This is a genomic window from Bradyrhizobium sp. Leaf396, assembly GCF_001424605.1.
Classification (GTDB): Bacteria; Pseudomonadota; Alphaproteobacteria; order Rhizobiales; family Xanthobacteraceae; genus Bradyrhizobium; species Bradyrhizobium japonicum_C.
In genome coordinates this window covers 1-56,183 of the sequence record NZ_LMQJ01000017.1, presented here as the reverse complement: position 1 = coordinate 56,183, position 56,183 = coordinate 1, and the positions used below count along the sequence as shown (strand labels likewise).

The 56,183-nt window shown below is 63.4% G+C and carries 52 protein-coding genes and 1 pseudogene (1 of these 53 running past the window's edge); 34 read left to right on the top strand and 19 right to left on the bottom strand.

Annotation, left to right across the window (positions count from 1 at the left end; all coding sequences use genetic code 11):
• Nucleotides 1-1,242, top strand: the 3' portion of a protein-coding gene (locus ASG57_RS36820; protein WP_082528987.1) for an AHH domain-containing protein. 405 nt of this gene lie to the left of the window's left edge; the window shows 1,242 of its 1,647 coding nt (coding positions 406-1,647); its start codon lies off the left edge, out of view; its stop codon occupies nucleotides 1,240-1,242.
• 141 nt (nucleotides 1,243-1,383) lie between these two features.
• Here ASG57_RS36820 and ASG57_RS17950 read toward each other — a convergent pair whose 3' ends face one another.
• From ASG57_RS17950 to ASG57_RS39195, 3 genes are all read right to left on the bottom strand, one after another.
• On the bottom strand, nucleotides 1,384-2,904 hold the full coding sequence (locus ASG57_RS17950) for an FAD-dependent monooxygenase (protein ID WP_057196895.1): 1,521 nt from the start codon (nucleotides 2,902-2,904) through the stop codon (nucleotides 1,384-1,386).
• Nucleotides 2,905-3,134: 230 nt separating this feature from the next.
• Complete coding sequence (locus ASG57_RS17945) at nucleotides 3,135-3,479, bottom strand: response regulator (RefSeq protein ID WP_024342394.1); 345 nt, start codon at nucleotides 3,477-3,479, stop codon at nucleotides 3,135-3,137.
• Between the two features lie 63 nt (nucleotides 3,480-3,542).
• A complete protein-coding gene (locus tag ASG57_RS39195; protein ID WP_230646686.1) occupies nucleotides 3,543-4,127 on the bottom strand; it encodes a hypothetical protein in 585 nt (194 codons plus the stop codon).
• Between the two features lie 39 nt (nucleotides 4,128-4,166).
• Here ASG57_RS39195 and ASG57_RS39190 point away from each other — a divergent pair.
• The 6 genes and pseudogenes from ASG57_RS39190 to ASG57_RS17905 form a co-directional block, all read left to right on the top strand.
• Nucleotides 4,167-4,358, top strand: a pseudogene (locus tag ASG57_RS39190) (hypothetical protein); the annotation flags it as partial.
• Entirely contained in the window at nucleotides 4,355-4,654 is a 300-nt protein-coding gene (locus ASG57_RS17930; protein ID WP_024342392.1) for a hypothetical protein, read from the top strand. The pseudogene ASG57_RS39190 and the gene ASG57_RS17930, both read left to right, overlap by 4 nt.
• A gap of 133 nt (nucleotides 4,655-4,787) precedes the next feature.
• Entirely contained in the window at nucleotides 4,788-5,111 is a 324-nt protein-coding gene (locus ASG57_RS17925) for a GNAT family N-acetyltransferase (RefSeq protein ID WP_502690800.1), read from the top strand.
• Between the two features lie 272 nt (nucleotides 5,112-5,383).
• Nucleotides 5,384-6,652, top strand: a complete 1,269-nt coding sequence (locus tag ASG57_RS17915) for a CaiB/BaiF CoA transferase family protein (protein ID WP_024342390.1) — start codon at nucleotides 5,384-5,386, stop codon at nucleotides 6,650-6,652.
• A gap of 89 nt (nucleotides 6,653-6,741) precedes the next feature.
• Nucleotides 6,742-7,947 (top strand): acyl-CoA dehydrogenase family protein, encoded by a 1,206-nt coding sequence (locus ASG57_RS17910; protein WP_230646685.1) that lies wholly within the window; start codon nucleotides 6,742-6,744, stop codon nucleotides 7,945-7,947.
• Between the two features lie 9 nt (nucleotides 7,948-7,956).
• The gene (locus ASG57_RS17905; RefSeq protein WP_024342388.1) at nucleotides 7,957-8,520 is read left to right on the top strand and encodes a flavin reductase family protein; all 564 of its coding nucleotides are present in this window, start codon (nucleotides 7,957-7,959) and stop codon (nucleotides 8,518-8,520) included.
• A gap of 6 nt (nucleotides 8,521-8,526) precedes the next feature.
• On the opposite strand, the gene ASG57_RS17900 is transcribed toward ASG57_RS17905, so the two are convergent.
• Nucleotides 8,527-9,450, bottom strand: coding sequence for an NAD(P)-dependent oxidoreductase (locus tag ASG57_RS17900; RefSeq protein ID WP_057196893.1), 924 nt, complete (start codon nucleotides 9,448-9,450; stop codon nucleotides 8,527-8,529).
• 165 nt (nucleotides 9,451-9,615) lie between these two features.
• Here ASG57_RS17900 and ASG57_RS17895 point away from each other — a divergent pair, with 165 nt between their 5' ends.
• The 6 genes from ASG57_RS17895 (at nucleotide 9,616) to ASG57_RS17870 (ending at nucleotide 15,933) form a co-directional block, all read left to right on the top strand.
• Entirely contained in the window at nucleotides 9,616-10,599 is a 984-nt protein-coding gene (locus ASG57_RS17895) for an ABC transporter substrate-binding protein (protein WP_024342386.1), read from the top strand.
• A gap of 75 nt (nucleotides 10,600-10,674) precedes the next feature.
• Nucleotides 10,675-12,369 (top strand): dihydroxy-acid dehydratase, encoded by a 1,695-nt coding sequence (gene ilvD / locus ASG57_RS17890; RefSeq protein ID WP_024342385.1) that lies wholly within the window; start codon nucleotides 10,675-10,677, stop codon nucleotides 12,367-12,369.
• Nucleotides 12,370-12,462: 93 nt separating this feature from the next.
• Nucleotides 12,463-13,308: an ABC transporter ATP-binding protein gene (locus ASG57_RS17885; protein ID WP_024342384.1), complete on the top strand. Its 846-nt coding sequence runs from the start codon at nucleotides 12,463-12,465 to the stop codon at nucleotides 13,306-13,308.
• Nucleotides 13,305-14,090: an ABC transporter permease gene (locus ASG57_RS17880; RefSeq protein ID WP_057196892.1), complete on the top strand. Its 786-nt coding sequence runs from the start codon at nucleotides 13,305-13,307 to the stop codon at nucleotides 14,088-14,090. Before ASG57_RS17885 ends, ASG57_RS17880 begins: the two co-directional genes overlap by 4 nt.
• Complete coding sequence (locus ASG57_RS17875) at nucleotides 14,090-14,854, top strand: ABC transporter permease (protein WP_502690801.1); 765 nt, start codon at nucleotides 14,090-14,092, stop codon at nucleotides 14,852-14,854. Before ASG57_RS17880 ends, ASG57_RS17875 begins: the two co-directional genes overlap by 1 nt.
• A 32-nt stretch (nucleotides 14,855-14,886) precedes the next feature.
• Nucleotides 14,887-15,933, top strand: coding sequence for a 2,5-dihydroxypyridine 5,6-dioxygenase NicX family protein (locus ASG57_RS17870; RefSeq protein ID WP_057196890.1), 1,047 nt, complete (start codon nucleotides 14,887-14,889; stop codon nucleotides 15,931-15,933).
• Here the strand turns inward: ASG57_RS17870 and ASG57_RS17865 are convergent.
• From ASG57_RS17865 to ASG57_RS17845, 5 genes are read right to left on the bottom strand one after another with little or no spacing between them, the layout of a single operon-like run.
• Entirely contained in the window at nucleotides 15,930-16,922 is a 993-nt protein-coding gene (locus ASG57_RS17865) for a 3-hydroxybutyryl-CoA dehydrogenase (RefSeq protein ID WP_057196889.1), read from the bottom strand. The two genes, ASG57_RS17870 and ASG57_RS17865, sit on opposite strands and share 4 nt — an antisense overlap.
• A 3-nt stretch (nucleotides 16,923-16,925) precedes the next feature.
• Nucleotides 16,926-18,014 (bottom strand): NAD/NADP-dependent octopine/nopaline dehydrogenase family protein, encoded by a 1,089-nt coding sequence (locus ASG57_RS17860; RefSeq protein ID WP_024342379.1) that lies wholly within the window; start codon nucleotides 18,012-18,014, stop codon nucleotides 16,926-16,928.
• Nucleotides 18,011-19,546, bottom strand: coding sequence for a class I adenylate-forming enzyme family protein (locus ASG57_RS17855; protein WP_024342378.1), 1,536 nt, complete (start codon nucleotides 19,544-19,546; stop codon nucleotides 18,011-18,013). The genes ASG57_RS17860 and ASG57_RS17855 overlap by 4 nt, the downstream gene beginning before the upstream one ends.
• A 2-nt stretch (nucleotides 19,547-19,548) precedes the next feature.
• Nucleotides 19,549-20,838 carry an acyl-CoA dehydrogenase family protein gene (locus ASG57_RS17850; RefSeq protein ID WP_024342377.1) on the bottom strand — a complete coding sequence of 430 codons (1,290 nt, stop codon included), beginning with the start codon at nucleotides 20,836-20,838 and terminating at the stop codon, nucleotides 19,549-19,551.
• Nucleotides 20,839-20,850: 12 nt separating this feature from the next.
• Complete coding sequence (locus ASG57_RS17845) at nucleotides 20,851-21,648, bottom strand: alpha/beta fold hydrolase (protein WP_051160748.1); 798 nt, start codon at nucleotides 21,646-21,648, stop codon at nucleotides 20,851-20,853.
• 211 nt (nucleotides 21,649-21,859) lie between these two features.
• Here ASG57_RS17845 and ASG57_RS17840 point away from each other — a divergent pair, with 211 nt between their 5' ends.
• The 4 genes from ASG57_RS17840 (at nucleotide 21,860) to ASG57_RS17825 (ending at nucleotide 27,252) form a co-directional block, all read left to right on the top strand.
• Nucleotides 21,860-22,621 carry an SDR family NAD(P)-dependent oxidoreductase gene (locus ASG57_RS17840; RefSeq protein WP_024342375.1) on the top strand — a complete coding sequence of 254 codons (762 nt, stop codon included), beginning with the start codon at nucleotides 21,860-21,862 and terminating at the stop codon, nucleotides 22,619-22,621.
• Nucleotides 22,622-22,662: 41 nt separating this feature from the next.
• On the top strand, nucleotides 22,663-23,499 hold the full coding sequence (locus ASG57_RS17835) for an enoyl-CoA hydratase family protein (protein WP_024342374.1): 837 nt from the start codon (nucleotides 22,663-22,665) through the stop codon (nucleotides 23,497-23,499).
• A gap of 99 nt (nucleotides 23,500-23,598) precedes the next feature.
• The gene (locus ASG57_RS17830; protein ID WP_057196888.1) at nucleotides 23,599-25,950 is read left to right on the top strand and encodes a bifunctional salicylyl-CoA 5-hydroxylase/oxidoreductase; all 2,352 of its coding nucleotides are present in this window, start codon (nucleotides 23,599-23,601) and stop codon (nucleotides 25,948-25,950) included.
• Between the two features lie 51 nt (nucleotides 25,951-26,001).
• Nucleotides 26,002-27,252 (top strand): flavin-dependent oxidoreductase, encoded by a 1,251-nt coding sequence (locus ASG57_RS17825; RefSeq protein ID WP_057196887.1) that lies wholly within the window; start codon nucleotides 26,002-26,004, stop codon nucleotides 27,250-27,252.
• A gap of 9 nt (nucleotides 27,253-27,261) precedes the next feature.
• Here the strand turns inward: ASG57_RS17825 and ASG57_RS17820 are convergent, their stop codons facing one another.
• Both ASG57_RS17820 and ASG57_RS17815 read right to left on the bottom strand, forming a co-directional pair.
• A complete protein-coding gene (locus ASG57_RS17820; protein WP_057196886.1) occupies nucleotides 27,262-27,717 on the bottom strand; it encodes a cupin domain-containing protein in 456 nt (151 codons plus the stop codon).
• Nucleotides 27,718-27,746: 29 nt separating this feature from the next.
• Nucleotides 27,747-28,922: an ABC transporter substrate-binding protein gene (locus ASG57_RS17815; protein ID WP_024342370.1), complete on the bottom strand. Its 1,176-nt coding sequence runs from the start codon at nucleotides 28,920-28,922 to the stop codon at nucleotides 27,747-27,749.
• 249 nt (nucleotides 28,923-29,171) lie between these two features.
• Between ASG57_RS17815 and ASG57_RS17810 the strand changes: the two genes are divergently transcribed.
• From ASG57_RS17810 to ASG57_RS17800, 3 genes are all read left to right on the top strand, one after another.
• The gene (locus tag ASG57_RS17810) at nucleotides 29,172-29,690 is read left to right on the top strand and encodes a MarR family winged helix-turn-helix transcriptional regulator (RefSeq protein WP_057196885.1); all 519 of its coding nucleotides are present in this window, start codon (nucleotides 29,172-29,174) and stop codon (nucleotides 29,688-29,690) included.
• Nucleotides 29,691-29,836: 146 nt separating this feature from the next.
• The gene (locus tag ASG57_RS17805) at nucleotides 29,837-31,528 is read left to right on the top strand and encodes a benzoate-CoA ligase family protein (RefSeq protein ID WP_057196884.1); all 1,692 of its coding nucleotides are present in this window, start codon (nucleotides 29,837-29,839) and stop codon (nucleotides 31,526-31,528) included.
• A 21-nt stretch (nucleotides 31,529-31,549) separates the two neighbouring features.
• On the top strand, nucleotides 31,550-32,005 hold the full coding sequence (locus ASG57_RS17800) for a RidA family protein (RefSeq protein WP_057196883.1): 456 nt from the start codon (nucleotides 31,550-31,552) through the stop codon (nucleotides 32,003-32,005).
• A gap of 26 nt (nucleotides 32,006-32,031) precedes the next feature.
• Here the strand turns inward: ASG57_RS17800 and ASG57_RS17795 are convergent, their stop codons facing one another.
• Nucleotides 32,032-32,760 (bottom strand): CBS domain-containing protein, encoded by a 729-nt coding sequence (locus tag ASG57_RS17795; RefSeq protein WP_057196882.1) that lies wholly within the window; start codon nucleotides 32,758-32,760, stop codon nucleotides 32,032-32,034.
• A 210-nt stretch (nucleotides 32,761-32,970) separates the two neighbouring features.
• Between ASG57_RS17795 and ASG57_RS17790 the strand changes: the two genes are divergently transcribed.
• Nucleotides 32,971-34,824: a PHA/PHB synthase family protein gene (locus ASG57_RS17790; RefSeq protein WP_057196881.1), complete on the top strand. Its 1,854-nt coding sequence runs from the start codon at nucleotides 32,971-32,973 to the stop codon at nucleotides 34,822-34,824.
• On the opposite strand, the gene ASG57_RS17785 is transcribed toward ASG57_RS17790, so the two are convergent.
• The 3 genes from ASG57_RS17785 to ASG57_RS17775 are packed head-to-tail and all read right to left on the bottom strand — an operon-like array spanning nucleotide 34,821 to nucleotide 38,350.
• Nucleotides 34,821-35,795: a CHAD domain-containing protein gene (locus ASG57_RS17785; RefSeq protein WP_057196880.1), complete on the bottom strand. Its 975-nt coding sequence runs from the start codon at nucleotides 35,793-35,795 to the stop codon at nucleotides 34,821-34,823. The two genes, ASG57_RS17790 and ASG57_RS17785, sit on opposite strands and share 4 nt — an antisense overlap.
• Before the next feature lie 15 nt (nucleotides 35,796-35,810).
• Nucleotides 35,811-37,343, bottom strand: coding sequence for a bifunctional aminoglycoside phosphotransferase/ATP-binding protein (locus ASG57_RS17780; protein WP_057196915.1), 1,533 nt, complete (start codon nucleotides 37,341-37,343; stop codon nucleotides 35,811-35,813).
• A 23-nt stretch (nucleotides 37,344-37,366) separates the two neighbouring features.
• Nucleotides 37,367-38,350: a zinc-dependent alcohol dehydrogenase family protein gene (locus ASG57_RS17775; protein ID WP_057196879.1), complete on the bottom strand. Its 984-nt coding sequence runs from the start codon at nucleotides 38,348-38,350 to the stop codon at nucleotides 37,367-37,369.
• A gap of 112 nt (nucleotides 38,351-38,462) precedes the next feature.
• On the opposite strand from ASG57_RS17775, the gene ASG57_RS37875 reads away from it, so the two are divergent.
• Nucleotides 38,463-38,702 carry a hypothetical protein gene (locus ASG57_RS37875; protein WP_156402723.1) on the top strand — a complete coding sequence of 80 codons (240 nt, stop codon included), beginning with the start codon at nucleotides 38,463-38,465 and terminating at the stop codon, nucleotides 38,700-38,702.
• Entirely contained in the window at nucleotides 38,684-41,377 is a 2,694-nt protein-coding gene (locus ASG57_RS17770) for a bifunctional acetate--CoA ligase family protein/GNAT family N-acetyltransferase (protein WP_057196878.1), read from the top strand. Before ASG57_RS37875 ends, ASG57_RS17770 begins: the two co-directional genes overlap by 19 nt.
• 104 nt (nucleotides 41,378-41,481) lie before the next feature.
• Here ASG57_RS17770 and ASG57_RS17765 read toward each other — a convergent pair whose 3' ends face one another.
• Nucleotides 41,482-41,967 (bottom strand): phage holin family protein, encoded by a 486-nt coding sequence (locus tag ASG57_RS17765; protein WP_024342360.1) that lies wholly within the window; start codon nucleotides 41,965-41,967, stop codon nucleotides 41,482-41,484.
• Entirely contained in the window at nucleotides 41,968-42,243 is a 276-nt protein-coding gene (locus ASG57_RS17760; RefSeq protein ID WP_024342359.1) for a hypothetical protein, read from the bottom strand.
• Between the two features lie 174 nt (nucleotides 42,244-42,417).
• On the opposite strand from ASG57_RS17760, the gene ASG57_RS17755 reads away from it, so the two are divergent.
• Genes ASG57_RS17755 through ASG57_RS17745 form a run of 3 tightly spaced genes read left to right on the top strand, consistent with a single transcriptional unit; the run spans nucleotide 42,418 to nucleotide 45,431 of the window.
• Nucleotides 42,418-43,554, top strand: a complete 1,137-nt coding sequence (locus ASG57_RS17755) for an ABC transporter permease (protein ID WP_024342358.1) — start codon at nucleotides 42,418-42,420, stop codon at nucleotides 43,552-43,554.
• A 2-nt stretch (nucleotides 43,555-43,556) separates the two neighbouring features.
• Nucleotides 43,557-44,324 carry an ABC transporter ATP-binding protein gene (locus ASG57_RS17750; RefSeq protein ID WP_024342357.1) on the top strand — a complete coding sequence of 256 codons (768 nt, stop codon included), beginning with the start codon at nucleotides 43,557-43,559 and terminating at the stop codon, nucleotides 44,322-44,324.
• 3 nt (nucleotides 44,325-44,327) lie between these two features.
• A complete protein-coding gene (locus tag ASG57_RS17745; protein ID WP_024342356.1) occupies nucleotides 44,328-45,431 on the top strand; it encodes an ABC-type transport auxiliary lipoprotein family protein in 1,104 nt (367 codons plus the stop codon).
• A gap of 6 nt (nucleotides 45,432-45,437) precedes the next feature.
• Here ASG57_RS17745 and ASG57_RS17740 read toward each other — a convergent pair whose 3' ends face one another.
• Entirely contained in the window at nucleotides 45,438-45,755 is a 318-nt protein-coding gene (locus ASG57_RS17740; RefSeq protein WP_024342355.1) for a c-type cytochrome, read from the bottom strand.
• Nucleotides 45,756-45,910: 155 nt separating this feature from the next.
• Between ASG57_RS17740 and ASG57_RS17735 the strand changes: the two genes are divergently transcribed.
• The 3 genes from ASG57_RS17735 (at nucleotide 45,911) to ASG57_RS17730 (ending at nucleotide 47,853) form a co-directional block, all read left to right on the top strand.
• A complete protein-coding gene (locus ASG57_RS17735) occupies nucleotides 45,911-46,624 on the top strand; it encodes a helix-turn-helix domain-containing protein (protein WP_024342354.1) in 714 nt (237 codons plus the stop codon).
• A 92-nt stretch (nucleotides 46,625-46,716) separates the two neighbouring features.
• Nucleotides 46,717-46,845 (top strand): hypothetical protein, encoded by a 129-nt coding sequence (locus tag ASG57_RS39675; RefSeq protein WP_283806195.1) that lies wholly within the window; start codon nucleotides 46,717-46,719, stop codon nucleotides 46,843-46,845.
• A gap of 279 nt (nucleotides 46,846-47,124) precedes the next feature.
• A complete protein-coding gene (locus ASG57_RS17730) occupies nucleotides 47,125-47,853 on the top strand; it encodes a Crp/Fnr family transcriptional regulator (protein ID WP_024342353.1) in 729 nt (242 codons plus the stop codon).
• 9 nt (nucleotides 47,854-47,862) lie between these two features.
• On the opposite strand, the gene ASG57_RS17725 is transcribed toward ASG57_RS17730, so the two are convergent.
• A complete protein-coding gene (locus ASG57_RS17725) occupies nucleotides 47,863-48,639 on the bottom strand; it encodes a cyclase family protein (RefSeq protein WP_057196914.1) in 777 nt (258 codons plus the stop codon).
• A 204-nt stretch (nucleotides 48,640-48,843) separates the two neighbouring features.
• On the opposite strand from ASG57_RS17725, the gene ASG57_RS17720 reads away from it, so the two are divergent.
• From ASG57_RS17720 to ASG57_RS17700, 5 genes are all read left to right on the top strand, one after another.
• A complete protein-coding gene (locus tag ASG57_RS17720) occupies nucleotides 48,844-49,650 on the top strand; it encodes an SDR family NAD(P)-dependent oxidoreductase (RefSeq protein WP_024342351.1) in 807 nt (268 codons plus the stop codon).
• Between the two features lie 178 nt (nucleotides 49,651-49,828).
• The gene (locus ASG57_RS17715) at nucleotides 49,829-51,919 is read left to right on the top strand and encodes a molybdopterin-dependent oxidoreductase (protein ID WP_057196877.1); all 2,091 of its coding nucleotides are present in this window, start codon (nucleotides 49,829-49,831) and stop codon (nucleotides 51,917-51,919) included.
• 132 nt (nucleotides 51,920-52,051) lie between these two features.
• Nucleotides 52,052-52,834 carry an enoyl-CoA hydratase/isomerase family protein gene (locus ASG57_RS17710; protein ID WP_057196876.1) on the top strand — a complete coding sequence of 261 codons (783 nt, stop codon included), beginning with the start codon at nucleotides 52,052-52,054 and terminating at the stop codon, nucleotides 52,832-52,834.
• A gap of 1,757 nt (nucleotides 52,835-54,591) precedes the next feature.
• Complete coding sequence (locus tag ASG57_RS17705; RefSeq protein ID WP_156402722.1) at nucleotides 54,592-55,422, top strand: DUF3102 domain-containing protein; 831 nt, start codon at nucleotides 54,592-54,594, stop codon at nucleotides 55,420-55,422.
• A gap of 216 nt (nucleotides 55,423-55,638) precedes the next feature.
• The gene (locus ASG57_RS17700) at nucleotides 55,639-56,073 is read left to right on the top strand and encodes a MobA/MobL family protein (RefSeq protein WP_057196874.1); all 435 of its coding nucleotides are present in this window, start codon (nucleotides 55,639-55,641) and stop codon (nucleotides 56,071-56,073) included.
• The last annotated feature ends 110 nt before the right edge of the window (nucleotides 56,074-56,183 follow it).

Here is a 56,183-nt window from a genome sequence, read left to right as displayed (position 1 = left end):
GACCAACTCAGGGCTATCAGGGATCTTGAGCAAAGAGGCGCCAACGCTGGTTTAAACCATCTAATCAAATGGTTGCCGTACCTGGACAACCCAGAGAGGCAGAAAGCGTTGAATGAGGTGATTGCCCGCAATCCCGACGTTAATCTGACATCTGGGAATCGCGATCGGGACGGAACACCTTGGTCCAAGTTCGAAGCGTCGGATCCCTCTTCGGGCATTCTTCGCATACCCGGCTCGATTCCACTCGACCCGAGAGACTCTCCGCAACTGCCTGGCTACAGTTCACCTTCGCTAGCCGGTTTGGACGAACAAGAAGGGTTCACGGGAAGTGATCCCCGCTTCACACGTGCGCTGCCACCCTCTCCCACGCCAGATCCCAATGAACAGCGGCTGGGTCAATTGCCGCCTACTACGGCCGCCCCGGCGGATCCGCTGGTCCTCCGATCCGATCCGCACTCCGGAACGCCGGATCCATACCATGAGAATCCATTAGCAGGCGGCACACCAGTGTTGCGCAATGCACTTCCTTGGTTGGCCGGAGCGGCGGCGGTCGGCGCAGCGGCTCCCCTTATTCCCGCTTGGCTGCTTACCATTGGGGGCACCTTGGCGCTTGCGCGCGCCGTCAACGCTCAGGAAACCGATGCCGCCGCGACGATGGGCGATGCCATTCCCAGTGGAGGAGTTCTCTCAGCAGGAGCGCCTGCACACAACGCCGTGGGCGATGGACTCAGCGCCGGCAACGCTGCCGGCACCAGCGGCTCTTCGGCATCATCGTCGACAATCTGGCCGCGGCTGGGCGGAGCTTGGTCGGTTGATCCAGAAGTGCCGGCTAGTACTTTTGCTGATCGCTTCGGCAACTGGGTTAGCACGTCGGGCGGCACCATGCCTGCCAGAGATTTGCCAGAAGGCCCACCTCGGCCTCACGCAGGATCAGTCGCGCCTGAAAACGTCCGGCGTCTCACCCGGGCCAACGCGTCGGCTGCAAGCAGCGTGTTCTCGTCCGGGAGTGCGCCTGTCCCATTTCTGCCATCTACCGAATTCAGCGAACAGTCTGGTAGCTGGAGCGTGCCGGTCGCCGATAGCCGGCCAGCCCAGATGAGCAGGCCGACAGAAGCATTCGCGCACGAGCCCAGCTACCTCATTCAACCGCCGATCTTCGGAGTGGATGGCGCGGGCAATCCGCGCAATGACACCGAGGAGTGGTTCTCGCGCTGGATACGGTTTTCGTTTGGGCCGGAATGAAGAGGCTGCCGTTTGAGTTCGAGATCGGTTTGACGCGTCGGGCAAAACACTGGCAGACTGGCATTTCGAAAAAGGTTCGAAACCAAGCCCGCGAGATGTCGCGGGCTTTCGTTCTTTGGAGGGAGCCATGACTTCCGTGCACTACGCATCGGCAGCTCCGAACCACGTCGTCAACGCCTCCGCAAGCCCGCAGCTGTTTTCATCGCCTACCCAGGCCACATGCCCGTCTGGCCGCACCAGCACGGCGCCCGGCGGGGGGACCGCTCCGATCGCCGGAAGCTGCCATGCGCCGTCGTGTTCGGCATCGACTGCGACGATGCGATCAGCCCAGGGCGTGATGTCGATGCCGCGCACCTCGCCGAAATTGAGCAGCAGGCCGCGCGCGCCGTGCAGAAGCGTGAACAGCCGCTGCTTGCGTCCGTCCACCACGAGATCGAGATCGGGCATGCGGCGGCCGAGCAAAGCGTGGCCTTCGCCGAGATCGTAGGCGATGTCGAGCCCGCTCATCATCGCGCCGAAGCGTCGTCGCGGCTCGTCCATGGCGAGCAGGTCGGACACGATCTCGCGCGCGGCCTTGCGGCCGTCGTCGCCGCGGCGGAGCAGGGCGATCTGCGCCATGGTGTGCTTCAAGACGCGCGCGGCGACGGGATGGCGCTCGGCATGGTAGCTCTCAAGCAGGCCGTCCGGCGAGATGCCCCTGACGACCTGCGCCAGCTTCCAGCCGAGATTGACCGCGTCCTGCACACCGAGGTTGAGGCCCTGGCCGCCGACGGAATGATGGACGTGCGCGGCATCGCCGGCGAGCAGCACGCGGCCCTTGCGATAGGACTCGGCCTGCCGCGCCGCATCGGTGAAGCGGGAGATCCAGGCGGGATTTCGCACGCCGAAGTCCGTGCCGTACACGGCGGCGAGGGCCGCGCCGAGATCGCGCAAGGTGGGCTCGCCCCCGCGCGCCAGCGTCGCTTCCGTCACGACGACGAGAATGCGTCCATGCTCCGTCCTGCTGAGGCCGTGGAAGCCGAGCGCGTCGTGGCGCAGGCCGAGCACCGGCTCATCGTGCATCTCGACCTCGGCCATCAGATTGCTGAGCGTCGGCGGGAAGCCGGTGAAGTCGATGCCGGCCGCCTTGCGCACCGCGCTGCGGCCGCCGTCGCAGCCGACGAGATAATCGGCGCGCAAGCGCTCGCCGCAGGACAGGGCGACGTCGACGCCGGTCTCGTCCTGCGCGAAGCCCGTCACCTCGCGGCTCCGATAGACCGGCACCGCGAGCTCCGCGACCCAGCCGGCGAGGATGCGCTCGATGTGGCTCTGCCGCAGCGCAAGCCCGTAAGGATGGCGGGTGGGGAGGTCGCCGATGTCGAGCCTGGTCCAGGCGAAGCCGGCGAGCTGGGTGATCTGCCCTTCGCGCAGGAAACGCTCGGCGACGCCGCGCTGATCGAGGATCTCGATCGTGCGGGCGTGCAGTCCGCCGGCGCGCGTCTCGACGATCGCCTGATCGGGGCGCCGCTCGACGATCGCGACGTCGACATGCGCGAGCGCGAGCTCGGCCGCCAGCATCAGGCCGGCCGGGCCGCCGCCGGCGATGACGACCTCATGGCCGGTGATCGCGCGTTCTGCACGCGGTCGGCGGCGCGACCGGGACGTCGGAAGCAAGACAGGCATGGCGTGACCCCTCGACCGGTTGTTCGGGTCGAGGGGTCTTACGCGATCGCCGGGGGCTTGAAGCAAGTCCCTCGCGCACCACATATCGAGCTGGGAGGAGGGGCTTTCGGCTTCCGTGCCGGCCGCGTTGACACGTCGGGCAAAACACCGGCAGAATGGCATCATCGAAAGAGTTCGGCCGAGCCCGCGCGGAAGTGATCCGCTGCGGGTTTTCTTTTTGGCGCGATGTCTCAGCAGATGCCGGTGGTTCGCTGCATCACGTCGGCGAGCTCCTCGAAGGAGAAGGGCTTGCGGATCATCGGCAGGCCGCCGCGCCGCGGCTCGCGCCCGGACAATTGCAGCATCTTCAGCTCCGGACGCGCCCGCCTCGCCAGCTCGGCGAGCTCGTGGCCGTCCATGCCTGGCATGTTGATGTCGGTGATGAGGATGGAGATGTCCGGATTCTGCTCGAGCCGCTCGAGCGCATGCGCGCCGTCGTGGGCGCTGATCACCTCGCAGCCGAGATCCTCCAGCATGTCCACGATCACGCCGAGGACAGCGGGATCGTCGTCGACAACCAGGACGGTGTGGCTCATGTCACGAATGTTCCTTCCGCAAGAGAGATAAACGCGCCGCTCGCCGGGGAAGTTCCTGCAAGCCTAGTCGTCCTTCGACAAATCGCCGGGCTTGGCGGGGAGGTCCATGGCGCCGCCCTCGCCATGCGCGAGGTCGCGGCCCGTATCTTCGTTCTCGCCGCTATCTTTGACGATACCTCGCTCGTCGCGCGCCTCCTCGCCGCGTGGCTTCTGTTCGCTGCGCGGGCCGGCTCCGGCCAGGTTGCGCGATGTCTCTTGTGGAATCGAGTTGGATGTCATGGGCCGATCCCCCTGATCGGTTAACTTTCGCGCAGCCTGCAAGTTCGTTTGACACGTCGGGCAAAACACCGGCAGAATGACATCATCGAGACGAGTTTGGTTGACCCGCGCGGAGAGATCCGCCGCGGGTTTTTTCGTTCTCGATCGCGGAATCGGACGGCGGCGGCGCATTGCGGCCACGCACTCGTCAGACCTGGGGCGCCAATCGGCGCGCCGTCGTCCGAACCATTGCTGGCCGGCACGCGCTAACGTGCCGGTCCGCGGCGCCGGGCCATTCGCCCGCGCCGCTGCGGTCTCCGGGATGGAGAGAGGGTTCGCGCCCGAAACGATCGCGCCGCGATGCTGCGATCCGCCGCGCATTTTCTTCACGGGAGAGATGATGACCGCTTATCTGATAACACTCGCCGTTACGAGCCGGACAAGCTGATGGGTTATTGCGTCGCGCTCTATTTCGCAAAGCTCCTGGTCTGGGACAAGGTTCTCGGATTGGGCTCGACCGATGCCCTGGCCGGATTTGCGGCGATCACGGCCAATCTTGTGGTCTCGTTCTACTTCGCCAAGCGCGGTTTCGAGAACGTCGCGAGGATAATCAAGCGATGAAGATGCCGGAAAACGAGATCAAGGCCATTGTGGCCGAAGCGCTGGCTGAACATCACAGGCTCCAGCAAGAAAACATCAACGCGATCGTGTTGAAGGCGGTGGCTTCGGTGCTGGCCTCATTCGGCATCGAAGATGACGATCGAAGGGAGCTGAGGGCCGATCTCCAACATTTGCGAAGGTGGCGGAGGAGCGTGGAGCAGGCCCAGAGCTACACTCTCAAGGCCGTGATCACGATGATCGCCACCGGCCTGATGGGGGCCGTCTGGCTTGGCGTCAAGGTCGTGCTCGGCAAGTGAGCCTTCACGACGACGGCGATGCTGCACTTGCGGTTACGTCAATCCTTGCGGACGGTTTCGATCCATCTACAGAATTCGTATTGTCGATGCGTCCGATGACGACATCGTCGATTCGTTGTGTGAACTGCATCGGTTGACGTTCCTCAATTCAGCCACCATGCCTCAATTCGAGATTGGAGCGTGGTGGCTGGCCTATCATGGGGATGTTGCAGTCGCTTTCGCCGGCATCGTTCCATCGACGCACGTGAGCAATGGTGGTTATTTCTCCAGGGTCGGCGTGCTGCAACGGCATTGGGGGATGCGGCCTTCAGCGCAGATGATGCGTGCGGTCGAGGCAAGGGGAAGCCGCATGGGTTGGGACAGCATCGTCTCCGACACAACGGACAAACCGGTATCTGCCAACAACTTCATCCAGGCTGGTTATCGGCTCTTCGCGCCGAAGACGCCATGGGCCTGAGCGCACACCCTCTACTGGAGAAAGCGCATCCGCTGAGCAGGTTTACATCGCAGGGAGCGTGCCTGCAACAGCCCCGGGATGCGGGCGAGATGCCGCGCCGGCTTCATGCGCATGGGCATGTCCAGGGCCTGGCAGCTCGAGCGCTGCCGGGCCCCTTTTGCGTATTGAAGCGATGCAGGCGAGGCACTTGCGAAGTCGGCGGCGCCGGGCTTTAAGCTTTGCTCTTGCTGCAAATCGGCGGCCATAAGCCGATGTAAGGGAGCGCTCTATCGATGCCCACCAAGCCCCAATTGCCGGAACGTTCACCGCGAGGGACGGCAGGTCCGGCTGCGCTCGATGGTCTGTTGGTCGTCGATTTTACGCGGGTGGTCGCCGGACCGGCCTGCACACAGACGCTCGCCGATTTCGGTGCACACGTCATCAAGATCGAGAATCCCGATGGAGGCGACGACACGCGTGCCTATGAGCACGCCGAAATCGGTGGTGAAAGCGCCGCCTATCTCAGCCTGAACCGCAACAAGCGCGGTATTGCGCTCGACCTTGCCATTCCGGAGGCTCGAGAGATCGCGCTGGATTTGATCCGCAAGGCAGATGTGGTCGTGGAGAACTTTTCGAGCGGGGTCATGAAGAAGTTCGGACTCGACTATCAGTCGGTCGCGCCGCTGAACCCACGGCTGGTCTATTGCTCGATCTCCGCCTACGGACGCACCGGACCGTTTGCCTCGCGGCCCGGCTTCGATCCCATCACCCAGGCGGAAAGCGGCTTCATGTCGCTCAACGGATTTGCCGACGGCCCTGCGGTTCGTACCGGTCCGCCCATCGTTGACATGGCGACGGGCATGTCTGCCTGCAATGCGATCCTGCTCGCGCTGCTGGCGCGCGACCGGCTCGGGCGGGGCCAGCATGTCGAAGTCGCCCTGTTCGACGTTGCGATGGGCATGACAGGCTTCTACGGCATGGCCTATCTCATCAACGGCGAAAACCCCGGCCGGTTCGGCAATTCGCCCAGTGGGTCTCCCACGGTCGGCGTCTACGAAGCCTCCGACGGGCCGCTCTACATGGCCTGCGCCAACGACCGGCTCTACCGTCGGCTCGTGGTCGACGTGCTGAATCGGCCTGATCTCATCACCGACCCGCAATTTGCGACGCGCAAAGCGCGTTCGGAGAACAAGGAGCTGTTGCGCGCGGCCATCGCGGAGGTCTTCGCAAGCGATACTCTGGAGAACTGGATGGCCAAGATGAAGCGGGCCAATATTCCGGTCGGTTATCTTCGGACGGTCGAGGAGGGGTTCAATGCGCCCGAGGCTCGCGAGCGCCATCGCCTGAATCGGATTCCGCACCCGACGGCGGAATGGGTGCCGAATATCGAGCCGCCAATCACAATGAGCCTGACCGGCGCGATCGATCCCGTTGCGGCACCTCTGTTGGGCGAGCATACCGGGCAAGTCCTGCATGATACGCTCGGCTACGACGAAAGCCGGATCGCGGAATTTGCCGAGAGGGGCGCGTTTGGCGCGGTCAAGCCTCCAACCTCGGCGTGAGTCGCTTCCTCGGCTTGATTTGGCGAAGGTCCCGCCGCATAAATGCGTAACAGCGAGGGACACCAATGGCGCCTGGCAAGGAGCCGAGCATGATCCAACCCACCGGTTCGCAAGCCGGTGGAGGGGCCTATGCATCACTGATCGCGAAGGCCCGGGCGCTTCTGCCGCAGCTGCGCGAGCGAGCGGCGCAGACGGAGGAACTGCGGCGTCTCCCGCCGGAAACCGAAAGAGATCTCCACGATTCCGGCTTGTTCCGGATGCTCCAGCCATCACGGGTCGGCGGCGCCGAGCTTGACTATGTCGCCCTCGTCGATTGCGCTGAGCTGCTCGGAAAGGCAGATGCGTCGGTTGCCTGGAATCTCGCCAACCTGGCGAGCCATCACTGGATGCTCGGCATGTTCGAGCAGAAGGCACAGGATCTCATTTGGGGCCGTGATCCGGATACGCTGATCGCATCCTCCTTCATTTTTCCGGCCGGACGCGCCACGCGGGTCGAGGGCGGATACCGGCTGCACGGCAGCTGGCCGTTCTCGTCCGGCGTTGCCTCTTGCGAATGGAACATGCTGGCAAGCGTGGTCTACTCCGACGACGAGGCGGATGGTATCGAATATCGAATCTTCCTGCTGCCGAAGGGCGATTACAAGGTGCTGGACACCTGGAATGTCGCCGGACTGCGCGGGACGGGGTCTTGCGACGTGGAGGTGAGGGAGGCCTTCGTGGCCGACCACATGACCGTCGGGGTCGGGGATCTCTCAGGTGGCCCGACGCCGGGAAGCTCCGTCAATCCGAATCCGCTTTACGCACTGCCCGTGTTCTCGCTCTTCCCATACGTCCTCTCCGGCGTGGCGCTGGGGAATGCACAGGCGTGTCTCGACGATTATACTGAGGTCGCGCGGCATCGCATTTCGACTTACAACCGCGCCAAGCTTAGCGATTTTCAGAGCACGCAGATCAAGATCGCGGAGGCTTCCGCCAAAATCGATGCCGCACGCCTGATCATGCGTTCGGCCTGCCTGGATGCCATGGATGACGCGCGGCGCGGCCATATCCCTGACATGGCGACCAAGACCAGATATCGGCGCGACGGATCGTATTCAGTGAACTTGTGCACGGATGCGGTCTCGATGCTGTTCGCAGCCAGTGGTGCGCGCGGTCTGTTCACGAGCGGTGTGTTGCAGCGACAGTTCCGCGATGCGCACGCGATCAATTCGCATCTGGCATTCAATTTCGACGCGGCCGGAACCAACTACGGACGGGTGGCGCTGGGCCTGCCCTCCGAAAATCTCACGCTGTGAGGTCGGTCGATGAATGATCTGCCGAAGCAGCCCCGCGCGCCCGATCCCGCCAACGAGTTCGCGAGCGACAGCTCGCAGATCGATCCGCGCGACTTTCGGAACGCGCTCGGGACCTATGCAACCGGCGTGACGATCATCACCGCGGCAGCGCCCGACGGCAAGCCCTACGGGCTGACTTGCAATTCGTTCGCCTCTGTCTCGCTGAATCCGCCGCTGGTGCTGTGGAGCCTCGTCGTCTATTCCTCCAGCCTGACCATTTTCCAGAACGCCAGCCATTTTACCGTCAACGTTCTAGGCGCCTCGCAACAAGCGCTTGCGAACAAGTTCGCGAAATCGTCGGACGACAAGTTCACCGGCGTCGCCTGGACACCTGGCCTCGGCAATGCACCCGTGCTTGCCGAGAGCGTCGCCAATTTTCAATGTCGCTCCGTGAACCGCTACTATGGCGGCGACCACGTGATCTTTCTCGGTGCAGTCGAGGCCTACACATACAATGCGAAGGAGCCGCTGCTTTTCGCGCGGGGAGCGTTCGGTCGCTTCATGGCTGACGATGAGCGGAAGAAGTCGTCATGAAGCGCTTCAGCTTGCCTTGGACGGGTGCTCTGTCGCTGAAAGCTTGTAGATCTCCAGCGCATCCGCCTCTGCGCCGCGCGCCGCCTTCGCCATCCTGAAAAGCTGTCCCGCGAGCGAGGCCATCGGCACCGGCGTCGAGGTCGCCTGTGCGACATCGGCGACCGTATCGAGGTCCTTGAGCATCGTGGCGATGTGGCCGAGCGGAGGGCTGTGAATGCCCTGCACCATCCGCGGCACGAACAGCTGGAGCGGAATGGAATCCGCAAAGCCGCCGGCGAGCGCTTCGGGCAATCGGTTGGCGTCGATACCCGCGTTCACGGCCAATCGCGCTGCTTCCGCGAGGACGGCCATCGCGCATCCCACGATTACCTGGTTGCAGAGTTTGGTGGTCTGTCCGGCGCCAATCGGACCCATATGAGTGAACCTGCGCGCCATGGCCAGCACATAGGGTCGCACCCTCTCGATATCACCAGCTTCCCCGCCGGCCATGATCGCCAGCGTGCCGTCTTCCGCGCCCTTCGTGCCCCCGGATACCGGCGCATCGATCCAACTCGTACCATTCGCGTCTTTCAGTCGCGCTGCGAGATCGCGCGCCGCGTCAGGGTGGATGGACGAGAAGTCGACCACAAGCTTGCCTGCGCCGGGCCCTGCCGCCAGACCCTCGGGTCCGAAAATCACCTCCTCGACCGCTCTCGCATCCGTCACGCACATGAAGACGATGTCCGAGTTCACCAGGAGATCACGCGGCGTGCCCGCGCGCTTGGCCCCCGCCGCGGCGAGCGGAGCGACTTTGCCCTCCGATCGGTTCCAGACAGCGACCTGATAGCCGGCGTTGAGGAGGCGTCGGGTCATCGGCGCGCCCATCAGTCCGAGGCCGAGATAGCCGAGCCTGTCGGTACCCCGCGGGCTTGCGTTGCTCTCTTCAGCCATAGGTTGCCTCCTTCTGCCGCAATGTGGCGCCGCCTTACCATACATTGCGGACGGGAAGGCGAAACCGCCCCGGTCCGCATGGCTTGCCTGATTGTTTGAACCATGAAACATTTGATGCAGTCGGGTTGGGGGCGCCGGTCGGCGCCGTAGCAGCGGAGTGGCACGATGCGAACCGTTTCGAAATGGATCCTGGCTTTGGGAGCGGCAGCAGCCGTGAGCGCGGGCGCAAGCCCGTCATGGGGACAGCAGACGATCCGCGTCGGCTGGACCATCCCGGCCGAGGAATCCAAGTACTGGATGATGCGCAGGCCGACCGAATTCCCCAGCATCGGCAAGACCTACAACATCGAATGGACCCAATTCCAGGGCACGGCGCCGATGACGCAGGCCTTGGCGGCCGGTGCGTTGGATTGCGCGACGCAGGCGCCTCTCTCGCTCTCCAACGGTGTCGTTGGCGGCAATCTCAAGGCCTACATCGTCGCGCAGCATGTTTTCGAGAAGCCCGGCGGCTTCTCGGTGTACTGGGCCGTCAAGGATGACTCGCCCATCAAGACAATTGCCGACCTCAAGGGTAAGACGGTCGGCATCTCCGTGATCGGCGGAGGTACGCAAGGTCCATTCAACCTGCTGCTGAAGCAGAATGGCGTCGATCCGGCCAAGGACATCAAGCTGGTCGAGGTCGGCTTTGCCGTCTCCGAGGACGCGCTGCGCCAGGGGCGCGTCGATGCAGTGAACATGAACCAGCCCTTTGCCGCGCGCGCGGAGGCAAAGGGCGGGACAAGGAAGCTGTTCTCGCTGTCCGAGGCCATGCCGAACATCGTGCACATCCTGGAAGCTTGCCGTGCCGATTTCGTCGACAAGAACCCGGAACTGGTCAAAGCCTATGTCCGCGACATCACGTCCGGCATGAAGAAGGCGCTGGCGAACCGCGAGGAAACCTTGAAAGTCGTGTCCGAAGTGCTGAAGGCGCCCGTTCCGGTGCTCGAGACCTATTTGCTCAAGGACAACGATTTCGGCCGCGACCCGGGCGCGGCGCCGAACTTTCCGGCGATCCAGAAGATGCTGGACATCTATGCGGAGACAGGAATGCTGCCGAAGCTGGATGTCGCACAGTTCAAGCATCCGTCGATCGTCGCTCCGTTGCAATAATGGGGCAGACGATATCCGACCACAAGATCGCGGCGTTCCGGATTATCCGGGACGCTGTCTGAAGAAGATGCTGATATGAAGAAACTGCGATCACGCGTTACCACGGATGGGCTCGACCGGGCCCCGCATCGTGCATTCATGCGTGCCATGGGGCTCGACGACGCTGCGATCGCCAGGCCGATGGTGGGCATCGTCAGCATGAAGGGCGAGCAGACGCCCTGCAACATGACCCACGACTTCCAGGTGGCTGCAGCCAAGACCGGAATCGAGGAAGCCGGCGGCACACCACGGGAATTTTCGACAGTCTCGGTTTCCGACGGCATCAGCATGAATCATGAGGGCATGAAGTTCTCGCTGTTCTCGCGGGAGCTGATTGCCGACTCGATCGAGGCCGTGGTTCATGGCCTGGCCTACGATGCGTTGATCGGATACGGCGGATGCGACAAGACGCTTCCCGGAGTGATGATGGGCATGGTTCGCTGCAACGTGCCGTCCATTTTCATCTACGGCGGCAGCTCGCTGCCGGGGCGCATTGACGGACGAACGTTGACGGTGCTCGACTCTTATGAAGCTGTCGGGAGCTTCATGACGGGCGAGATCGACGGCGCCACGCTCGAGCGGATCGAGCGCGCCTGCCTGCCGACGATCGGCGCGTGTGCCGGCCAGTTCACGGCGAATACCATGGGCATGGTGTCGGAGGCGATGGGGCTGACCATTCCCAACGTCTCGATGGTGCCGGGCGTCTATTCCGAGCGTGCACAGATCTCGCGACGTGCGGGGCGCCTGATCATGGAGATGCTGGAGCGCGGCGGGCCGTTGCCACGCGACATGGTGACGCGGAAATCCCTGGAGAACGGCGCGGCGATCGTCGCCGCGACGGGCGGCTCCACCAATGCTGCCCTGCATCTGCCGGCGATCGCGAACGAGGCCGGAATTGCGTTCACGATCGATGATGTGGGTGAGGTCTTCGCCAGGACGCCCTTGATCGGGAATTTTCGGCCCGGAGGCAAATATACGGCGAAGGATGTCTACGATATCGGCGGCGCTGCGGTCATAATCCGTGAGCTGATCCAGAGCGGGCATATCGACGGCAACTGCTTGTCCATTACTGGCCGCACACTTGCCGAAGAGTATGGTGCGGCGAATGCGCCCGACGGAGAGGTCGTGCACGCGGCTGGCGCGCCGATCATGGCTGACGGCGGCGTCGCGGTGCTGAAAGGCAACCTCTGTCCCGACGGCGCGGTGATCAAGGTTGCAGGTTTGAAGAGCCTGTTCTTCGAAGGCGTGGCGCGGGTTTTTGAGGATGAAGAAGCCTGCGTCGCCGCCGTTCGCGACCGCAGCTACAAGGCGGGCGAGGTTCTCGTGATCCGCAATGAGGGGCCGGTCGGCGGACCCGGCATGCGCGAGATGCTCGGCGTCACGGCGCTGATCTACGGGCAGGGCATGGGCGAAAAAGTGGCGCTGATCACCGATGGCCGGTTCTCTGGCGCGACCCGTGGCATGTGCATCGGCTACGTATCGCCCGAGGCTTTTGTCGGCGGTCCGCTGGCGCTTGTTCGCGACGGCGACAGCATCAGGATCGATGCGGCGAACCGACGGATGGATGTCCTGCTCGAGGAGCAGGAACTCGCCGCGCGGCGACGCGAATGGAAGCAACGACCGCCCCGTCACCGCGCAGGTGCGCTTGCCAAATACGCGCGCCTGGTCGGGCAGGCGCCGGGCGGAGCCGTTACGCATGAAGGCCCGGCGGAATGGCCGTGGTTCGAATGACGCGCCGCGCTTGTGCGAAAATGACGACCTGTCTGGCAGGCTTCTTGCTAAGCTCGTCCCGTGAAGGGTCGTGCGAGTGAGGCGGAAGACGGGATGACGATAGTGCCTGCGAGATCGAGCGAATGGGTGAGACCGGTGGCGCAACAGGAGCCGGCTTCTGCAATCATCGAGATCGATCGCGTCTCGCAGGTCTTCCAGACCTCGGCGCGCAAAGATCATGTGGCGCTTTCAGACATCTCGCTCACGATCGAGGAGGGAGCCTTCGTCTCCATCCTTGGCCCGTCCGGCTGCGGCAAGTCGACACTGCTCTACATTGTCGGCGGATTCGTCAGTCCGACCAGCGGTGCGGCGAAGATGAAGGGGCAGGCGATCACGGCGCCCGGTCCGGATCGCGGACCGGTGTTCCAGGAATTTGCGCTGTTTCCCTGGAAGACCGTGCTCGGCAACGTGATGTACGGGCCACGTCAGCAAGGCGTTCGCGCCACCGAGGCCGAAGCGCAGAGCCGGGCCTTGATCGAGATGGTCGGCCTCAAGGGCTACGAGAACTTCTACCCCAAGGAATTGTCCGGCGGCATGAAGCAACGCGTGGCATTGGCGCGGACGCTTGCTTATCATCCCGAAGTGCTGCTGATGGACGAGCCGTTCGGCGCCCTCGACGCGCACACGAGGACACGCCTGCAGAACGATCTTCTGAACATCTGGGAGCGTGACCGCAAGACGGTGCTGTTCGTCACGCATTCCGTCGACGAAGCGGTCTTCCTCTCCGACAAGGTCGTCATGATGTCGAAATCGCCCGGACGGATCCGGCAAGTCATCGACATCGACCTGCCGCGGCCGCGGCGCCGCAATGAGCTGTTGCTCGACCCGCGTTACCAGAAGTACGTCGTCGATATCGAGCGGATGTTCGATGAGAGCGACGAAGGCGGCGTGTCCGCATGATGTCGCCGGCTGCCGTGACCAAATACGCTGCCCCGGTGCTCGCCTGCATTGGACTGCTGGCGGTGTGGCAAGTCGCGTCACTGGCGCTGAAGAACGACAGCTTTCCGACGGCGATCGAAGCGATCAGTGCGATTCCCAGCATCCTTGGCGACAAGGAATCCTTGATCAACATCCTGGCCTCGCTCCGGCGCATGGCGATGGGATTTGGCGCGGCCGTGCTCGTGTCGATTCCGCTTGGTCTTTTGATGGGACGTAGTGCTGCGATCGCGGCCTTTTTCAATCCGCTCCTGATGGTGATCTATCCGGTGCCGAAGGCTGCCTTGATGCCGATCATCATGCTGTGGCTGGGTGTCGGCGACATCACGAAGACGCTCGTGATCTTCCTCGGGGTCAGTCTGCCCGTGATCTATCACAGCTTCGAAGGCGCCAAAGCGATAGAGGAGAAGATGCTCTGGTCAGGCGTCGCGATGGGGCTCTCACCGCTGCAACGCCTGGTGCGCATCGTGCTGCCGGCGGCGCTCCCGGAAATTCTGACGGGGTGTCGTACGGGATTGGTGCTGGCGCTGATCACGATGATCACCAGCGAGATGATCGCCCGTCAGTCGGGCGCTGGAAACATCCTGTTCAATGCGCTCGATATGGGCCAATACGACACCGTATTTGCGATGATTATCATCGTGGGAGCGATGGGAATCTGCCTCGATGCAATCTTCGAACGAGTCCGCGCAAGATTGGTGCGCTGGTCCGAACCTCAGTTCGACATGCCGCTGAGTTTCTCATGATGTCGCGGTTTCTCTCACCAAGTGTCGCTCTTGGGATCGCCCCGATCGTCATGGTGATCGCGCTGTGGCAGGGCCTGGTGTCTTTCGGCTTCGCGCCAGCAGTTCTGCTGCCGCCGCCAGGCTTCGTCTTTGGCCGGTTATTGCAGCAGCTTGTGACTTCAACATTCCAGCAGGAGATCGCGGCGACGCTGATCAGGCTGTTTGCCGGTTTCGCGATTGCTGTCGTGGTCGGTGTCAGCGTCGGCATCGCCGCTGCAGCAAGTCCGGCGATCAACGCCGTGGTCCGGCCGATCGTGCGTGTCTTGGCTCCTCTGCCCAAGGTCGCGCTCTATCCGGCGTTGCTGCTGCTGCTCGGATTTGGCCACGGATCGAAGATTACTTTGGTGGCTGCCGATGCTCTTTTCCCGATCCTGCTGTCCACCTATTACGGTGCATCGACGGTCGAGCAGAAGCTGATCTGGTCGGCCATGGCGGCGGGAACGCCGCGCCGCGAAATCCTCTTCAAAGTGGTGCTGCCGGCGGCGATGCCGTCGATCCTGACCGGGTGCCGGATTGGCCTTGTCATTTCCTGCATCGTGGTGTTTCTGGCCGAAATGATCACGTCGACGGACGGATTGGGACACGCCCTCGTGACGGCGGCCCGAACCTTCCAGGCGGTGGACATGTTCGTGCCGCTGATCACGATCTCGCTGCTGGGATTGATCCTGAACGGGCTGCTGGGAGTCCTGCGCTCTTACCTGCTCCGGGGCTTCCCCGAAGCGTAACAAACAAGAATTCAGAAGACCGGGAGTGGACCATGCTGGCTGACCGCATCGAAGCAAAATGGATCGACGCGTTTTGCGAGATTTTCGAACGTTGCGCCGTCAAGGCGGGCGATACGGCTGCGATCCTCTCGGAAACCCAGTCGCGCGCCTTGAACGTGCATCTGGCGGAATTGGCCCTGCTGCGCATGGGGGCCCGGCCGTTTCACGTGGTGATGCCAACACCGCGCAACCGGAATATCGTTCCGGTTCGCTCCACCGGCGCGAGCGAGGCGATTCAGCGGCTCGGCCCGGTCATCACCGCGCTTCAGCAGGCGGGTTTTGTGGTGGATTGTACCATCGAAGGCCTCATGCACGCGGTGGAGACGCCGGAGATCCTCAAAGCCGGCGCGCGCATCCTGGTGATCTCGAACGAGCATCCCGAGGCCCTGGAGCGCATGGTGCCGGATTCCGCGCTCGAGAAGCGCGTTCGTGCAGCGGCCAAGATGCTGCGTGGAACGAAGCGCATGCGGGTCACCTCGAAGGCAGGCACGGCGCTCGATGTCGACATGGTCGGGGCGTCCACGGTGGGCGTATGGGGCTGGACCGACAAGCCCGGCACGCTGGCGCATTGGCCGGGCGGCATCGTCGTCAGCTTTCCGAAGAGCGGGACCATCAACGGCACGCTGGTGATGGCGCCCGGCGACATCAATCTGACCTTCAAGCGTTACCTGACCTCGCCGGTGAAGATGACGCTGAAGGACGATTATGTCGTCGAACTGGAAGGCGACGGCACGGACGCGGCGATGATGCGCGCCTATCTCGCCGCCTGGGGCGATCGTGAGGCCTATGCGGTTTCCCATGTCGGCTTCGGCATGAACCCCGGCGCTCGCTACGAGGCGCTGTCCATGTACGACCAGCGCGACACCAACGGCACCGAAATTCGGGCCGTCTCCGGCAACTTCCTGTTCTCGACCGGCGCGAATGAGTTCGCAGGGCGCTATACGGCAGGGCATTTCGACCTGCCGATGATGGGAACGACGATCGAACTCGACGGCGTTGCCGTGGTCCGGGAGGGGATGCTCCAGGACGTCTTCGGCTAATTGCTGCCGAGCACCGGGGGGCGCGCCAGCCCGAAGTGGCGGAGCAGATCGACCATGGCCTGGAGCCGTTTCGCGCGGTACGCGTCGACGTCGAGGCCTGAGTAGTCGAGAAAGCCTGCTCCTGTGCGCAGGCCGATCCGGCCTTCATGCATGTTGCGTGATATGACGTCCGGCGCCCGGTACCGGTCGCTGCCGAGCGCGCCTTCCAGATACCTGCTCGCGTAGTAGAGGATGTCGCCGCCGCCCCAGTCGATGAATTCGAGCAGGCCGAGCACGGCATAGCGGAAGCCGAAGCCGTAGCGGATCGCCTTGTCGATCTCCTCCGCGCTGGCCACGCCCTCTTCGACCATGCGCGCGGCTTCGTTCATCGCCAGCGCCTGGATGCGCGGGACGATGAAGCCGGGTGTGGCGGCGCAGACCACCGGTACCTTGCCGATGCCTTCGAGCAATGCCTTGACCTCGTCGATGACAGCCGGGTCGGTGGCCTTGCCTGGCGAAATCTCGACGAGCGGGATCAGATAGGCCGGGTTGAGCCAATGCACATTGAGGAAGCGGCGGGGATTCACGATCGCGCCGGAGAGATCATCGACGAGGATCGTCGATGTCGTCGATGCAATGATGGTGTCCGGGCCGACTTGTCGCGACGCTGCCGCCAGCACCTCGCGCTTGAGCTCGACCACCTCGGGAACGCCCTCGAAGACCATGCCGGCCTCGGACAGAGCTGCAGCGCTTCCGCCGGCCGCGACAACCGAGACGCGCGCGATCAGCAGATCGACATCCGCCTCGGCCAAGAGCCCCAGCTTCGACAGACTGGCGAAGGTCTTCCTGACTTCACCAAGCGCGTCCGCTTCGAGCTTGGCGAACTCCTCGGCCGAGCGCGCCTTGATATCGATCATCGTGACCCTGTGCCCCGCATAAGCGAAGGCGACGGCGATGCCCCGGCCCATGCGGCCAGCGCCGAGACAGGCGATATTGATGCGATTGGTCATCGATCAGAATCCATTGCGGAGCAGCGTCTGTAGTTCAGCCTTGCTGAGATTCCCGAGCCCGAGCGTCTCGAGCGTTCGGCCACCTCGGGCAAAATCTTCGCCGCAGATCGCGCCGCCGATCGACAGGAACGCGTTGGCCAGCGGCGTTGCAACGCCGGCCAACCCGGCGACGGACACCAGCAGCGATAGCCCAAGCCGCAGGTCTTCCCGCATGTAGCGGTGCTCGGTCAGCACGATCCGCTCGCGCCAGTCGCCGGAATCGGTCAGCCGGTCGTGCGAGCCGCGGCCGTACATCCAGATCTCGCCTTTCTTCGCGTAGTGATGCGCGAGCGGGAAATGCGGCGCGCCGTAGCCAAGCGCCTCGCGCACCGCGATGCGCTCGTCATCGAGCGCGTCGGTGACCCGGCGGATCGCCGCTTGCGTGCCTTCCTTGTGAATGTCCCAGCGCTCGAAATGTTCGATCGGCCCTGCGTTCATCACGATCAGCGGCGGATGGATGATCGGACCTGCGTTCATCAGCGCCCCGGACAGCGCGTCTCCGCAGGGCTCAATAACGCCCGGGAATGCACGTCCGATCACGTCGAGGGCATGCGGCGCCTGATCAAGCGGGAACACCCCGACCGGAAGTCGCTTGGCGCGGATGGTGATCGCCACCTCGAACGGTCCATGCTTGCGCGTCAACCAGGGCAATGTGCCGGTTTCCGCAAAGCTCGCCTTGGCCCGGTTTCCAGCATCCTGTGCGGCCTTGGCGAAGATCATCGAGCCGAATGTCGCCGGCGGCAGAAACACGACCTGGCCGTCCCGCAGATGCGGGGCAAGCAGCCGAGCGATATCTGCTTGCGCGAAAGCAGGTGCAGGGCACAGGATCAGCTCCGTGCCATCGACGGCTTCGGCCATGTCGGTCGTGACCAGGGCGACCTCCACGTCGTGACGGCCGTTGTGATCCTTGACCAGGATGCGCGTCCCGGCGGCGCGCTGCGCCGCGACCTGATCGGCATCGCGGCGCCAAAGCCGAACCTCGTGCCCCGATAGCGCAAAATCGCCCGCGGCCGCGAAAGAGCCGTTTCCCCCACCCAGAACTGCGATCTTCAAGATGCTTCTCCTTGCCCGCGGGATTGCGCATCAAGCTGTTTCAGCAGGAAATGCTGAACCTTGCCCAGCGCCGTCCGCGGCATGTCGGTGACGAAGACGATGTCGCGCGGAACCTTGTAGCGCGCGAGCTGCGCCTGAAGATGGGCCCTCAAATCGTCCGCTTCGAGCCGGCAGCCGGATCTCGCAATCACATAGGCGATCGGCACCTCGTCCCAGCGCGGGTCTGGCCGGCCGATCACCGCGCATTCGCTTACATCAGGGTGTTCGAGCAGGACGCGTTCGACCTCGGCCGGGTAGACATTCTCGCCGCCGGAAATGATCATGTTCTTCTTGCGGTCGCGAACCCAGAAATAGCCATCGGCATCGCACAGGCCGATGTCGCCGGTGCGATACCAGCCGTCGTGCAATGCGTCGCGCGTCGCGGCCTCGTTGCCCCAGTATTCGAAGAACACATTGGGCCCGCGCACCGCGATCTCGCCCGGTGTGCCCGCCGGCAGTTCGTTGCCGGCCTGGTCGATCACTTTCGCCTCACAGCACAAGCCGGCAAGGCCGGTCGATCCGGCGCGCGACAGATCGCCGCCAAGCCGCGTGTAGACGGCGATCGGGCAGGTTTCCGTCGAACCATAGACCTGAAGCACGGGGACATTGCGCGCGACGAAGCGCTCGATCAGGTGCGGCGGCACGATCGTCGAGCCGGTGGCGACGGCCTTGAGTGACGAGAGATCGGTGGTCGCCCAGGCGGGATGTTCGCTCACGGCCTGGATGACCGCGGGCACCATGACTGTGAGTGTCGGCCGCTCCTGCTCGATGGCGGCGAGTGCTGCGTCCGGCGTGAAGCGAGCGTGCACCGTGACAGTGGCGCCCAATTGGAGCGCGGGCGTGGTCTGGATGTTGAGGCCGCCGACATGGAAGAACGGCAATACGGTGAGTACGTGGTCATCGGACGTCATGTTGTGCATGTGCTGGCTCATGACGCCATTCCAGAACAGCGCCTCCTGGCGCAACACCGCACCTTTCGGCCGTCCGGTCGTTCCCGACGTGTAGACGATCAGCAACGGGCAGGAGAGGTCGGTGTGTGGATTTCGACCGGTGCCGCCGCTCCCAGCCAGCAGATCCTCGAATGTCATGCCGCCGGGCGGCGCGAAGTCGAGGCCGACGACGGATTTTCCCGGGGCGGTCTGCCCCAGCTCGGCAAGCACTCCGGAAAACGCCTGCTCGAGCACCAGGACCTTGGCGCCGGCATCGCTCAGAATGAAGAGTTGCTCCGCCACCGCAAGCCGCCAGTTCAGTGGCACCAGCATCGCGCCGAGCCGCGCGCAGGCGTAGAGCAGAACCAGGTAATCCGGCCTGTTCAGGCTCAAGATCGCGATGCGGTCACCGCGGCCGACGCCGAACTCCTGTTTCAAAGCCGTTGCGGTCCGTTCGATGCGTGCGGCGAATGCGGCATAGCTCAGCCGTTCGCCTTCGAAGGCAATGGCCGTCTTGTCTGGCGCGAACGCCGCGTTGCGGTCGATCAGGCTGCAGAGGTCCACGGTCAGTCGTCCGTTTCGCCGGCCTCGTACAGCGCCTCGCGCCCGATCCGGTCGAGGCAAAGCTCGGCGGTCCAGGGCAGCATCAGCGAGCCGCAACGGCTGTCGCGATAGATCCGCTCCAGCGGCAGCGAGCGCAGCATCGCCTGGCCGCCACAGGTGCGGATCGCGAGCGCGGCGAGCTCATTGGCTCCTTCCATCACCGAATATTGCGCGGCATAGGCCCGCAACACCTGCTCCTTGCTCGGATTGGCGCAGGCTTCGGTGACAGCCTGGAACCAGATCCCCTTGATCTGCTCCAGCTTGATCTGCATCTGCGCGACGGCGATCTGCTTGGTCGGGTACATCCTGCGCTTGACCGGCGGCATGCCCGGGACCTCGCCGCGCAAGTAGTGCACCGTGAAGTCGTAGGCGGCCTGCGCGAGGCCCATATAAGTCGGCGACAGCGTCAGGAACATGTGCGGCCAGCGCATCGCAGCCTGGAAATAGACGCCGCGCGGCATCAGCGCGGAATCCTCCGGCACGAACACGTCCTTGAACAGGAGGGTCCGAGAGACCGTGCCCCGCATGCCGAGTGGATCCCAGTCGCCGACAACCGAGACGCCGTCTGATTTGGCCGATATCGCGAGGTATAGCGTGTTGCGGCGCGACGCCTTCTCGCCTTCCTCGATCTCGGTGCAGAGCACGCCGTAATAGTCGGCGTGGCCTGAGAGCGATGCAAAGATCTTCTTGCCGTTGACGATCCAGCCGCCCGCGACCGGCCTTGCTTCGGTGCCGAAAGCGACGCCGCCTGCAGCGGCAGCGCCACCTTCGGAGAACGGTTGCGAGTAAATCGCACCGTCCGCGACGATGCGCTTGTAATGGACCGCACGCCGCCGCTCGTGCTCGGCACGGGTCTCCGCATCCATGTCGAGATCGTCGGCGAGTGGCCCCGACCACAGGGTCGAGCAGACATGCATGTTCCAGGTCAGCGCGGTGGCGCCGCAATAGCGGCCGATCTCGGCCGCCGCCAAGGCATAGGTCTGGTAGTTCGCGCCGAGGCCGCCGTGTTTTTTCGGCACGGCAATGCCGAGCAGGCCGACGCGATGCAGATCGCGATAGTTTTCGGTCGGGAAGGTCGCCTCGCGATCGTAAGTGGCGGCGCGGCCGGCAAACACGGTCTGGCCGATCTCCCTTGCGCGGGCAATGATGCCGGCCTGCTCGTCGCTCAGACGAAATGCGATGGGATCGAAGATCGGCGCATCCAGCGCGACCTTGTTGGTCGTGTCGAGGGTCTTACTGACTTGCATGGTCATTGCGCAGTCACCTTACGCTTTGCTCGCGAGAGAGTTCAGAAACCCGCCTAGGGCATCGTCGAAGGCATCAGGGCGCTCGAGATTGGCGAGATGGCCCACACCGGCGAGCTCAACATACTTAGCCCCGGGGATATAGGTCGCCGTCTTTGCCATCATGGGCGCAGGTGCGTTGTTGTCCTTCGAGCCGGACAGCAGCAGCGTCGGCACGGAGATGTTCCCAAGCGTGCTGCGTTGATCGAAGCCGATCAGAGCCAGCATCATGGCGCGATAGCTTGCTTCGGGCACGCTTCCCATGCATTCGCGCGCCAGCTCCATGCCGTCCGGATCGGGATCGTCGCCGACAAGCTCTTTCACCAGTGATGGCGCCAGAGACTTCATTGTCTCGCCGCGATCGAGCGGCCCTAGCCGTGCAGCGATGAATGATTTCTGCCAGTCGCCATCTGCCTTGCCGAAGGCAGGGCTGGTCTGCGCCAGCACAACCGCACGTGCCAGTTTGGGAGATTCCACCAGCCACCTCTGGACGATCATGCCGCCGATGGAATGGCCGACCAGAACAGGCCTGCTGACATCGAGCTGTTCGATGAATCGTTGGAGTGCCTCCGCCAGGGCAGCGATGCTGACGCTGGCGAGCGGTTCCGATCCGCCGTACCCCGGCATATCCCATGCGATAGCGCGGAAGCGGTCGCTGAATGTGGCAAGCTGCCGCCGCCAAGCCCGTGCGGCACCGCCGATACCATGCAGGAATATCAAAGGTATCGCAGCCGGATCGCCCGCGGCTTCATAGGCGAAGCGTCCGTCTTTTGTTATCATTGGCACAGGCTGCGACACGCGACATCCTTTTGCTGGGGCCCTTTGATGCTAACAGGCCTGCTGGCATTGGAAAGCGATAATTTTATACTTAAAGCAATTTTCGGGCCGCTCTCCTGTTCTACATTCGCGGGGTGCGAGCGGCGGTTCGTTGCAAAAATTTGAAGGTTAAAATATATCGGCAGAACGATCACGAGATCGAGGGAGCCTGCGCATGTCCGGATTGCCGCATTTGCCGCACGCGCTGGTGACCGGTGGCGGTCGCGGCATCGGCCGCGCAATCGCTGCTTCTCTCGTCGGCGCTGGCGCAACCGTAACTGTGCTTGGCCGCAACGCGGCGGTTCTCGAAGAGGCAGTCAATGCAGGTGCCGCGCACTTTGCCGCCGTCGCTGACGTCTCGAACGAAACGTCAATGAACGCCGCCATCGCCGCAGCGAGTGCGCACAAGCCGATCGATATCCTGATAGCCAACGCCGGCAGCGCTGAATCGGCGCCATTTTCGAAGTCGGACTCGGCCCTTTTTGCGCGCATGATGGATGTCAATTTCATGGGCGTGGTTCACGCCGTCCGTGCCGTGCTGCCGGGCATGAAGGATCGTCCCTACGGCCGCATCGTCGCGGTTGCGTCCACCGCCGGGCTCAAAGGTTACGCCTATGTCAGCGCGTATGCTGCCGCCAAGCACGCCGTCGTCGGTCTGGTGCGCTCCCTTGCTCTCGAAATGGCCGGAAGCAAGGTGACCGTGAATGCGGTGTGTCCCGGTTTCACCGACACCGACCTGGTCGCCGGCAGCATCGAAAACATCATGAAGAAGACCGGCAGGACCCGCGAGCAGGCGATCGCCGAGCTTGCGAAGCACAATCCGCAGGGGCGTCTGATCACTCCCCAGGAGGTGGCCGATGCGGTGCTCTGGCTTTGCGGCGAGGGCGCCGGCGCGATCACCGGACAGGCGATTGCGGTTGCCGGCGGTGAAATTTAGCATTTGTGTGCAATGCGGAACAGGGAATCCAAGGAGATCGCATGAGCAGGCCAGCCAATCCCGTCACCCTCCCGCTTGCAGATTATTCGCCTCAGCATTTTTTGCTGGCTGTGGTCGACGGCGTCGCGACGGTCACGCTCAATCGGCCCGAGCGGAAGAATCCCCTGACATTCGAGAGCTATCGGGAATTGACCGATTTCTTCCGCGCCTGCGCCTTCGACGACGCGGTCAAGTGCATCGTCGTCACCGGTGCCGGCGGTAATTTCTCGTCGGGCGGTGACGTGTTCGAGATCATCGGTCCGCTCGTGAAGATGGACACCAAGGGGCTGACTGCCTTCACGCGCATGACCGGCGACCTCGTCAAGGCGATGCGGGCATGTCCTCAGCCGATCGTGGCCGCGGTCGAGGGCATCTGTGCCGGGGCCGGGGCCATTATCGCCATGGCATCCGACATGCGCCTTGCGGCGAGCGGCGCCAAGGTGGCATTCCTGTTCAACAAGGTGGGCCTCGCCGGCTGCGACATGGGCGCCTGCGCAATCCTGCCGCGGATCATCGGGCAGTCCCGCGCCTCCGAGCTGCTCTACACAGGCCGGTTCATGACCGCGGACGAGGGCGAGCGCTGGGGCTTCTTCAGCCGCATCGTCACGCCGGAGCAGGTGTTGTCCCAGGCGCAAGTTCTGGCGAAACAGATTGCGGAGGGGCCGACCTTCGCCAACACCATGACCAAGCGAATGCTGGCGATGGAATGGGCGATGTCGGTGGAGGAGGCGATCGAAGCGGAGGCGGTTGCCCAAGCGCTGTGCATGACCACGGCGGATTTCGAGCGCGCCTTCGAGGCTTTCGCCAACAAGGTCAAGCCGGTCTTCAGGGGCGATTAGTCTGGTCGCCCTTATGGCGGCGCACCAACAACGGGGACTTGCGCGAAATTATTTTAGGCTTAAAATAGTTTCATGGCCGGGTGAATTGGCGAGGCTCCCATGAAAGTCGCGATCATCGGTGGCGGACCTGCGGGTCTCTATGCTGCAATCCTGCTCAAGAAGCAGCGCCCGAGCGCCGACATCACGGTCTACGAACGCAACCGGCCCGACGACACCTTCGGTTTCGGCGTAGTGTTCTCGGACGCGACACTCGACAATTTCGAGAAGCACGATCTCCCGAGCTATCGCCGTATTACTCAGGAATTCGCCTATTGGGACGATATCGCCGTGCATTTCCGCGGCACGGTGCATCGCGTCGGCGGCAACGGCTTCTGCGGCTGCTCGCGGCAGAAGTTGCTCCTGATCCTCCAGGAACGAGCACGCGAGCTGGGCGTCGCGCTGCATTTCGAAGTGGACATCGACGACGAGACCCGATTCGCCGACGCCGATCTCATCCTGCTCGCGGACGGCATCAACAGCCGCTTCCGCGAGAAATATATCGAGCATTTCCAGCCCGAGGTCGACGTCCGTGCCAACAAGTTCGCTTGGATGGGCTCTACCAGACCGCTTGATGCTTTCACCTTCATCTTCCAGGAGACAGAGTGGGGGCCGTTCATCGCCCATGCCTATCAGTATGAGGCCGGGCACTCGACCTGGATCTTCGAGACCGATCCTGAAACGTTCGAGCGCGCGGGGCTGACGGGCCTCGACGAGGCTCAGTCCGCCGCGCGGATGGCGGATATCTTCGGCTGGTTCCTGGGTGGGCACAAGCTGCTGACCAACCGCTCGATGTGGCGCAACTTCCCGATGATCCGCAGCAAGCGCTGGGTCAAGGACAACATGGTCCTGCTCGGTGACGCCAAGGCCAGCGCGCATTTTTCGATTGGATCTGGCACCAAGCTCGCGATGGAAGACGCGATTGCGCTGGCCGAAGCCATGGAGAAGGCGCCCAGCATCGAGGCGGCGCTGGAGGTCTACGAGCACGGCCGCCGCGAGGAGGTCGAAAAGACGCAGCATGCCGCCGACGTCTCCCTGGTCTGGTTCGAGCATGTCGACCGCTTCTGGGATTTTGACCCGGTGCAGTTCGCCTTCGGCGTCATGACGCGCTCGAAGGCGATCACCTATGACAATCTCAAGCTCCGCGCGCCGGATTTCGTGGCCGAGGTCGACAAGTCGTTTGCCAGACAGGTCCGGAGCAGCGGCTTCGATGTCGACACCGAGCGGCCCTTGGTGCCGCTGTTCCAGCCATTCCGTTTGCGCGAGATGAAGCTCGCCAATCGCGCGGTTATGTCGCCGATGTGCATGTATTCGGCCAAGGAGGGGGTGCCGACGGATTTCCACCTCGTGCACTACGGCTCGCGCGCGATTGGCGGCGCCGGGCTGATCTTCACCGAGATGACTTGTGTCAGCCGCGACGCCCGGATCACGCCCGGCTGCGCCGGTCTCTGGAACGACGAGCAGGAAGCCGCATGGCGACGCATCGTGGACTTCGTCCACGACAACTCGGCCGCAAAGATCTGCCTGCAACTGGGGCACGCCGGCCGCAAGGGCGCAACCAAATTGATGTGGGACGGCATGGACCGGCCGCTCGAGCAGGGCGGCTGGGACATTTTCTCGGCATCGCCGTTGCCCTATTTCCCCGATAGCCAGGTGCCGCGCGAGCTCGATCGCGCCGGCATGGACGCGGTGAGGGATACTTTCGTTGCGGCGGCCGAGCGCGGCGAGCGCTGCGGCTTCGACATGTTGGAGCTACACTGTGCCCATGGCTATCTGCTCGCGAGCTTCATCTCGCCGCTGACCAATACCCGCACGGACCAGTATGGCGGTTCGCTCGAAAACCGGCTGCGGTTCCCGCTCGAGGTGTTCGAAGCGCTGCGCGCGGCATGGCCCTCGCACAAGCCGATGTCTGTGCGCATCTCTGCAACCGACTGGGTCGACGGCGGCATCACCGGCGATGATGCCGTCACCATCGCGCGCGCCTTTGCCGAGGCCGGGGTCGATCTCATCGACGTTTCGACCGGCCAGACCGTGCGTGACGCGCAGCCGATCTACGGGCGCATGTTCCAGACACCGTTCTCGGATCAGGTCCGCAACGAGGCGCGCGTCGCCACCATGTGCGTCGGCAACATCACCACGGCGGACCAGGCCAACACGATCCTGGCCGCGGGCCGGTCGGATCTCGTTGCGCTGGGCCGTCCGCATCTCGTCGACCCCTTCTTCACCATGAAGGCGGCGGCCTGGTACGGGGCAAACGACGCCTTCTGTCCTCCGCAATATCTGCCCGGAAAAGACCAGATTTTCCGCAACAGCGTCCGCGACCGGCAGGACCTCGAAGAGCTGAGGATTAAGGCTAAGCCCAAGACCCGGGCCGAGCTCAAGGCCGAGGCGACAAAGCCGCTTGCGGCGGAGTGACCGCCCGTGCGACGTTAACCCGTTGCCTGTGTTTCGAGTGGAGTTAGGGCGATGAAGGCGATTATCGTCGGCGGCGGTATCGGTGGTCTCACCACGGCATTGATGTTCCGCTCGCGCGGCCTTGACTGCGAGATCTACGAGCAGGCCGACACCATTCGCGAGCTCGGGGTCGGCATCAACACGCTGCCGCATGCCATGCGCGAGCTCGCCGGCCTTGGCCTGCTCCAGAAGCTCGACGATGTCGCGATCCGCACCGATCAGCTTTATTACCTCAATCGCCACGGCCAGGAGGTCTGGCGCGAAGCTCGCGGCATCGAGGCCGGCCACGACGTGCCGCAATTCTCGATCCATCGCGGCCGCCTTCAGGGCGTGATCCATCGCGCGGTCGAGGAGCGGCTCGGGCGAGAGGCGATTCACACCGGTTGCCGGCTCGGTGCGTTCACGCAGGACGAGGGCGGCGTCACCGCTTACTTTTTCGATCGCGCCGGCGCCCATGTCCACACCGCGCGCGGCGATATCCTGATCGGCGCCGACGGCATCCACTCACGCGTCCGAGAGACACTGTTTCCGAACGAGGGCCCGCCGTGCTGGAACGGCCTCATGCTGTGGCGCGGTGCCCGGGACTGGCCGCTGTTTCTGACCGGCAAGTCCATGATCGTGGCCGGCGGTCTCAATGCCAAGGTGGTGATCTACCCGATCGCGGAAGGATCGAGCCCGGCAAGCCGCCTCACCAATTGGGCGGTGCTGGTCAAGGTGGGTGAGGGCAACGTGCCCCCGCCCCGGAAAGAAGATTGGTCGCGGCCGGGCCGCCGCGAGGAACTGATGCCGCACGTCGCCCGCTTCTCGGTTCCCTATATCGACGTGAAGAGCCTGATCTCGGCGACGCCCGAGTTCTACGAATATCCAACCTGCGATCGCGATCCCTTGCCCTATTGGTCATCGGGGCGCGTCACGTTGCTCGGCGATGCCGCTCATCCCATGTATCCGGTCGGCTCCAACGGCGCCTCCCAGGCCATCCTCGACGCGCGCTGCCTTGCGGATGCGCTGGTGCGTGCCGAACATCCGCGCCAGGCCTTGCTCGAATACGAGAAGAAGCGCCTGCCGATGACGGCCGAGATCGTCCGCTCCAACCGGCGCGGCGGGCCTGAAGGCGTCATCGACGCCGTCGAGCAGCTCGCGCCCGACGGCTTCGACAACGTCGACAACGTCCTGAGCTATTCCCAGCGCGAGGCCATCGTGCGCGGCTATGCCACCAAGGCCGGCTTCGCCGCCGTGCCGGGACTTGCTGCGGTGCGCGCCTGACGCGTGCCGCTAGCCGCCCGGAGGCGGCGGCAGGAAGTGGATGTTGAACTCGGCGGCCAGCGCAACGACGTCCTCGGGCTTCTGCTCCTTCATGTTGTGAAGGCCCCAGAACAGGTCGAACAACTTGCGGCTCGGGGAGACCCAGAACAGCACCTTTGCGGTCTGCTCCGACTTGTTGAAGATGCCGTGAGGCACGCCCATGCCGAGGCGGATCAGGTCGCCGGCGCTGGCCTGCGACTCAGAATCGCCGAGCATGAAATCGAGCTTGCCCTCCAGCATGTAGAGATACTCATCCTGATCGGGATGAATGTGCGGCGGCACGAACGTGCCTGGCGGCAGTGTCGCATGCCAGGAGAAGCTGTGTTCGGCGTAGCTCTTCGGCACATAGGTCTGGCCGAGGATGTTCCAGGAGATGCCCTGGATGCCCTCATTGGCCCGCGTGATGCCGGTGATTTCGCTCTTCATTGCAGTCCTCCCTTAACGCGACGCTCGGCTTAATTCGTCGCCTTGCAATCCTTGGCATAGCGGTCGCCGTAATTCTCGAAGACCTTCTGCACGATCTCGGTCTGGAATTTGCCGTCGGGACGCTTGGCGACCTTGGTCAGGTAGAAATCCTGGATCGGATAGCCGTTGGTGTTGAACTTGAACGCGCCGCGCAGCGAGGTGAAGTCGGCTTTCTTGATCGCTGCCCGGACGGCGTCCTTGTTCGACAGATCGCCCTTCACCGCCCTGACGGCACTGTCGATCAGCATCGCGGTGTCATAGGCCTGGAAAGCGTAGGTTCCAGGCACGCTGTTGTAGGCGGCCTCATAGGCGGCGACGAACTTCTTGTTCTGGGGATTGTCGAGATTGGGGGCCCAGTTCGCGCCGCCGAACATGCCGACGGCTGCATCCTGCTGCGCGGGCAGCGTCGATTCATCCACGGTGAAGGCCGAGAGAACCGGAATGCTGTCGGCGAGCCCTGCCTGCCGATACTGCTTGACGAGGTTGACGCCGAGGCCGCCCGGCATGAACGTGAACAGCGCATCCGGCTTCTGCGAGGAGATCTTGGAGAGTTCCGGCTGGAAATCCAGCGTGTTGAGCGGCATGTAGGACTCTTCGACGATCTCGCCCTTGTAGTCGAGCTTGAAGCCGGCCACCGAATCCTTGCCGGCCTGATAGTTCGGCACCATCAGGTACATGCGCTTGTAGCCGCGATCCTGCGCGACCTTGCCGAGGATCTCGTGAACCTGATCGTTCTGATAGGACGTCACATAGAAGAACGGGTTGCAGTCCTTGCCGGCAAAGGTCGACGGGCCGGCGTTGGGGCTGATCAGGAACGTCTTCGATTCCGTAATGGGCCGGTGAATCGCCTGCAGAATGTTGGAGAAGATCGGTCCGACCACGAAGTCGACCTTCTCGCGCTCGAGGAGACCCTTGACCTTGGTGACCGCCGCATCCGGCTTGAGTTCATCATCGACCACGACGACCTCGACATCGCGGCCTCCCATCTTGTTGCCGAGATCTTTGACTGCGAGCGCGAACCCGTCCCGTACCTGTTGGCCGAGCGCAGCCGCTGGCCCGGACAGGGTCACGATCACGCCCAGCTTGATCTTCTCCTGGGCGAGGGCAGGGGTCATCGCGGTGCCAAGCAGCAGGGTGGCTGCGGCCAACGTCATTTTCATCTTCATGATCTGTCCCTCGTGACTATCGGCAAGCGCTGCGAGCCGCATACTCAATCCAAGCTTATGCTGACGATGGCTGCCGCGGCAAGCAAGCTCAAGGCATCGTCATCTCGGCAGGCGGTGTGCATGCAAGCAGCGCGCCAATCATTTGAAGCCTAAAGGAACTGGCGTGCGGTCGATTGTTGCAGCTTTGGACTTGCGGCCGGCGCCGATTTACTTGAAGCTCAAAACGTTGGGGAATCCGTGCCGACGCCAATGTTGGCCGTGAGTGACTGCATCAACATGCTCGATTCCGAGACCAAGGCCGTCGAAACACCGGAGGACCACGCCGAAGAACTTCGGCTGTGGTTGCGGCTCTTGACCTGCACGACGCTGATCGAGGGCGAGGTGCGCGGCCGGCTGCGGCAGCGGTTCGACGTCACGCTGCCCCGTTTCGACCTGATGGCGCAGCTCGACAAGGCGCCCGACGGTATGACGCTGTCCGATGTCTCCAAGCGCATGATGGTGTCGAACGGCAACGTGACCGGCCTGGTGGAACGGCTGGTCGAATCCGGCCATCTCGACCGGCGGACGTCGGAGACCGACCGCCGCGTCCAGGTGATCCGCCTCACAAAGCTCGGGCGCTCCGAGTTCCGCCGGATGGCTGCAGAGCACGAGACCTGGATCGCCGATCTCTTCGCCGATCTCACGCCGAAGGATGTGCGCGAATTGATGCGGCTCTTGGCCAAGACCAAGGCGTCGGCGCAGAAATCGGCCGCGCGGCGCCGGCCGTAGGCGCAAGCCGGCAGGCGCGCCCAGTCCCTTCTGCCGCAGGAAAAAGCACGGCATGCCCAAAATCCGCTATTGCGCCGAATTGTTTTAAGCCTAAAATGTTTCCAGATCGTGCTGCCGGGTGCAATCCATGCTGAAAGGAGCGTGCGATGGCCAACGCCGCCAAGGTTCAAGTGACGGGCTCGCATGACGGCAACGCCGCGTCGGCCCATGTCGATACGTTCGCGCGGCAGCACCTGCCGCCCCGCGAACTGTGGCCCGAGTTCATCTTCACACGGCCGGAACTGCGCTATCCCCCGCGACTGAACTGCGTCAGCTATTTCCTCGATCGCTGGGTCGAGCAGGGCCATGGCGACGCGCCTTGCGTCATCAGCCCCGCCGTCAGCTACACCTATCGCGAGTTGCAGGCGCTGGTGAATCGCATCGCCAACGTGCTGGTCGGCAAGCTGGGCCTCGTCACCGGCGAGCGCGTCCTGCTGCGCTCGGCCAACAGTCCCATGATGGTTGCGACGTATCTGGCGGTGATCAAGGCCGGCGGGATCTGCGTGGCGACCATGCCGCTCTTACGCGCCAAGGAGCTGTCCTATCCGATCCAGAAGGCGGAGATCACGCTGGCGCTGTGCGATGGAAAGCTCGCCGACGAGATGGAGAAGGCGAAAGCGACGGCGCCCGATCTCAAGCGGGTCGTTTATTGGGGGAACGGCGCGGCAGACTCGCTCGAGGCGCTGATCGCGGATGCCGGCGCCGAGTTCGCGGCCGTCGATACCGCATCCGACGATATCTGCCTGATCGCTTTCACCTCGGGCACGACCGGTGATCCCAAGGGGACCATGCATTTCCATCGCGACATGCTCGCGGTCTGCGACGGCTATGCGCGCAACATACTGCGTGCGGAGCAGAGCGATCGCTTCATCGGCTCGGCGCCGCTCGCGTTCACCTTCGGCTTCGGCGGCGTGCTGTTTCCGATGCATATCGGCGCCTCCTTTGTCGTGCTGGAAAAGACGACGCCGGACGACATTCTGAACGCGATCGAGCAGTACAAGACGACGGTCTGCTTTACGGCGCCGACTGCATACCGGGCGATGCTGGGTAAGCTTTCGGGCCGCGATATCTCTTCGCTTCGCAAATGCGTCTCCGCGGGCGAGACCCTGCCCAAGCCGACGTTCGATGCGTGGCTCAAGGCGACCGGGATCAAGCTGATGGACGGCATCGGCTCGACCGAGATGCTGCACATCTTCATCAGCGCGACCGAGGACGAGATTCGTCCGGGCGCAACCGGAAAGCCCGTGCCGGGGTATGAAGCCAAGATCGTCGACGATGAGGGCCGCGACGTTCCGCCCGGGACGATGGGCCGTCTTGCCGTGCGCGGGCCGACCGGCTGCCGCTATCTGGCAGACGAGCGGCAGCGGAAGTACGTCCAGAATGGCTGGAACATCACCGGCGATACCTACCTGATGGATAGCGACGGCTATTTCTGGTATCAGTCGCGCTCCGACGACATGATCGTGTCGGCCGGCTACAACATCGCGGGCACGGATGTCGAGGCGGCGCTGCTGACGCATCCGGCGGTTGCCGAGTGCGGCGTGGTCGGCGCCCCGGACGAGGCACGCGGCATGATCGTGAAGGCCTATGTCATCGCCGCGCCCGGCGTGACGCCCGATGCTCAGCTCACGGCCGAGTTGCAGGAGCATGTCAAACGCGAGATCGCACCATACAAATATCCGCGCGCGATCGAGTTCGTGACGCAATTGCCGAAGACCGAGACCGGCAAGCTGAAACGCTTTGCCCTGCGCCAGTTGGCGCAAGCCGCGGCGACGTCCTCGGGCGTTGCGGCGGAATGAGAGAAGGATAGAGAATTGTCCGTGACGACGCCGAAAGGCCCGCAACTCGCGGTGCTGCCGACAGCAGCCGAGGACGGAACGCGCAAAGCGCAAATCCTCCAGCCGTCAGGCTGGCCGATGCCGAAAGGCTATGCCAACGGCATGGCTGCCGAAGGGCGTATCGTCGTCACCGGCGGGGTGATCGGCTGGGATGCCCAAGAGCGTCTCGCCGACGGCTTCGTCGCGCAGGTGCGCCAAACCCTGGACAACATCTCCGCGATCCTGGCCGAGGCTGGTGCCCGGCCCGAGCACCTCGTACGTCTGACCTGGTACGTCGTCGACATGGACGAGTACCTCGCCAATCTGAAGGAGCTGGGCAGGATCTACCGCGACGTCTTCGGCGCGCACTATCCTGCGATGGCTCTGGTTCAGGTCGGCCGTCTCGTGGAGAAGGCGGCGCGCGTCGAAATCGAGGCCACCGCCGTCATCCCTCGCTGAGCTCCTCTGCGATTGGCTTGCCTTGATCAGCTCGCCTTGGCGAGCTCGTCGTCCTCGGGCGAGTTGAAATAGACGCCGGATATGGTGTCGACCCAGCACAGATGATCGTGCACCTTCTTCACGCCCTCGACGTTCTCCGCGGCGACGATCGCGGCCTGCCGTGCAGCCTCTTCGGTGATGACGCCGCTGAGGTGAACGATGCCGTCGCACACGATGACGTTCAGCCCGAACGGGCACCAGTCGCTCTTCTCGATGGTGTCGATGATGCGGCTGCGGATGTGATCATCGTCCGCGGTCGGATCGGGCACCTCGCGGGCGAGCCCCGCCACCGCCTGCAGCAGATTGGCTCGGGATACGATCCCGACGACTTTGTCGCCGCGCACGACCGGCAGTCGCTTGATGTTGTTCCGCTCCATGAGCTCGACGATCTCTGCGAGCGCGGTATCCTCCGTGATGGTTACCGGCGAGTCGGTCATCACTTCCGAGACTTTGCGGCCGTGCTCGTGAACGAACTCGCTGGCGGACTTGCCCGGACCAAGGATGAACCGCAGCCAACGCCCGCGCTTGCGCCCGGTGCCGATTTCGCTGCGGCGGATGAAGTCTCCTTCCGAGACCACACCGACCAGGTTGCCCGTCTCGTCGACCACCGTGAGACCGCTGACATGCCGCTTCAGCATGATGTTTGCCGCTTCGACGATGCTGGTGTCGGGGGTTACCGAGATGACCGACCGGGTCATGATCTGGTGGGCGCGCATGGACAACTCCGCTTGGCTTGTTGAATTCGATGCGCGAAAACTAGCTCGGGTATCAAGGTGCGGTTTGACTCAGGTCAAGTGACGACACGCTCAATGCCAATTCGGCAGCTGTGACGATCCGCACCCGGATTTGATGCAGCTCAAGACGTATTCGAGGTCGCGCCTTATCCTGCTGCCGACGTCGAACCGAAGCCCGCAGGAACTAGAGCTATGAGCGTCGTCCAGATATTTCCACGGGCCGAAGAGCAAGTCACGCAGGTTGCTCCCACCCATCCCCTTGCTCGTTCTGAAGCCTCGACGGTGAGCCTCGAACGGCACGAGCGTATGCCAGTCTCCGCCGATCCTCCGCCTGGATCTGAGCCGTATCCTTTTGACCGTGCCTTTCACGCGATGCTGGCGCGGTTCACGGGCGGGATTTCGCCGCTGGCTTTGTCGCTCGCCTGGCTCGATTGGAGTTCGCATCTCGCCGCGGCGCCCCAGCGCCAGATGGAAATTTATCGTAACATCGTTCGCGACACCGGCCGGCTCGTGGATGCTGCTGCACACGCGATGTCGCCCGAGCAAAAGCCGTGGGCTGTGATCGCGCCGCAGCAGCGGGATCGCCGCTTCAGCGGACCGCAATGGGAGACCCCGTCGTTCAATCTGCTGGCGCAGGCATTTCTGCTCGCAGAGCGCTGGTGGCGCGATGCCGCGACGGGCGTGCGCGGCGTGTCGCACGCAAACGAGGCCATCGTCGAGTTCTCGATGCGCCAGATGCTTGACATGCTGGCGCCGTCGAATTTCGCGGCGACCAATCCGAAAGTGCTGGAGAAGGCATTCCAGAGTGGCGGGGAGAATTTCGTCTTTGGCTGGCAGAATTGGTGCAGCGACCTGTTGCGCCTGCTCTCCGGCTCGAAGTTGACCGACGACGGAAAGTTTGTCGTCGGCAAGACGGTGGCGGTTTCGCCTGGCAAGGTCGTCTACCGCAACGATTTGATTGAGCTGATTCAGTACCAGCCAACCACCGCGCAGGTGCGACCCGAACCCATCCTGATCGTGCCGGCCTGGATCATGAAGTACTACATTCTCGACCTGTCGCCACAGAACTCGCTGGTCAAATATCTGACAGGCCAAGGATTCACCGTGTTCGCGATCTCTTGGCGCAACCCGGATGCCAGGGATCGGGACCTCGCCTTCGACGATTATCGCAAGCTGGGCGTCATGGCCGCGCTGGACGTGATCGGCCTGATCATGCCGGGTCGGAAGACTCATGCGCTGGGCTATTGCCTGGGAGGTACTTTGCTGTCGATCGCCGCCGCCGCGATGGAGCGTGACGCCGACAACCGCCTCGGCACCATCACTCTCCTTGCCGCCCAGACCGACTTCACTGAGGCCGGCGAGCTGACGCTCTTCATCAGCGAGAGCCAGGTAGCCTTTCTCGAGGACATGATGTGGCAGCGCGGCTATCTCGATACGACGCAGATGGCCGGCGCCTTCCAGCTGCTGCGCTCCAACGAACTGATCTGGTCGCGGCTGTCACATGATTATCTGATGGGCGAGAGCGCGCCGCCGAGCGATCTGATGGCCTGGAACGCCGACGCCACGCGGCTGCCTTATCGCATGCACTCCGAGTATTTGCGCAAGCTGTTTCTCGACAATGATCTGGCGGGCGGACGCTATCTCGTCGAAGGCAGGAGTGTTTCGCTCTCCGACATTCACGCACCGATGTTCGTGGTCGGCACGGTTGCCGATCACGTGGCGCCATGGCGATCTGTCTACAAGATCCACTATCAGGTCGATGCTGACGTGACGTTCTTGTTGACCAGCGGCGGCCACAACGCCGGTATCGTCGCGCCTCCGGAGGACCCCGACCACTTCTATCAGGTGCTGACCAAGGCTGCCGACGCGCCCTATGTCGGTGCGGATGAGTGGCTCAAGCTGGCGCCGCGAGTTGAAGGGTCATGGTGGCCGGAATGGACCAGATGGCTGGCGGCACGCTCAGGCCCGCCCTGCGACCCGCCGCCGATCGGGCTTGGTGACGCGCCCGACCTGCCGGATGCTCCGGGAGATTACGTCCACACCTAAACCTCCGGCTCCGAGCTTGGCGCGAGATCCGAGGAGCGGAAGGGCGTGGCCTCGTCGAGTTGCCGGTAGGCGACAGACGCCGCCCGCAACAGCTTCTTTTCCCGCTTGCGGTTGTGGAAGCGCTGGCCTGCATTGGGGCCGGCGCCATGCAACGATGCTGCCAGAGCTTGTCCGCGTGCATCGTCGTTCAGCTGCCCCAGCGACCGCTGCGCCTTGCGCAATTGCTTGAGAATGGATTTCTGCTTCGTCGCTGCCCCATCGGCGAACAGATCCGCAAGCGACTCGATCGAATAGGTCATCCGCTTGTTGAGGAGCCGCAGCTTGTGACGTTTCCCGACATCGAGCCTCTTCAGCTTTCGGGCCTTCTTGAGCAGCGTCGTTTCCCACTCCGCCAGCCGCTCTGTCGCGTGGTCGGCGAGCGTGCGGCGGCGCAATCGAATGGCTTCCTTGCTTCGGCGGGTCGCCCAGGGCCCGCTATCGATCCAGGTCGAGACCTGCTCGACCAGACGGCGGTACCGCGCGGATTGCAGCGCGCGCGCCAGCAGCCGGTGGCTCTCGGCCCGTTTTTCGTTCCAGTGCTGAAGCTCGGCGACCACCGCGAGTTCGTCGCCACTCTCAGCGACGACCCGCTCGATTGCGACGTCGAGGTCCCGCACCATGCCGAGCTGACCGTTCAGCCATTTCAGTTCGGCCCAGACATTCGGCCGCTGGGTATCGTCAACCATCGGCGAGAAGAAGCGGATGGCAGTCCGCAGATGGGTCAGTGCGATGCGGATCTGGTGCAGCGCGTCAGGATCGCCGCGGCAGGTGCCGTCGTGCTGGGCGAGCACGGCGTCGAGGTGACGACGGGCGATGATCCGGAAGGCGGTATCGCAGGCCATGCCGGGGCTGAGGCGAGCGGGCAGGGCCTTGCGCCGCGCCGACGGCTTGGCCTGCGTGGTCGCCGTCGCCTTTGTGGTGGGTCGCAACATCCTTGCCCGCATCAATCAGATTGCCTCGTTGCTCACAGCGATCGCGTGGCGGCAGTTATGGAGCGTTTGTTCTTGCGTTCCCGATGCATCTATCGTCGCCCAGCCGAGATGGCCGATATTATAGTGCTCTTGCAGCGCGGCAACCTCTTGGGTGGCGTCCGATGCGTCTCCTCGTCGGCTGCCGATGCGTGCCTGCCGGGTCGCGAGGTCTGCGACCAGGAATAGACCGTTCAGCGGCACGTTGCACTCGCGTGCCAGCGCGGCGATCGCGTCACGTTCGTCCTCGCCGGCGAATACGCCGTCGATGATCGCCGAATGGCCCTGGGTCAGCACCTGCCGGGCGCGTCGAGCCAGCGTGTCGTAGACGCGGGTCGTGATCTCCGCCGTATAGGCAGATGATGGCAGGCGGTGGGTGTCCTCGACTCCGAACATCTGCTTGCGCACGAGATCGCTGCGCAGCACCACGGCGCCCGGCTCCGGCGGGATGACCGGCGCGAGCGCGTGCGCCAAAACCGTCTTTCCGGTGCCGGATAGTCCTCCAACCGCGATCAGGCGCGGACCGGGAGGACGGATCAGCTTCCCGGCGAGATCTAGGTATTTTTGCGCCTCGTCGAGAATGCCGCGACGGTCGGAATGCGGCCGGTTGAGCCGAGCCAGCGTAACCTGGGCGCGGATCGCCGCCCGGACGGACATGAACAGCGGCAGGGCCGAAAGCGCTTCGAGATTGTCGGCCGGCGTCGTGGCGAGATAGCGATTCAGGACGATGTTGGCCGCGCCGGGTTGGGCGTGCTGCAACAGGTCCATCAGCGTGAACGCAAGGTCGTAGAGCACGTCTACGGTCGCGATCTGCGCATCGAACTCGATGGCGTCGAAAAGCACGGGCCGATCATCGATCAGAACGATGTTTGCGAGATGCAGATCGCCGTGACAACGGCGCACGAAGCCGCGGCGGCCACGTTCGGCGAGCAGGGGGCGAATACGCAGAAATGCCTCATGCGAGGTCTCGCCGAGCTCTTGGATCTCTTCGGTGTTGAAATGGCCTCCGGCCCGCAGACCGTCGCTGTTGCCGTCGATCAGCGCAGGGATGGCGGAGAGCCATGCTTGTCCGTCCACGGGTGTCGCCGCCGCATGCGAAGCCACGATCGCGTCCGCGGCAGCCGAGGCGAGTTTCGCGTCCAGCGGCCCGGCCTTTGCCAGATGATCCAGCGTCCTGCTTTCGTCGAAACGCGACATGTCGACCGCATACTCGATCGGCCGGCCTGGACCGCCGACCTGCAAAGACCCATCCGGGTCTTCCGTGATCGCAACGACGCCCTGATAGATCTGCGGCGCCAGCGGCCGGTTGATCCTGATCTCCTCCTCGCAGGCCGCCTTGCGCTTCTCGAGTGTCGAATAGTCGAGAAACGGAAACCGAACGGCACGCTTGATCTTCAGCGCGCGCTTTCCATCCAGGAACACGGAAGCTCCATGCGTGTCGATCCGCGTCACGCCGGGATGGTCGGTCAGCATCTGAAAGATGCGCTCCTGGGCCGCCGTTTCATCCTTCATCGACACGGACATCCGGAGCACCATCAGGGCGTCAGCACGGCGGCGCCGAGAATCTGGCCGTTCCGCAGCATGCTCAGAACCTCGTTGGCCTGGTCTAGCGGAAATTCCGTCGTCTCGGTGCGTACGCCCGCTTGCGGAGCGACCTTCAGAAAATCGAGGCCGTCCTGCCGGGTCAGATTGGCGACGGAGACGAGCTGCCGCTCTTGCCAGAGCAAGTCATACGGAAAGCTTGGAATATCGGTCATATGAATGCCGGCGCATACGACGCGACCGCCCTTGCGGACGGCACGCAAGGCGGCGGGTACAAGCTCGCCGGCTGGTGCGTAGATGATCGCGGCGTCGAGCGGCTCGTCGGGCACCTCGTCAGATGCCCCCGCCCAGACCGCGCCGAGACGACGTGCAAGGTCTTGTGCGGCGACGTCGCCGCGCCGGGTGAAGGCATGGACGGCTCGTCCTTGCCAAACCGCGACTTGCGCAATGATGTGGCCGGCCGCGCCAAAGCCATAGATGCCGAGCCGCTCGGCAGGGCCGGCCAGGACCAGCGAGCGCCAGCCGATCAGCCCTGCGCAGAGCAGAGGCGCAATCTCCACGTCGCCGGCGGTCTCGCCGAGCGGAAATGCGTAGCGTGCGTCGGCGATGGTATGCGTCGCGTAGCCGCCATCGCGCGTGTAGCCGGTGAACAACGGTGCGTCACACAGGTTTTCCATGCCGTGCCGGCAGAAGCGACACTTTCCGCAGGTGAAGCCGAGCCATGGAATGCCGACCCGATCGCCCAGCGCATGTGTGGAAACATTCAGGCCTACATGGTCGACCCGGCCGACGATTTCGTGGCCGGGCACGATCGGATAGCGGATGTCGGGCAGCTCGGCATCGACGAGATGAAGATCGGTGCGGCACACGCCGCAGGCGCTGATCTTCACGCGGACTTGACCCTCACCGGGCAGCGGGTCGGGCCGCTCCTCCATCTGGAGCCGCGCTCGTGGGGCGGGCAACACCATGGCATGCATGAGTCTCTCCGGGGCGAACCGCTCCGATTGAATTATTCATAGAATGACCGAGTGACCAGTCCTTGACGTCAGTCAACGCCCGTCCCGGGTGACCAGAACCGAGTTCCATGGCTTGACGAGGATCAAGTATCTCGACGAAGCGCTGGCCTATTTTGGAAGCCAAGGAGCTTTCCAATTCCCGCCGGGCTCGTCTTCGAACTTCCATGTCGTCGACAATGTGACAAAGGCCGTCATTGGCCAGCCACCGTGCTGGATTATGATCTCGCACCAGGCTCCTTGTTTCGGCCGCATCGCAATCATCGGAACCGCCGCTGACCCGGCGCATTTGCTTTCATGTCAGTCTATCGCCTGAAAAACCTGCTATCGCCGCGCTCGGTCGCGCTCGTCGGGGCGAGCGCCCGTCCAGCCTCGGTGGGACGTGCCGTCCTGGAGAATATTCACAAGGCCGAATTCAAGGGACAGTTTGGCCTCGTCAATCCGCGCCATGCCGAGATCGGCGGCATCGCGGCGGTGAAGAGCCTTGACCGCCTGGATTTCGTGCCCGAACTCGTGGTCATCACCGCCCCGGCGGGAGAGATTCCGGGTATTGTCGAACAAGCCGGCCGTCGCGGGTCTGCGGGCGCGCTGATCGTGTCGGCCGGGCTCGGTCAGGGACCGGGATCGCTGCACGAGGCTGCGAGCGTTGCTGCCCGCAAACACGGCATGCGGCTGATCGGGCCGAACTGCCTCGGCATCATGATGCCCGGCGTCAGCCTGAATGCCAGTTTTGCCGCACATATGCCGGGGGCAGGCAGCCTCGCACTGGTCTCGCAATCGGGCGCAATTGCCGCCGGCATGGTCGATTGGGCCGCGCAGCGCGGCGTCGGCTTCTCCGGCATCGTCTCGATCGGCGACCAGATCGACGTCGATATCGCCGATCTGCTCGACTATTTCGCGATGGATCACAAGACTCGCGCGATCCTGCTCTACATCGAGGCTATCAAAGACGCGCGGAAGTTCATGTCGGCTGCGCGCGCCGCCGCGCGCGTGAAACCCGTCGTCGTGGTGAAATCCGGCCGCATGGCGCAGGGCGCGAAGGCGGCTGCCACGCATACCGGCGCGCTCGCCGGTGCCGACGCCGTCTACGACGCGGCTTTCCGCCGCGCGGGTGTCCTGCGAGTTTCCGATCTGCGTGAGCTGTTCGATTGTGCCGAGACGCTTGGGCGCGTCGAGTCCCCGACGGGGAAGCGTCTTGCCATCCTGACCAATGGCGGCGGCATCGGCGTCCTCGCGATCGATCGATTGGTCGAGCTCGATGGAATTCCGGCAACCATTTCGGCAGAGGCGCGCAGGAAGCTGGATGCGGCGCTGCCGCCGACCTGGTCCGGCGCAAATCCCGTCGACATCGTGGGCGATGCTGACGCCTCGCGCTACGCGGCCGCGCTGGAGGTACTGCTCGGCGATCCCGACAACGACGCCGTCCTCGTTCTCAATGTGCAAACGGCGATCGCCTCGGCCGCCGAGATCGCCACGACCGTGACGGAGCTCGTCGGCAAATATCGCCAGCAGCACCGCAGCTGGGCGAAGCCTGTATTGGCGGCCTGGGTTGGAGCCGATCAGCATATCATTCAGACGCTGTCAGATGCCGGGGTGCCGAACTATCCGACCGAGGACGACGCCGTGCGCGGCTTCATGCATCTGGTCCGGCACCGCGAAGTGGTGGAGGAACTGAGCCAGGTTCCTCCTGCGATGCCCGATACGTTCGTTCCGGACGCCCAAGGCGCGCGGGAGATCGTCACCGCTGCGATTGCGGACGGTCGCGAATGGCTCGAGCCTGTCGAAATCAAGCACCTGCTCGAAGCCTACGATATCGCCATGGTGCCGACCTACGCGGCAACCGATGTCGAGCAGGCGGTGGCCTATGCGGAGGATATCTTCGCACAGGGCGGCACCGTCGTGCTGAAGATCATGTCGCGGGACATCATCCACAAATCCGATGTCGGCGGCGTCGTGCTCAACCTGACCACGCCCGAGGCCGTCCGAGGGGCCGCTACCGACATTCTCGCGCGGGCGAAGAAGCTGCGTCCCGAGGCCCGCATCGGCGGCGTCATCGTCCAGGCGATGGTCGTCAAGGCAAAAGCGCGGGAGCTGATCCTGGGTCTCGCCGACGATCCGACCTTCGGCACGGTGGTCGTTTTCGGCCGGGGCGGCACGGCGGTGGAGATCATCAACGATAAGGCTCTTGCACTGCCGCCGCTCGATCTGCAATTGGCCCGTGACCTGATCGAACGCACGCGCGTGTCGCGGCTGCTCAAGGCCTATCGTGATGTGCCGGCGGTCAAGCCGGACGCAGTCGCCTTGGTACTCGTCAAGCTCGCGCAGATGGCTGCCGATATTCCGGAGATCCGCGAATTCGACATCAACCCGCTGCTGGCGGACGAGACGGGCGTGACCGCGGTCGATGCCCGCGTCGCGGTCGGGCCACCGCAGCGGAAGTTTGTCGGCTCCGGTCCGGCCAATTTCGCCGTTCGCGCCTATCCCTCGCAGTGGGAGCGCCGCCTCAAGCTCAAGGACGACTGGCGAATCTTCGTGCGGCCCATGCGCCCCGAGGACGAGCCGACGATCCACGAGTTCCTGCGTCATGTGACGCCGCACGATCTGCGCCTGCGTTTCTTCGCACCGATGAAGGAGTTCACCCACGAGTTCATCGCGCGCCTGACCCAGCTCGACTATGCGCGTGCGATGGCCTTCATCGCATTCGACGAGGCCACCGGCGAAATGGTCGGTGCGGTCCGGCTCCATTCGGATTCGATCTACGAGAGTGGCGAGTACGCGATCCTGTTGCGGTCCGACCTCAAGGGCAGGGGGCTCGGCTGGGCGCTCATGCAGCTGATCATCGACTACGCGCGCTCGGAAGGCCTGAAAGCCATTTCGGGCGACGTGCTCCAGGAGAATACCGTCATGCTCGAGATGTGCCGGCAGCTCGGCTTCGAGGTCAAGCCGGATCCGACAGAGCCCGACATTTGCGACGTCAAGCTGAAGCTCTGAGCGCGCGCTGGACCGTGTCGGGGTCCCACGGCCTGCGTGAGGTAAGTGTGCGACGACGATTCATCCGATCTCATCGCGCTTCTGGAGCGCGGTGACTCCGGATATCACCGCGCCCCAGCCGATGGCGCGTCGGCAGACGCCTTGGTCGTCGTCCGCAAATTCTTGATGATGGTCGCGATCAGCGGCATCAGCAGCGGCGCGACCGTGCTGAGCGGATGATGCATTGCGCCCGACACTTGAGCCTGGAGCGCGCGGGCTTCGAGCTGTAGGGCCTCGATGGAGGTGTCGTGAATCTCGTTGGCGAGTTCGATGTCACGACCCGACGGGGCACGGCCGGCGATCACGAAGAGCACTGCCGCGATGGCGAAATTGACGGCGCCGAGGATCGCGGCCGCGGCAATTGCGCTCCAGATCTGCACCAGCGCGAAATAGGCAGACAGCTCCAGCATCAGGAGCCCGAAGGCTGCGATCAGCGCCGCGAAGGCGCGCAGGCCGAGGCCGACAAGCAAATGACGCAGCCTGATGTCCGCGATGATCCTGTCGGTGCGCCACAGCACGCGCAGATGTCTGACGACGTTCTCCGTATTCACCTAATGTCTCCTCAGCATGAAGCCGACGACCACGCCCAGCGCGAAGGCGGAGGCGAGCGACGTGATTGGACGCTGCGCAACGAGGCCCTGGAGCTGTTCATGCTCCTGCTCGACGGTCTCGCCGAGTTCGGTGAGCGCAGCCTTGATCTGATCGGCGAGTGCCTCGGCACGCTCTTTCGAACTCTCGAACATCTCCTCGCCGGCGGAACTCAGCAAGCGCGTGACGTCGAGCTTCAGAGCCCGCAATTCTTCGCCCATCCTGTCACTGTCGAACATGGATTTGGTATCCTCACTGATTTGAAGTAAGCCTAGGACCCATTGGCGCGGTCCCGCTTGATTTGCGTCAAGCGGCAGGGCCTGTTCGGGCTTGAGACAGGTCAAGCCGGCCGCCACATGCCGGCCTAGAAATGCCGGCTGAATGGAGACCGATTGTCCCGTTGAGGTGGAAGCGTGAACCACGAACCGATGTTGCTCGCAGCGCCGTCCGGCGATGTGCTGAACTTGCGACCCGAGGGGCCCTGGACTGCCGCAAATGTGGTGACGCTCGAGACCTTGTCCCGGTCGGTCGGAGCCGATGTCGATCGCTCGCGCGTTGTAACACTGGACATGTCGGGCGTCAGTGCGCTCGACACGCTCGGCGCCTGGGTTCTGGAGAAGCTGTCGCGCAGGGCGACATCTTCAGGCAGATCGGCCGAATTCGTCGGCGTCGCCGACCATTTCAGCGGGCTGATGGACGAGGTCCGGCAGGTCAACCGCCATACGCCGGCCCCGACGGCTGCGCCCAATCCGGTTCTGGCGAGGCTGGGCGATCTCGGCAAGTCGACGGTCGGCGCGCGGGAAGACATCACGATCTTCCTCCAGATGCTCGGTGCCTTGTTCATGGCCATCATAGGCGTGCTGCGCCGGCCGCGTTCTCTGCGGCTGACGTCGCTCGTCTATCAGCTCTACCGCATCGGATGGCAGGCGATCCCGATCGTCGCGCTGATCACCTTCCTGATCGGCGCCATCATCGCGCAACAGGGTTTCTTCCACTTCCGCAGATTCGGCGCCGAGTCCTACACCGTCGACATGGTCGGGATCCTGGTGCTGCGCGAGCTCGGCGTGCTGATCGTCGCCATCATGGTCGCGGGGCGCTCGGGAAGCGCCTACACCGCCGAGCTCGGCTCGATGAAGATGCGTGAGGAGATCGACGCGCTCTCGACCATGGGGCTCGATCCCGTCGACGTCCTGATCCTGCCGCGCGTTGCAGCCCTGGTCATCGCGCTCCCGATCCTCACCTTCATCGGATCGATCGCCGCGCTCTACGGCGGCGGCCTTGTCGCCCAGTTCTACGGCGACATGGGACCGGCTATCTATATCGCCCGGCTGCACGAGGCCATTTCGGTCACCCACTTCAAGGTGGGCATCCTGAAGGCACCGTTCATGGCGCTGGTGATCGGGATCGTCGCCTGCAGCGAGGGGTTGCGCGTCAAGGGCAGCGCTGAGTCGCTGGGGCGGCAGACCACGACTTCGGTCGTGAAGTCGATCTTCCTGGTGATCGTGCTGGACGGCCTGTTCGCCGTGTTCTTTGCCTCGATCGGAATGTGACGATGGACGCGGCGCAAGACGAGTTCGCGATCCGCGTCCGTGACCTCGTGGTCGGCTTCGGTCGCCAGACCGTGCTCGACCGTCTGTCGCTCGACGTCCGCCGGGGCGAGATTCTCGGCCTGGTGGGGGCATCCGGCGGCGGCAAGTCGGTCTTGATGCGAACCATCATCGGTCTCATCCCGCGCCGGAGCGGGACCATCGAGGTCATGGGGCAGCCCGCCGGCGGCCATGGTCGAGCTGCAGCCACGGCATGGGGCATCCTGTTCCAGCAGGGCGCGCTGTTCTCCTCGCTGACGGTCCGCCAGAATGTCCAGTTTCCGCTCCGTGAAAATCTCGTCCTGTCGCAGGAGCTGATGGACGAGATCGCGATCGCCAAGCTCGAAATGGTCGGCCTGCGCCCCGAGGACGCCGACAAGTATCCGGCGGAGCTCTCGGGCGGCATGACCAAGCGCGTGGCGCTGGCGCGCGCGCTCGCGCTCGATCCTCCGATCCTGTTCCTGGACGAGCCGACCTCCGGCCTCGATCCGATCGCCGCCGGCGATTTCGACGCGCTGATCAAGACACTGCAAAGGACCCTGGGGCTCACGGTTTTCATGGTGACCCACGACCTTGCGAGCCTGACCACGGTCTGCGACCGCGTTGCCGCGCTCGCGGATGGCAAGATCGTGGCGATCGGTCCGATGCGCGAACTGCTGCAATCCGAGCATCCCTGGGTGCGCGCCTATTTCCACGGCAAGCGCTCGCAGATGCTGCAACACGAGATGAGATGAGAGATGGAAACCCGCGCTCCCTATGTGCTGATCGGTAGTTTCGTGCTGGCCGCGATCCTCGCGGTGTTCGGCTTCGTCTATTGGCTGAACAACACCGGTGGCATCGGCCCGCGTACGAATTATCACGTGCAGTTCCAGGGACCGGTGCCGGGCCTGCTGGTCGGCGCAGGCGTGCTGTTCAACGGCATTCGCGTTGGAGAGGTGACCCAGCTCGGGCTCGCGCCGGACAACCCGCGCTTCGTCAATGCGACGATCGCGGTCGCCACTGCCACGCCGGTCCGTGCCGACACCAAGGTTGGACTCGAATTCCAGGGCCTGACCGGCGTTCCGGTCGTGACGTTGGAGGGCGGCGTGATCGTCGCCAAATCCGGCGAGCCTCTGACCTTGATCGCGGACGCCGGTGCCGGCCAGAGCATGACACAGGCGGCGCGCGACGCGCTGCGGCGCGTCGACACGGTCCTCCAAGACAATTCCGGCCCGCTGAAGGACACTATCGCGAATTTCAAGACGTTCTCTGAGGGGCTCGCGCGCAACACCGGCAAGATCGACGGCATTCTGGCGGGGCTCGAGAAGATGACCGGCGGCGGCGCGCCCGCGCAGAAGATCACCTACGACCTGCGTACGCCGCAGAACATCGGGCCTGCCGACAAGACGCTGTCCGCGTCGCTGGCGATCCCCGAGCCGACCGCGGTTGCGATGCTGCAGACCCAGCGCATGCTGTTCGCCCCTAGCGGGGACAGGCCGGACTTTGCCGATTTCCTCTGGGCCGACAGCATTCCGAAATTGGTGCAGGCCCGCCTGATCGACAGCTTCGAGAACTACGACATCGCCCACGCCCCGCTCCGCACGAGCGACCTCGGACAGGCGGACTACCAGCTCCTGATCGACATCAGGCGCTTTCGGATCGCTACGGAGGGTGATGCACGGGTCGAGATCGCCCTGTCGGCGCGGATCGTCGACAAGGGCGGCAAGGTGGTGGCCTCGCGCCTCGTCGAGGCCAGCGAAAAGCTCGACAAGGTCGAACCGGCCGCTTCAGTCGCGGCCTTCGATGCAGCCTTCGCGCGCGTCGTGAAGGAGCTGATCGGGTGGACCGTGCAGGCGGTGTGAGGCCGGCTATTCCAGCGTCTTCAGGTAGGACAGCAGGTCGTGGATCTGGCCCGGGCTGAGCTCGAAGGCGGGCATATCGTCATGCCCGGTATAGATTCCCTCCGCCAGCGCCTCACCAAGGCTGTCGATCGGATAGCGCCGGTGCAGGCTGCGTAGCGGAGGCGCGGTCCCGAGCGGACTCTTGGAGACGCGGTCGATCGCGTGACAGCGTGCGCAATTGGCCCGAGCAAAGGCCTTGCCGCGTTGCTCGGCGGTCGGGGCCGCCAGCGCAGGCGTGATCAGAAGCAGCCCAATCAGGCCGTGACGCAGTGCGCTTTGCAGCATAAGGAGTGATCCCGTCGAACTCTGGAGGCAGAATAAGACGGGGATGCCACCCAAATTTGATCTGAGTCAATCGGCTTGGGCGCGGTGCAGTAAAATGCAAACCGCGCGGTGGACTCGGCTTGGTGTCGGGGGGCAGCTGGTGCGAGGAGCGGTGGATGAAGCCTTCCGTGGTCATGATTGAGCCGAACGGGCATTTTTGCGACGATTGCGCCGTACGCGGAGCGGCGGTCTGTTCGTCGCTGAATGCGGCCGAGCTCAGGGAATTCGAGCATCTCGGCCGCCGCGTTCATTTCGGGGCAGGCGACACCGTGTTCTCCGAAGAGGACATCACTACCTCGTTCTACAACGTCCTCGAAGGCGTCATGCGGCTGTACAAGCTGCTGCCCGATGGCCGGCGGCAGATCGTGGGTTTTGCCTTGCCCGGCGACTTCCTTGGGATGAATCTATCCGGCCGGCACAATTTTTCGGCCGATGCAATCGGCGTGGTGACCGTGTGCCAGTTCGCAAAGGCGCTCTTCACGCGTTTCATCGAGGACCGGCCGCAACTGCTCAGGCGGATCAATGAGCTGGCCATTCGGGAGCTAAGCCAGGCTCGCGACCACATGGTCCTGCTCGGTCGACGCTCGGCCGATGAGAAGGTTGCAACCTTTCTGCTCGGCTGGCGCGAGCGGCAGGTCGCAATCAAGGGATTGTCGGACACGGTACCCCTCCCGATGAGCCGTCAGGATATAGCCGACTACCTCGGTCTGACCATTGAAACGGTGAGCCGCACCTTCACCAAACTGGAGCGGCAGGGCGTGATCGAGATCATTCACGGCGGCATCAGCCTGCTCGATCCGGCTCGCGTCGAAGCAATGGCGGCCGCCTGAGATCCTGTACGGCACGGCGTCGGGCATTTGATCTCGATCAATGACGCGTGCCGCGCACCGCCAATAATGCTCCAAACAAATGGGGGGGGAGCATGATGCCTGCTGACGCGCTACTGGTGACCTTTGTCGTCGTCTCGATCTTCGTCGCATTCGCCGCAGTTCTGGCTTGGGCAGACCGGCAAACCAGCTCAGGCCGGCTCGATTCGAATTCCAAGAGCTGAATTTCCGTCAGGATTAGTCCGCCTCCAGCACGCTCATGGCCGACGCTCGCCGGCCCTCGCTGACGCTTGGTGGCATCTCAGCGCAATCGTGGCTTGCGCAACCTGCAACTCTGCATCGACGCAGACGCATCGGCGCATCCTTCGGATGCGAACTTCGGGCTCTCGCACGGCCTTTGATGACATTTGCCTCAAATCGCGCCCGTTGCTTTCCGGTTGAAAAGCTTGGCAACGTTGACTACGCAGGAACCCAGTACCTCGTAGCCTTGGGAGCCCCGCGGCGTGCCTCAGGACAAGACCGGCGACCCCCGACAGCCGGCGGGTAACAAACTAGCGGTCCTGCGCAAGCACCCGATCTTCGCGGATCTGGAGCCGGAGGCGCTGGATCAGCTCTGCCGTTACGCCAAGCACACGACGGTCAAGCGCGGCGCAACGATCGCCGCCAAGGGCGATCCCGGCAACAGCCTGTTCGCGGTGATCGCGGGGACGGTGAAGATCTCGTCGTCGTCGCCCGATGGTCGGAATGCCATCCTCAACCTGATCGGTCCGGGCGAAATCTTTGGCGAGATCGCAGTGCTCGACGGCGCGCCCAGGTCGGCGGATGCGACCGCCAACACAAATTGCGAGCTCTACGTCATCGATCGCCGGGACTTCCTTCCGTTCGTGAAGAGCCAGCCGGCGCTGGCGATGAAGTTCATCGAGCTGCTTTGCGCGCGTCTGCGCTGGACCAGTCAGCAGGTCGAGCAGGTGATCCTGCAGAATCTGCCGGGCCGGCTTGCGAGCGCGCTGCTCGGTCTCACCGAAGAGCGCAAGCTCGATTCCGGCAGTGGCACGCTCTCCATCACGCAGCAGGAGATCAGCGAGATGGTGGGGATGACGCGAGAGAGCATCAACAAGCAGTTGCGCGCCTGGGCCGGCCGTAACTGGGTTCGCCTCGAGCACGGCGCCATCGTCGTGCTGGATACGGATGCGCTACGCGCACTTGCGGAGAGCGGCGTCGACGGTACGTGATCCCCTGACCTAGTTGTCGAGGATGGCGACCGCGCGGGTCCAGCCCGCGGACGCCCTCTCGATCTTCACAGGAAAGCAGGCGATCGTGAAGCCGGTCGAAGGCAGCTGGTCGAGATTGTGCAGCTTCTCGAGATGGCAATAGCCGATGTGCCGTCCCGCCTTGTGGCCCTCCCAGATCAGGCCGGCATCTCTTTTTTCGGCATACTTCTTCGCAGTGTAGACGAACGGCGCGTCCCAGCTCCAGCCGTCGGTGCCCGTCAGCCGCACGCCGCGTTGGAGCAGATACATGGTTGCTTCATAGCCCATGCCGCAGCCGGAACTGACGTAGTCGGCTTGCCCGAACTTTGCGCCGGCACTGGTGTTGACGACGACGATCTCCAGCGGTGACAGTGTGTGCCCGATGCGCTTCAGTTCGTTCTCGACATCCTCGGCATTCACCACGTAGCCATCGGGCAGATGCCGGAAGTCGAGCTTCACGCCGGGCTGGAAGCACCATTCGAGCGGCACTTCGTCGATGGTCCACGACCGCTCGCCGCGGTTCATGGTGGGATGGAAGTGCCAGGGCGCGTCGAGATGCGTCCCGTTGTGCGTCGAGAGTGAGACCTGCTCGACGGCCCAGCCCTGGCCATCCGGAAGGTCTTCCGCCTTGAGGCCGTCGAAGAACTGCAGCATGCGCGGCAGGCCCTGCTGATGATCGATATACTGGATGGTCGGGTGATTGCCTGGGGGATCGGCGGTCACGTCGTTCGCGAGCGCCACCGAAATATCGATCAGCTTGCGCGGCATCGGCATTCCCTCAACCTGGTTCCGGCGTTCCGGCATCTTGAGCGGGCTTCATCGGCAGCGTCAAGTCACGTCGCCTTCATGGATGCGCCGGATCGTTCGATGCAACTCCTGCATTGATCGATGCCGATCTGCTCGCATTCTCGCTGTGGCTGCCACGCCTCTTGATGGGCTACAAGGGCTGGCAACATCAGGGAGACGCTATCAGTGACGGACTATCGCAAGCTCTTCGATCTCACCGGCAAGACCGCAGTCGTTCTCGGCGCCGCGTCCGGCATCGGCAAGTCATCGGCCGAGGCGCTGGCCGGGCTGGGCGCCCGTGTCATCTGCGCCGATCGCGCGTTCGACGCGGCGGAAGCGACCGCCGCCGGCATTCGCGACAAGGGCGGCTGGGCGGAGGCAGCGGCGTGCGACGCCGCGAGCGCGATGGACGTCAATGCGCTGGCGAAGACCGTGATGCAAAAATTCTCGCGGCTCGACATCGCCGTGACGACGCCCGGACTCAACATCCGCAAGACCATCCTCGACTATACCGAGGAGGATCTCGACCGCGTCCTCAATCTCAATGTGAAGGGCACGGTCTGGTTCTTCCAGGCCTTTGGCAGGATAATGGTCGAGCAGAAGGGCGGCAGCATCATCGCCTGCTCCTCGGTGCGCGCGGTCACCATTGAGCCTGGCCTCGGAGTCTACGGTTCGACCAAAGCGGCGATCGGTCTTCTGGTGAAGGGCTTTGCATCCGAAGTCGGGCACGCAGGCGTTCGCGTCAACGCGGTCGCGCCAAGCATTGCCGAGACCGCACTGACCGGCCCGTTCAAGCAGCGGCCTGACATCTACAATCTCTACGCCGGTCACACCGTCTTCAACCGCTGGAGCAGTGCCGACGAGGTCGCCGCCGCGGTGGCCTATCTCGCTTCGGATGCCGCAAGCTATGTCAGCGGCAGCACGCTGTTCGTCGACGGCGGCTGGACCGCGGTCGACGGCCCCCCGACCGGTCTTACCCAATTGCACAAATAGCGCAGGGCGCAGCTCGTTAGGGGGGAGAGTGCTGCGCGCGAGGCTGCGCTTCAGGCAGAGCGAGCCGTCTTCGCGGTTGCAGCAAAAACTCGCGGCGCGTCCGCTTTGAGCAAATCACAGGGGGCTTGCCGGATAAATGCGCTCGGCTGGCCGGTATTTTAGTGTTACGAACTGGGGCATGAACCAGCACGCCAAGATCGAAATCCGCCATTCGACCTGTCCGCATGATTGCCCCTCGGCCTGCGCCCTCGATGTCGAGGTAATCGAAGGTCGCAGCATTGGCCGCGTCCGAGGTTCGAAAAAGCAGACCTATACGGCCGGCGTTGTCTGCGCCAAGGTCGCACGCTACGCCGAGCGCATCCATCACCCCGAGCGGGTCACCTTTCCCATGCGCCGCACAGGCGCGAAGGGCTCCGGGCAATTTGCGCGGATTTCCTGGGACGAGGCTTTGGACGAGATCGCTGCTCGGTTCAATGCGGCCGAGCGCGAATTCGGCGCGGAATCGATCTGGCCTTATTACTACGCCGGCACGATGGGCCTCGTGATGCGCGATGGCCTCAATCGCCTCACCCATGTGAAGAAATACTCGCGCTTCTATCAGACCATCTGCGCCAACGTCGCGCGGATCGGCTTTGCGATCGGCACCGGCAAGATCGCCGGCGTCGATCCGCGCGAGATGGCGATGTCCGACCTCGTGGTGATCTGGGGCACCAATCCCGTCAACACCCAAGTCAACGTGATGACGCACGCCTCTCGCGCCCGCAAGGAGCGAGGCGCGAAGATCGCCGCCGTCGACATCTACGACAACGAGACCATGAAGCAGGCGGACATCAAGATCATCCTGCGTCCCGGCACCGACGGCGCCTTCGCCTGCGGCGTGATGCATGTCCTGTTCCGCGACGGCTATGCCGACCGCGCCTACATGGACAAGTACACGGACTGTCCCGCCGAGCTCGAGGCGCATCTGGAGACGCGCACGCCGGAATGGGCGTCCGCCATCTGCGGCGTGCCTGTTTCGGAGATCGAAGCCTTTGCCAAGGCGGTGGGCGAGACCAGGCGGGCGTTCTTCCGCTTTGGCTACGGCTTCACCCGCTCGCGCAACGGCGCGACGCAGATGCATGCGGCGCTTTGCATTCCTGCGGTGACGGGCGCCTGGCAATATGAAGGCGGCGGCGCCTTCTTCAACAACTTCGCGCTTTGGCATTTCAACGAATCCATCATCGAGGGCCACGACGCGATCGACAAGACGACACGTGCACTCGACCAGTCGCAGATCGGACGCATCCTCACCGGTGATGCCGAGGCCCTGCACGGCAGGGGCCCGGTCAAGGCCATGCTGATCCAGAATACCAATCCGATGACCGTGGCGCCGGAGCAGGCGCTGGTCCGCCAGGGCTTTGCGCGAGAGGATCTGTTCGTCGCGGTGCACGAGCAGTTCATGACCGAGACGGCGCAAATGGCGGATATCGTGCTGCCGGCGACCATGTTCATGGAGCATGATGATCTCTATTACGGCGGCGGCCACCAGCACATCTCGGTCGGGCCGAAGCTGATCGATCCGCCCGGCGAATGCCGTTCCAATCATGAGGTGTTGCAGGCGCTGGCGCCGCGGCTTGGCGCAAAGCATCCGGGCTTTGAGATGAGCCCGCGCGAATTGATCGACGCCACGCTGAAGCTGAGCAATCACGGCGACATCGCGGGCCTCGAAGCCGACATCTGGCGCGATCTGCAGCCGGATTTCCGCACCTCGCATTATCTCGACGGCTTTGCCCATGCCGATGGGAAGTTCCATTTCAAAGCCGACTGGGCACATCCGCCCTTCGGCCAGACCATGGGCGACTACGACAAGATGCCCGCGCTGCCGGACCATTGGGCCGTGATCGAGCACGCCGATCAGGCCCATCCGTTCCGGCTTGCCACCAGCCCGTCGCGCAGCTTTCTCAACACGACGTTCAACGAGACGCCATCCTCCCAGGCGCGCGAGGGCAGGGCCAGCGTGATGATCCATCCGCTGGACGCAGCGCCGCTCGACATTGCCTATGGCGATGCGGTGACGCTCGGCAACAGCCGTGGCGAGACCACGCTGATTGCGACGCTGTTCGAGGGCGTACGACGCGGCGTGCTGATCGCCGAATCCGTTCACCCCAACAAGAACCACATCGGCGGCCGCGGCATCAACATGCTGACCGGTGCGGATACCATCGCGCCGATCGGCGGAGCTGCATTCCACGACAACAAGGTCTGGCTCAGGAAGGCCGTCGTGGCCTGACGCGCGCCGTGCTTCGACCGCTGCAAATTGCGTCGACGCGCTAAAGCGGCAGCCTTGCTGCAGATTGCCCTTGCACCTCGTGCCCGAGCTGCCGCAAATGGCCGCAAACGGAGCCAAGGAAGCGAGCGTGCCATGAGCGACACCACAGCCGTCATTACCGAGAAGCGCGGCCAGGCATTCTGGATCACCATCAACCGGCCGGAGAAGCGCAATGCGCTGAACGGCGACGTGATCGCCGGCATCAGCAAGGGCTATCGCGACGCGCATGACGACAAGGACGTCCGCGTGATCGTGCTGACGGGCGCGGGCGACAAGGCGTTCTGCGCCGGCGCCGACCTGCAGAATTCAGGCGCGGCTTTCGCGATGGATTACTCCAAGCCGAATGTCGACTATGCGGATCTGCTGCGGCTGTCGCAGAACGCCACCAAGCCGGCGATCGCGCGGGTGGGCGGCGTCTGCATGGCCGGCGGCATGGGCCTCCTCTGCATGACCGACATGGCGGTCGCGGCCGATCACGTCGTCTTCGGTCTTCCGGAGGTCAAGGTGGGCGTGTTCCCAATGCAGGTGCTGAGCCTGTTGCAGTCGATCGCGCCGCCGCGGCTCGTCAACGAATGGGCGCTCACCGGCGAGCCGTTCGACGCCAAGGCCGCGCAGGCCGCGGGCCTCCTCAACTACGTCGTGCCCGCAGCCGAGCTCGACGCCAAGGTCGACTGGCTGATCGGTCGCATCGTCGACAAGTCCCCGACGGCGATCCGTCGCGGCAAATATGCGATGCGCGCGATTGCCTCGATGTCGTTCGACGAGAGCATCGCCTACACCGAGAGCCAGATCGCGCTGCTTGCAATGACCGAGGACGCCAAGGAAGGTTTGAAAGCCTTCAGCGAGAAGCGCAAACCGTCCTGGTCGGGAAGATAAATGCGAACCCTTCAACTTCCGTCTCGCCTGGCGAGTGTCCGGACCGCGTATTCTGCCTATTGGCGCTAGCTGAATATGGGACTTGGGCGATGAAGCTGAAGTAGTCTCGGGAGACTCAGAAGTTCGGATCGACCTCCAAGGGAATCCATCGGCCCGCGGGAGGTTGTCTGCACCATTGATGCCTAAGGCCAGCAAGTTGCGCGCCTCGGAAGATCAGGCGAAGTGGTCAAAACCAGCGTCAGTGGCCACGCCGATGCTAGATGGTAGTCGATGCGCGCCTGATGCGACTTGCTCAAGCAGTAGAACGCGAGAGAGGCGCTCGCGCGCCTTGACGGATATATGAAAGAAAAAAAGAGCGCCTCCGGAGAGACGCTCTTTTGCCACCCCATTGAGGGGTCAAGACATCCGATTGCACAGAAAGCACACGCTATCGCACTTTCAACCGCCCCCACGCCTCACATGGCATAAGGGTTCCTACAATCGAGGGCTTGGGTAGCACACGAGATTAGCTCGAACAACGAGACCTCAATCCCAATGGTTAACAACGCCGGAAAATCTGGGAGACACGCGAGCTGAGAGAACACTTCCGATGTGAAAGGCGGGCGCTACGTTCCAAGGCTCGAGCGGTCACTGTAAGGAGCTCCGATCTGATGGGCAGCGTTTCACGATTAACTGCCCTATGCGGATCATCGACACAGGCGAAGAGCAGGCGGTGGTGGCGCTAACCAGGATAACTGGTGAGATCAAATCCCGGTGGAGTATCGCCAGATTTTGCTATGATATTACTAGTTGGGTAGCCGGTAAGCGCTTGTCTTGATCCAAGAAGCGGTCGTCGCACAGTACCGGGCGGGTGCCCACGTCAGAGCTGTGCAATGTTCAGGCTGACTCGTTCTGATCCGGAGCGAAATGCCCAGCCCGTATTCGCGCCTCGCACGCCGGCTGTTCACGTGCCATCTTGGGCGGCAGCATTTAGCGCGGGGATTTTTCTGTAGCGAGCGAATTATTTGGAGCCGTCATGATCGTTGCTCGATCCTGATTTACAATCATGCTGGCAGCTTGAGGGCGATGCCCACGCCAGGCGCTAGAGAGGTCTAACCTGCCGCCTGGCATCGATCGTTTGAAAGCCAATTGCTGCGTGCATCTGTCGAGACGGACGACACATGGTCTGCGCCGGCAGCTGGCCCCTGCTAGCGACGTTCTCGAACTGGCTCTTTCTCTGTAATTCGGGAAGGTTTCAGTGTTGCTCGATTTCGCCGAGCCGTGGTTGAGGAAGGGGCGACGAGGCACGCCACGGAAGCGTGCCAAGCCAGCTTGCCTGGGCGCCAGATGCGGATTGAAAACCAGTAGGTCGCGCGGGGTGTCCCCGCGGTGCCGATCGTGCCGGCATAATGCGGGTATAATGCCGGCATTATACGGTGCGATCAAAATTCGACCTTTCGATTCAAAAGCGTACAATGGAATCTTGCGCGTGTTGAAAACTCTCTCGGGAATGCTGGATGGCCGTCCCGGCGAGACGGAATTGCCGTGCCAGCGGCGCTGGCGACGCCTTTGGCTGGCGTGTCACGCAGTGGTGATGGATTCGATTGCTGAACTCGTGCGTCGCGCCCGTATGGGCGACCATCACCAGGTGTGGCGACCGTGCTCGGACATGTTGTCGGTGTCTGTCGCGCAGGGCGCACCACAAGCTGGATCGCTACCATGATGGAGGCGGCGCACCAGGCTTGGGGTTTCCCCGCGTCGACTAGGGCTTGCAGCGAATGCGAAAATTTTTCGCATTCGGCGCAGGGATGCGCTCTGCTGAGGCTGTCGCAAGCTGCCATCATTTTGATATTGTTGACAAATTCGGAAATGTGCTCTCATTATTAATGCAAGGTTTGCAACGAGACATGTCAACAGGAGTACCCATCGTGAGGGGCGCGGAGCAGTTCAATTACGATCAAGTTGCGCCGGACAGGGCAGAGGAACTGCGCAAGCTTGCCGGCGTGATCCGCCTGGGTGTGAGACTGCTGACGCGGACGGCCGTGGAAATAGGTAGGTCCCTGAGCGAGGCGAAGGCCGGCCTCCCTGGCCGGGTGTTCCTGAAGTGGTGCCGCCTGGAAGCGGGCTTCGAGCCGCGCACCGCCCAGCTCTACATGAATCTGCCGGATCTGTTCGGCCGTTATGGAGAGGATGTGTATCTCGTGCCGCTCAGCGCTGCGTTGGATCTCGCCGCGCCATCGGTTGACGAGGCGACCTGTGTCGACATCCTGACGCGTGCCCGCCGTGGCGAACGGCTGACGGTCGAGTTCGTGAAGGAATGCATTCGGCGGGCAAAGGGCAAGGAGGGCAACCTTGACCAGCTGGTGTCCGAGGGGGCTACGGCGATGTCCAACATGCTTGCGAACGAGATCGGCATCTCCACGAAGATGGCACTGCAGAAATTTCTCGGGGCTAGCCCCGGGGCACATGATAGGCACTTCATGAAGAGCTTTCGGGAGCGCATCGCGAAAGACCTGCGTCAGAACAGTGTGCGTGTGCGCATGCCATTGACCCGACGGTTACCGGCGGCCCAAATCGGCGCGTCTAGCTCACCTGGTGATGCAGCTTGAGGTCACGACGGGTTGAGCCGGGCGTCTTCGGCTGTGACCTTATGTGTATGCCTTCGGGCGCGCGAGCTTTGCTCCGTCGGCCATGATCGCGCGGAGATCTGTCCAGCTCCGGCGAGCCGCTCCAATCTGTTTGTAGCGCATCCGCAGAGAGACGGGTTGCTATGGTTATGGCATGGATTGCGCACGACCGATGAACAGAACGGTCCTCAGCGTGCAATGAAGCAATTTCTGGCTTGCAAGAGCTCATGCGATGTTGACGACGTCCATTACACGTTCGAGGTCATCATGTCGCATTGCTCCATCCACTCCGAACCTCTCAAGCGCAAGAACCGTCATACTGCAGCGGCGCGGTTCGCCTATCAGACCTGCTCCGTCGCGACCGATTGCTTCAGACATGTCGACTACCGCCGCTATGCCCCTTTTCACGTCGGAGGCGGCGTGCTGCTGCCGATAGGAGCGCCCGCAGAGTTTGCCAATTGGGAGCGTTTTCGCAGCGCGGCCATGTCGACTGAAAAGCGGAAGGACGCTCAGGAGGGCAGAGTTCTTGATTTCGCTCTTCCCCGCGGGGTGGACCGTATGTTGCTACTGCCGCTTGCGGCGTTCGCGCTGCTGCCCTTTGTCGAGCGGGGGATGGCGGTGCGGCTGGATTGAACTTCCTCCGAATGAGTGGACACCTGTAGTAGGCTCGTTGAGCCTGGAGGTGTTGAATGGAACGTGCACGTCGGTCGTTTACTGAAGAGTACAAGCGCGAGGCGGCGGGG

What these genes read in the sequence shown, in the direction of transcription:
- ASG57_RS17850 (WP_024342377.1), bottom strand. Translation starts at nt 20,838, where the DNA reads ATGACCATGCAAGTCAGTAAGACCCTCGACACGACCAACAAGGTCGCG.
- ASG57_RS17785 (WP_057196880.1), bottom strand. Translation starts at nt 35,795, where the DNA reads ATGTTGCGACCCACCACAAAGGCGACGGCGACCACGCAGGCCAAGCCG.
- ASG57_RS17710 (WP_057196876.1), top strand. Translation starts at nt 52,052, where the DNA reads ATGAGCGACACCACAGCCGTCATTACCGAGAAGCGCGGCCAGGCATTC.
- ASG57_RS17750 (WP_024342357.1), top strand. Translation starts at nt 43,557, where the DNA reads ATGGACGCGGCGCAAGACGAGTTCGCGATCCGCGTCCGTGACCTCGTG.
- ASG57_RS17845 (WP_051160748.1), bottom strand. Translation starts at nt 21,648, where the DNA reads ATGATAACAAAAGACGGACGCTTCGCCTATGAAGCCGCGGGCGATCCG.
- ASG57_RS17865 (WP_057196889.1), bottom strand. Translation starts at nt 16,922, where the DNA reads ATGACCAATCGCATCAATATCGCCTGTCTCGGCGCTGGCCGCATGGGC.
- ASG57_RS17820 (WP_057196886.1), bottom strand. Translation starts at nt 27,717, where the DNA reads ATGAAGAGCGAAATCACCGGCATCACGCGGGCCAATGAGGGCATCCAG.
- ASG57_RS17705 (WP_156402722.1), top strand. Translation starts at nt 54,592, where the DNA reads ATGCGAAAATTTTTCGCATTCGGCGCAGGGATGCGCTCTGCTGAGGCT.
- ASG57_RS17875 (WP_502690801.1), top strand. Translation starts at nt 14,090, where the DNA reads ATGTCGCGGTTTCTCTCACCAAGTGTCGCTCTTGGGATCGCCCCGATC.
- ASG57_RS17915 (WP_024342390.1), top strand. Translation starts at nt 5,384, where the DNA reads ATGCCCACCAAGCCCCAATTGCCGGAACGTTCACCGCGAGGGACGGCA.
- ASG57_RS17870 (WP_057196890.1), top strand. Translation starts at nt 14,887, where the DNA reads ATGCTGGCTGACCGCATCGAAGCAAAATGGATCGACGCGTTTTGCGAG.
- ASG57_RS17770 (WP_057196878.1), top strand. Translation starts at nt 38,684, where the DNA reads ATGTCAGTCTATCGCCTGAAAAACCTGCTATCGCCGCGCTCGGTCGCG.
- ASG57_RS17830 (WP_057196888.1), top strand. Translation starts at nt 23,599, where the DNA reads ATGAAAGTCGCGATCATCGGTGGCGGACCTGCGGGTCTCTATGCTGCA.
- ASG57_RS17895 (WP_024342386.1), top strand. Translation starts at nt 9,616, where the DNA reads ATGCGAACCGTTTCGAAATGGATCCTGGCTTTGGGAGCGGCAGCAGCC.
- ASG57_RS17790 (WP_057196881.1), top strand. Translation starts at nt 32,971, where the DNA reads ATGAGCGTCGTCCAGATATTTCCACGGGCCGAAGAGCAAGTCACGCAG.
- ASG57_RS17905 (WP_024342388.1), top strand. Translation starts at nt 7,957, where the DNA reads ATGAATGATCTGCCGAAGCAGCCCCGCGCGCCCGATCCCGCCAACGAG.
- ASG57_RS17825 (WP_057196887.1), top strand. Translation starts at nt 26,002, where the DNA reads ATGAAGGCGATTATCGTCGGCGGCGGTATCGGTGGTCTCACCACGGCA.
- ASG57_RS17815 (WP_024342370.1), bottom strand. Translation starts at nt 28,922, where the DNA reads ATGAAGATGAAAATGACGTTGGCCGCAGCCACCCTGCTGCTTGGCACC.
- ASG57_RS17715 (WP_057196877.1), top strand. Translation starts at nt 49,829, where the DNA reads ATGAACCAGCACGCCAAGATCGAAATCCGCCATTCGACCTGTCCGCAT.
- ASG57_RS39675 (WP_283806195.1), top strand. Translation starts at nt 46,717, where the DNA reads ATGATGCCTGCTGACGCGCTACTGGTGACCTTTGTCGTCGTCTCGATC.
- ASG57_RS17740 (WP_024342355.1), bottom strand. Translation starts at nt 45,755, where the DNA reads ATGCTGCAAAGCGCACTGCGTCACGGCCTGATTGGGCTGCTTCTGATC.
- ASG57_RS17725 (WP_057196914.1), bottom strand. Translation starts at nt 48,639, where the DNA reads ATGCCGCGCAAGCTGATCGATATTTCGGTGGCGCTCGCGAACGACGTG.
- ASG57_RS17885 (WP_024342384.1), top strand. Translation starts at nt 12,463, where the DNA reads ATGACGATAGTGCCTGCGAGATCGAGCGAATGGGTGAGACCGGTGGCG.
- ASG57_RS17805 (WP_057196884.1), top strand. Translation starts at nt 29,837, where the DNA reads ATGGCCAACGCCGCCAAGGTTCAAGTGACGGGCTCGCATGACGGCAAC.
- ASG57_RS17745 (WP_024342356.1), top strand. Translation starts at nt 44,328, where the DNA reads ATGGAAACCCGCGCTCCCTATGTGCTGATCGGTAGTTTCGTGCTGGCC.
- ASG57_RS17900 (WP_057196893.1), bottom strand. Translation starts at nt 9,450, where the DNA reads ATGGCTGAAGAGAGCAACGCAAGCCCGCGGGGTACCGACAGGCTCGGC.
- ilvD (WP_024342385.1), top strand. Translation starts at nt 10,675, where the DNA reads ATGAAGAAACTGCGATCACGCGTTACCACGGATGGGCTCGACCGGGCC.
- ASG57_RS17835 (WP_024342374.1), top strand. Translation starts at nt 22,663, where the DNA reads ATGAGCAGGCCAGCCAATCCCGTCACCCTCCCGCTTGCAGATTATTCG.
- ASG57_RS17780 (WP_057196915.1), bottom strand. Translation starts at nt 37,343, where the DNA reads ATGAAGGATGAAACGGCGGCCCAGGAGCGCATCTTTCAGATGCTGACC.
- ASG57_RS17775 (WP_057196879.1), bottom strand. Translation starts at nt 38,350, where the DNA reads ATGCATGCCATGGTGTTGCCCGCCCCACGAGCGCGGCTCCAGATGGAG.
- ASG57_RS17700 (WP_057196874.1), top strand. Translation starts at nt 55,639, where the DNA reads ATGAAGCAATTTCTGGCTTGCAAGAGCTCATGCGATGTTGACGACGTC.
- ASG57_RS17880 (WP_057196892.1), top strand. Translation starts at nt 13,305, where the DNA reads ATGATGTCGCCGGCTGCCGTGACCAAATACGCTGCCCCGGTGCTCGCC.
- ASG57_RS17945 (WP_024342394.1), bottom strand. Translation starts at nt 3,479, where the DNA reads ATGAGCCACACCGTCCTGGTTGTCGACGACGATCCCGCTGTCCTCGGC.
- ASG57_RS17910 (WP_230646685.1), top strand. Translation starts at nt 6,742, where the DNA reads ATGATCCAACCCACCGGTTCGCAAGCCGGTGGAGGGGCCTATGCATCA.
- ASG57_RS17735 (WP_024342354.1), top strand. Translation starts at nt 45,911, where the DNA reads ATGAAGCCTTCCGTGGTCATGATTGAGCCGAACGGGCATTTTTGCGAC.
- ASG57_RS17760 (WP_024342359.1), bottom strand. Translation starts at nt 42,243, where the DNA reads ATGTTCGACAGTGACAGGATGGGCGAAGAATTGCGGGCTCTGAAGCTC.
- ASG57_RS17795 (WP_057196882.1), bottom strand. Translation starts at nt 32,760, where the DNA reads ATGCGCGCCCACCAGATCATGACCCGGTCGGTCATCTCGGTAACCCCC.
- ASG57_RS17930 (WP_024342392.1), top strand. Translation starts at nt 4,355, where the DNA reads ATGAAGATGCCGGAAAACGAGATCAAGGCCATTGTGGCCGAAGCGCTG.
- ASG57_RS17950 (WP_057196895.1), bottom strand. Translation starts at nt 2,904, where the DNA reads ATGCCTGTCTTGCTTCCGACGTCCCGGTCGCGCCGCCGACCGCGTGCA.
- ASG57_RS17810 (WP_057196885.1), top strand. Translation starts at nt 29,172, where the DNA reads ATGTTGGCCGTGAGTGACTGCATCAACATGCTCGATTCCGAGACCAAG.
- ASG57_RS17840 (WP_024342375.1), top strand. Translation starts at nt 21,860, where the DNA reads ATGTCCGGATTGCCGCATTTGCCGCACGCGCTGGTGACCGGTGGCGGT.